This window comes from Achromobacter anxifer (assembly GCF_903652925.1).
In the GTDB taxonomy this organism is placed as follows: domain Bacteria; phylum Pseudomonadota; class Gammaproteobacteria; order Burkholderiales; family Burkholderiaceae_B; genus Achromobacter; species Achromobacter anxifer.
Window position 1 is genome coordinate 1 of record NZ_CAHLAR010000018.1, and the last position, 54780, is coordinate 54780.

Sequence of the window (54780 nt, forward strand, 5' to 3'; positions counted from 1 at the left end):
AACTTGGCGCGCCCGGCAGGATTCGAACCTACGACCCCCTGGTTCGTAGCCAGGTACTCTATCCAGCTGAGCTACGGGCGCATTTGCGTTTGAAAGCAAGCCTTGAATAATAGCGTTATTTCGCGAAGCGTGCAAGTGAAGCGCTTATGTACATTGCTTGACGCGACAACCACCTCCAACCGCCCTCGCTCGACTCATGCGGCACTGCTGGCCGCATCCAGCCTGGCCAGCAAGACCCTCGCCTGCTCGACCACATCATCGTCGTTGGGCCGGAATTCCAGCCGCAACGCGTGCGGCAACTGCGTGAAATGCGCGTGGCAGCTGCGCGCATAGGCCGGATCGTAGTGCCGGTCTATCAGCTCCCGCGCCAGCTCGGCGCGCGCGCCGCCATCGACCAATGCCAGCCAGCCATTGACGCGCTCGCGGCTGTGCAGGCCGATCATGCGCTGCAACTGCGCCTTGAGCGATGCCGGATCGTCGAACAGATGCGCGTAATCCTGCAGCAGGAAGGCCGCGCGGTCCTCGCGGCTGGAATGGACCTCGATGCAGGGACTCGCATGCACCGCCGTCAGCAGCGCGGCGGGCAAGGCGACGGCGCCGATCTTGCGGCTTTCCGCTTCGACGAACACGGGCCGCGAAGCATCGAACGCCCGCAGGCTTTGCGCGAGCCGCGTGTCGAAGCCCTTCTGCGTGGGCTGCGCGATGCCGGCCCAGGCGCCCAGCAGCGAGCCGCGATGCGCGGCCAGGCGCTCCAGGTCCAGCGTCTGCGCGCCGGCCTGCTCCAGCGCATTCAACAAGCGCGTCTTGCCGCTGCCGGTGGGCCCTGCCAGCACGATGTAGCGCAAGCCCGCGGGCAGGCTCTCCAGCGCGTCCAGCGTGGCCTGGCGATAGGTCTTGTAGCCGCCGTCGAGTTGCCGCGCGCGCCACCCTATCATGTTGAACATCGTCGTCATGGACCCGGAACGCGTGCCGCCGCGCCAGCAATAGATCAAGGGCCGCCAACCCTGGCGCCGGTCCGCAAAGGTGGTGTCCAGATGCGCGGCGATATTGCGTGCCACCAGCGCGGCGCCCACGCGCGAGGCCTCGAACGGCGACACCTGCTTGTACAGCGTGCCCACCACCACGCGCTCTTCGTTGCTCAACACCGGCGCGTTGAGCGCGCCAGGTATGTGGTCGTCGGCAAATTCGAGCGGCGTGCGCACATCGATGACTTCGTCGAAGTCATCCAGCCTGTCTAATGGGGCGAGCAGGTGTTTCAAGGGTTCCGCGCCTGGAAGGGAATCAAGGATTTTCTCATGCAGGGCGGGCCCATCTGCAAGCGCGCCAGGCGCCCATGAAAAAACCCGCAATCACTTGCGTGATTGCGGGTTTTTTATCTCCGGTGCTGGCGTGAGCCAGATCGGAGAGAATCTGGCGGAGATGGTGGGATTCGAACCCACGATGCAGTTTTTAGCCACATACTCCCTTAGCAGGGGAGCCCCTTCAGCCTCTCGGGCACATCTCCGAAGAGAACGAGATTCTAGCACGACTTTTTTCACTCTTGCCCGCTATCGGGCGCTGACTGCAAAAAAAATCGTGCCGGAGTCTTTTATCAGGCCTTTTCGGCAGGCGCCTGGTCCAGGCCGAAGGCCTTGTGCAGCGCGCGCACGCCCAGTTCCATGTACTTGTCGTCGATGATCACCGAGGTCTTGATCTCGCTGGTGCTGATCATCTGGATGTTGATGCCTTCTTGCGAAAGCGTCTGGAACATCAGGCTGGCCACGCCCACGTGCGAGCGCATGCCGATGCCGACGATCGAGACCTTGGCGACCTTCTCGTCGGTGGACAGTTCACGCGCGCCCACGGCGGGGATGACTTCGCGCTTGAGCAGGTCGACGGCGCGGGCGAACTCGTTGCGATTCACGGTGAACGAGAAATCGGTCGTGCCAGCGACGGACTGGTTCTGCACGATCATGTCGACGTCGATGTTGGCGGCGGCGACAGGACCCAGGATGGAGAAGGCGATGCCGGGCTTGTCCGGAACGGCCAGCAAGGTGATTTTGGCTTCGTCGCGGCTGAAGGCGATGCCGGAGACAACGGCGGCTTCCATTTTTTCGTCTTCCTCAAAAGTAATCAGCGTGCCCGAGACCATTTCTTCTGCGAGCGGGATAAGCGGGTCGGTCAGCGAGGACAGGACCCGGACCGGCACACGGTATTTGCCGGCGAATTCAACCGAACGGATCTGCAGGACCTTGGAACCCAGCGACGCCATTTCCAGCATTTCCTCGAAGGAAACGACGGCCATGCGGCGCGCTTCGGGCACCACGCGCGGATCGGTCGTGTAGACGCCGTCCACGTCGGTGTAGATCAGGCATTCGTCGGCCTTGATGGCGGCCGCCACGGCCACGGCCGAGGTGTCGGAACCGCCGCGGCCCAGCGTGGTGATGTGGCCTTCCGGGTCGACGCCCTGGAAGCCCGTGACGATGACCACGCGGCCGGCGTCCAGGTCGGCGCGGATGCGCTCGTCCTCGATGGACGTGATGCGAGCCTTGGTGAAGGACGAATCGGTACGCACGGGCACTTGCCAGCCGGCATAGCTGCGCGCGGGCACGCCTTCGGCCTGCAGCGCGATGGCCAACAGGCCGCTGCTGGCCTGTTCGCCGGTGGCGGCAATCATGTCGAGCTCGCGGCTGTCGGGCTGCGGCGTAATCTCGCGCGCCAGGCCGAGCAGGCGATTAGTCTCGCCTGCCATCGCCGACGGAACAACGACAACCTGGTGGCCGGCGGCGTGCCACTTCGCGACGCGACGCGCCACGTTTTTGATGCGCTCGACCGAGCCCATCGAAGTACCGCCATATTTGTGAACGATCAGGGACATCTCGTACTCTGGCTGGGAACCCGCCGCAAAGGTTGACGGGCAAAGCCGTATATTCTAGCGCGACGGTAAAAATTTGCGCAGCCCGTGCAAAATTCTGTCCACGCCGCGATTTTTCGGGGATCCGGGGCCGTACCCCACTTATTCCCTGGGCTCCACCCAGACCCTGCCCCGATGGCAGCGGATGACGTGGCCGGCCTGCTCCACCCGCAGCTGGCGGTCGTGGCCCAGGCTGTGCAGCCCGCGCAGCTGGCGCAGCAGGTCGCGCATCCTTGCGTCCGTCGGCATGCGCGCGCCGTTGCGTTCCAGCCAGTGCCGCAGCACGTGCGCCTGCCGCGCCTCGGACAGTCCACGCCAGGCCTGCAGGGAAAAGCTGACGCCGTCCTCGGAAGGATCGAGCTTGGCGAAATCCTCCCGCGCCACCTCGTCCAGGATCTCGGCCGCCTCGGCCATGTGCCGTGCGTGGCGGGCGACGATGGCCCGCCACCCCGGCCAGCGGGCGTCCAGCACGGGGGCCAGCAGTTCGCGCAAGGCGGCTCGTGTGTAGTGCGGATCGGCATTGGTGGGATCCTGCACCGGCCGCCAACCGCTGGCAGCCGCCACCGCTTCCGCCGCGCGCAGGATCTCGTCGCGGCCGATGTCCAGCCAGGGGCGCAGATAGTTCACACCGTCGCGCTGCGAGACCGGCGCCATGGCCGCCATGCCGACCAGCCCGGTGCCGCGCAGCAGCCGCAGCAGGACGGTTTCCGCCTGGTCGTTGCGATGATGGGCCAACAGGATATGCGTCACGCCCTGCTCTCGCGCCAATTGCGCCAGCGCGGCGTAGCGGGCGTCGCGTGCGGCCGCTTCGATGCCCTTGCCGGCAGCCTGCGCCACCTCCACGCGCGCCACCGACAGCGGCAACGCGAGCATGTCCGCCAGCGCGCGCGCATGCTGTGTCCAGGCGTCGGCGGCGTCCTGCAAGCCGTGATGCACATGGAACAGCGCCAGATCCATGCCCAGCTCGCGCGCCACGCCGGCCGCATGCACGGACAACATGGCCGAATCCGCGCCGCCGCTCAACGCCACGGCGATGCGCGCCGGACGCTCGGGCAAGGCCTGCAAAGCGCCGCGCAAGGCCGTGGCCAACTCGGCCGAGACGGGAAGGGAATGAACTACGCCCGCCGCGGCCCGATGCGGAGTATCGGACGCTGGGCGGGCGTTCATGGCGGGATGGCGCGTGGCGCTGGGCCGCGGCGCCGGCCGTCTAGCCGGCGCCCTGCCTGCTTCAGGCGCGCACTTCCTGGTAGGCGCCGTAGGACAGCAGGCGCTGCACGCGCTGTTCCACGAGCTGCTCGGGGGTCATGCCCTGCAGCTGGCGCAGGGCGTCGCCCAGCGCGCGGCGCAGCAGGCGGGCCATGACGCGCGGGTCGCGATGGGCGCCACCCACGGGCTCGTTGACCACGCGGTCAACCAGACCCAGGTCCTTCAGGCGCGGGGCGATGATGGCCAGCGCTTCGGCGGCCTCGGGGGCCTTTTCGGCGCTGCGCCACAGGATCGAGGCGCAGCCTTCCGGCGAGATCACGGCATAGGTGGCGTACTGGAGCATCAGCACGGCGTTGCCCACGGCGATGGCCAGGGCGCCGCCCGAGCCGCCTTCGCCGATGATGGTGCAGATCACCGGCACCTTCAGTTCGGCCATGGCATAGAGGTTGTGGCCGATGGCTTCGGACTGGCCGCGCTCTTCGGCGCCGATGCCCGGATAGGCGCCCGGCGTGTCCACGAAGGTGAAGACGGGAATGCCGAATTTTTCGGCCAGGCGCATCAGGCGCAGGGCCTTGCGATAGCCTTCCGGACGCGGCATGCCGAAATTGCGCGCGGCGCGTTCCTTGGTGTCGCGTCCCTTCTGGTGGCCGATGACCATGCAGGGCGTGCCGTTGAAGCGCGCCAGGCCGCCCACGATGGACTGATCGTCGGCGTACATGCGGTCGCCGTGCAACTCGTGGAAGTCGGTGAACATTTCGCGCACGTAGTCCAGCGTGTAGGGGCGCTGGGGGTGGCGGGCGACCAGGGCCGTCTGCCAGGGCGTGAGCTTGGCGTAGATTTCCTTCGCCAAGGTCTGGCTCTTCTGCTGCAGACGTCCGATCTCGTCGGAGATGTCTACCGCCGAATCGGCCTGCACGTAGCGCAGCTGCTCGATCTTGTTCTCAAGCTCGGCTAGCGGTTGTTCGAATTCCAGAAATGTATTGCGCATGTAGTGTGGTTCCGTAGATGGGCTGCCTGGCGTGCGTCAGTATTGAACCGGAGTCGGTTCCAGACTGCGCCACAGATACCAGGTCGCCACGGTACGCCAGGGTTGCCACGCCAGCGAGACTTCACGAGCCTCGAAGCGCGAGACAGGCTCGCCGCTGAAATAGTGTAGCGAGATTGCCTTGAGCAACCCAGGATCATCCAGCGGCAGGACATCAGGCCGCTGCAGATTGAAAATCAAAAACATCTCCGCCGTCCAGCGCCCGATGCCCCGGATGGCGGTCAATTCGGTAATGACGGCCTCGTCGTCCATGGCCGCCCATTTTTCGGGATGGACCCGGCGCTCGCCGAAATGCACGGCCAGGTCCAGGACGTATTCAGCCTTGCGCTGCGACAGCCCCGCCGCCCGCAGGCCGTCGAGGCCGACCCGCAGCACCGCGACCGGCGTGGGGCGCTTGCCCACGGCGTCGATGAAGCGGGTCCAGACGCCGTCGGCCGCCTTGGCGGACACCTGCTGCCCGATGATCGCCCGCGCCAGCGTCACGAAAGGCGTGCCACGCGAGGTCAGCCAGACCTCCGGGTGCTGGGGGATGATCTTCTTCAGGATGCGGTCGCGCCGCATCAGGTGGGCTACGGCGGCTTCCCAGTACTCGGGCTTGGGAATTTCGAGGTCGACGGTGGACATGGCGGGCGTATCCAGGGTGCTCAAGCCCGACGCCATTGCGTCAGGCCGCCCGGCTTGTCGTCCAGCTCGATGCCGGCGTCGCGCAGCTCGGCGCGGATGCGGTCGGCTTCGGCGAAGTTGCGGGCCGCCTTGGCGGCCGCGCGCGCGTCGATCAGGGACTGGATGGCGTCGGCGTCCAGCGTGCTGCGGCCGCCCTGCTCCATGGCTGCGGCCGAATAGCGGGTCGGCGACTGGAAATAGACCGCCGGATCCTGTTGCAGCAGACCCAGCAGGGACGCCAGCGCCTTCAATTGGCCGGCGCTGCGCGCACTCTTGCCGCGGTTGGCCTCGGAGGCCAGTTCGAACAGGGCCGCGACGGCGCCCGAGCTGTTGAAGTCGTCGTCCATGGCCGCCTTGAAGGCCTGGGCCTGCGGCTCGTTCCAGTCGATGCCCTGGTCGTCGGCCGGCACGTTCTGCAGCGCCTGGTACAGGCGGTCGAGCGCGTTCTGGGCGTCGATCAGGTTGTCCGGCGTGTAGTTCTGCGGGCTGCGGTAGTGGTTGCGCACGATGAAGAAGCGCACCATTTCCGCTTCGCGCGGATTGACGCGATAGACCGCCTGGTCAGCCGCCGGATCATCCAGCGCAATGGTCTGACGGATGGTGCGGAAATTGCCCAGGGACTTGGACATCTTGTCCGAATCGACCATGAGCGGACCGCAGTGCATCCAGATATTGGCCAGCGTGCCGCCGAAGGCGCCCTCGGTCTGGGCGATTTCGTTTTCGTGGTGCGGGAACTTCAGGTCCGGACCGCCGCCGTGGATGTCCAGCGGCAGGCCCAGCAGCGACTTGCTCATGGCCGAGCACTCGATGTGCCAGCCCGGACGGCCCAGGCCGTAGGGCGACTCCCATTTGGTGTCGTCCGGTTCCTCGGCCTTGGCGGACTTCCACAGGACGAAGTCCAGCGGGTCGCGCTTGGCCGAACCCACGGCCACGCGCTCGCCCGCGCGCAGGTCGTCCAGCGTCTTGCCGGACAGCTTGCCGTAGCCGGGAAAGCCGCGCACGGCGTAGTTCACGTCGCCGTCGTCGGCCTGGTAGGCCAGGCCGTTCTGCTCCAGCTTGCCGATGATGTCCAGCATCTCGCCCACGTACTCGGTCGCGCGCGGCTCGCGGTCGGGGGTCTCGACGCCCAGCGCGCGCTCGTCGGCGTGCATGGCGTCGATATAGAACTCGGTGACTTCGCCGATGCGGCGGTTGGTTTCGACCGCGCGGCGGATGATCTTGTCGTCGATGTCCGTGATGTTGCGCACGTAATCGACCGCCAGCCCGCTGGCGCGCAGCCAGCGCTGCACGACGTCGAACGACACCAGCATGCGGGCGTGGCCCAGATGGCAGAAGTCATACACGGTCATGCCACACACGTACATGCGCACCTGACCAGCCTGGGCCGGCTTGAACGGTTCTTTGGTACGCGACAACGTGTTGTAGATTTGCAGCATGGCGCTTGTAGGCTTAGTCTAAGTTTCCGTGGCGGTTGCGGAAAGTTGCTGCCGAAGGAAAATACCTCCGGCAAGTGCCGCCGGGCCGGATTGCGTTCCCGCAGATTGCAATCCCGCATTACGACCCCAGGCCATAATCACACTGGCGCTGACCACCCCCGGAACACGTTTCCAGGAACGAGACCCGGGGCCAGGCCGAGCTTTCGCCGTGGCTTTGACCTTGGCTCTGTCCCGCCGCCAGACCGGCTCATCGAGCCAAAACACAACCGAGGCTAAAATGGTGGTCGTCAAGTATAGCAAGCGGCCCGGTCGCGCGCGTAAGCGTTGACCAGCCACGACTTTTAACGGATGCCCAAGTGACTATCAAGCCGCGCTTTCGCGTCGCCCTGCTCGCCCTGGCCCTCGCGGGCGTGCCGGTTGGAGCCTCTCTGGCCCAGTCCATGGCCGGCGGTGGCGGAGAGAACCCCAACGCAAACCGCACTACCCTGGACCCCATTCCGCCCGAAGGCGGCTGGGACAGCCTGGCCAAGCTGCTGGAGGCCGCCAAGCCCGGCGTCGACACGCGCCTGACGCCCTCGCCTTCGCAGATCACGACCCACATCGAGCGCCTGCTGAACCACGGCGACAACGAAGAAGCGCTGGCGATGATCGAAAAGCGCCAGGAACAGATCAAGAACCAGAGCAGCACCGACGTGCAGCTGATGTTCCAGCACGCTCGCGCGCTGGCAGCCCTGAATCGCACCGACGAAGCCATTGGCGTCTACACCGAGATGACCAACCGTTTTCCGGAACTCCCGGAACCTTGGAACAATCTGGCGGCTCTATATGCTGGCCGCGGCGAACTCGACCGTGCGCAAGACGCCCTCTCGATGGCCTTGCGCGCCGACCCGAATTACGCCGCCGCCCGCGCCAATATGGGCGACCTGCAACTTCTGCAGGCCTTGAGCACCTACAAGAAGGCCGCCAGCGACGGCGTGCCCGGCATGCAGGAAAAGGTCCGCGAAGTCGAAACCATGCTGAAGGATAAACACGGAAAATGATGTCCCGTTACTCCCCTCTACACCTGCTGCGCCTGACGGCGTGCTCGTTCGCGCTGGCCGCATTCGCCCCAGCGCTCGTCAGCGCCGCCCCCGCGGCCGATTCCTCCACCTCCACCTCTGAAGGCACAAAAGCCATGAGCACCAATCCCCGCGTCAAGCTCCACACGAACCAAGGCGACATGGTCATCACCCTGGATGCCGCCAAGGCTCCCAAGACCGTCGAAAACTTCCTGACCTACGTCAAGGAAGGCTTCTACAACGGCACGGTGTTCCATCGCGTGATCGATGGCTTCATGATCCAGGGCGGCGGCTTCGAACCCGGCATGAAGCAGAAGCAGACCCATGCCCCCATCGAAAACGAGGCCAACAACGGCCTGAAGAACGACAAGTACACCCTGGCCATGGCCCGCACCAGCGATCCGCACTCGGCCACGGCCCAGTTCTTCATCAACGTCTCCAACAACGACTTCCTGAACTTCACCGCCCCCACGCCCAACGGCTGGGGCTATGCCGTGTTCGGCACCGTGACCGAAGGCACGGACGTGGTCGACAAGATCAAGGGCGTGAAGACCGGCAACAAGGGCTTCCACCAGAACGTCCCCAACGAAGACGTGATCATCGAGAAGGCCGAAGTTCTTGAATAAGATCACGCTGTCCGGCCCCATCTGGCTGGCGTCCGACCTGCATCTGGGCCCGGCCACGCCGGCCACCTCGGAGGCCTTCCTGGCCTTCCTGGAGGCCGCGCGGGAGGAAGCCGCCGCCCTGCTGCTGCCGGGCGACATCTTCGATGCCTGGATCGGCGACGATGTGATCCGCGCCGCGCCGCCGTGGCTGGCCACGGCGCTGACGGCGCTGCGCGACACTGCCAGCCGGATTCCGGTCTGGCTGGGCCGCGGCAACCGCGACTTCCTCATCGGGGAAGAACTTGCCAATGCCCTGGGCGCCAAGCTGCTGCCCGAACCGGCGCTGCTGGAAACGGATTACGGCCAGATCCTGCTGACCCACGGCGACGAGTTCTGTACCGACGACGCCGCGTACCAGCAGTTCCGCAAGATGGTCCGGGATCCGCGCTGGCAGGCCGAGTTCCTGGCCAAGACGATTCCCGAGCGGCTGGCGATGGCGCAGCAGGCCCGCGGCGAAAGCCAGGCCGCCAACCAGATGAAGTCCATGGAGATCATGGACGTCAATGCGGCGGCCATTGAATCCGTCTTCCACGAAACCGGCGTGCGCGTGCTGGTGCATGGCCATACCCATCGCCCCGCCCGCCACGTGCAGGAAGTGGACGGCAAGAAGCGCGAACGCTGGGTGCTGCCCGACTGGGACTGCGACCACGCGTCGCCCGCCCGCGGCGGCTGGCTGGTCATCGACCAGGACGGCCTGCAGTTCTACGATCTGGAAACGGAAGCGTAGCCCTCGGGCACAGCGTGACGCAAAAAAGCAAGGGCCGCGCAAGCGGCCCTTGTCATTGCTGCGGCCGGCGGCGCGCCGGCCAGCCCGTCAGCGCGTGAAGATCCAGGCCGCGACCACGCCGCCGAAGATGATCCGGTACCACGCAAAGACGCGATAGGTATGGTTGGCGACGAAGCGCAGCACGGCTCGCACCACCACCATCGCGCTCAGGAACGCGGCCACGAAGCCCACGGCGATGCCCGACAGGTCGTGCTGGGTAAGCACGTCCATGTTCTTGTACATGTCGTACACCGCTGCGCCCAGCATGGTGGGCATGGCGAGGAAGAACGAGAACTCGGTGGCCGTCTTGCGCTGGATGCCCGCGATCATGCCGCCGATGATGGTGGCGCCCGAACGCGAGGTGCCCGGAATCATGGCCAGGCATTGCGCCACGCCCACGCCCAGCGCCTGCTTCCAGGTGATCTGCTCCAGCGTGCGGGCCGTGGCGCGTTCGTCGGAGGCCGTATCGTCGGCGGCTCCCGGCAGGTCGCCCGGTGTGTGGTGCGTCTTGCGCTCCACGTACAGCATGATGAGGCCGCCCAGCACCAGGGTCACGACCACCACCGCGGGGTGATAGAAGACGCTCTTGATGGACTTGATGAAGATCGCCCCGATCACGGCGGCGGGCAGGAAGGCGATGATCAGATTGCGGGTGAAGGCGACCTCGCTGGGCACACCGGTCAGCGTGCCGCGGATCAGCGTCAGCAGGCGCGCCCGGAACACCCACATCACCGCCAGGATGGAACCCAGCTGGATCACCACCTCGAACACCTTGCCCTGGCTGGACTCGAAGTTGATCCAGTCGCCCACCAGGATGAGGTGCCCGGTGCTGGATACGGGGATGAATTCCGTCAGGCCCTCGATGATGCCCAGGATGAAAGCTTTGATCAGGTATAGGGTGTTTTCGGTCACGATGTCAGGTCGGTCTTAGTTAGTCGTTGGCTAGGGATGCATCGTCGGCAAGCATTTCCTGTGGACGCTTCTCGACGCGCACCAGCGCGATGCGGCGGCCATCCATTTCCAGCACTTCAAAACGGAAATGCTCATGATGGATTTCGTACTCGCAGACGTCGCCCGGCTTGGGCAGGTGTCCGAAGCGCGAAAGCAGATACCCCGCCAGGGTTGAAAAGTCCTGGGCGTCATCGACCAGGCCTTCGGTTTCCAGCACCTGTTCAACGTGATGCAGGTCGGCCGCGCCGTCGATCTTCCAGGTGTTGTCGCCATCGGCGACGATGTCGGGCAGTTCGTCCTCGTCGGGGAACTCGCCGGCAATCGCCTCGAACACGTCGATCGGCGTCACCAGGCCCTCGATCGCGCCGAACTCGTCGGCCACCAGCACCAGCTGGCCGCGCGAGCGCTTGAGCGTGTCCATCAGGCGCAGGATGCCGATGGACTCGTGCACGATGATGGGGTCGCGCAGCCGGTTGCGGCGCACCCTGCCCTCGGTGATCAGGTCCGCGATCAGGTCCTTGGCGCGGCCTATGCCCACCACTTCGTCCAGCGAACCCCGGCATACCGGGAAAAAGCTGTGCGGCGCCTCGGTCAGCTGGCGGCGTATGGTTTCGGGATCGTCATCGATGTTGATCCAGGACACGTCGGTGCGCGGCGTCATGATGGAACGGATGGAGCGCTCGGCCAGCGTCAGCACGCCGCTGACCATATTGCGTTCCTCGACGCCGAAGGCCGGCACGGCCGGGCCGGCGGCGCTGGGCAGGTCGGGTTCGTCGGCGGGCGGACGCTTGCCCAGCATGCGCAGCACGGCGGAGGCCGTGCGCTCGCGCATCGGGCGGCGCGCGTCCAGCTTGAGCAGATTGCGGCGCGCCACCTGGTTGAGAGCCTCGATCGCGACCGAGAAGCCGATGGCGGCGTACAGGTAGCCCTTGGGCACCTTGAAACCGAAAGCCTCGGCCAGCAGCGAGAAGCCGATCATCAACAGGAAGCCCAGGCACAGCACCACCACGGTGGGGTGGGCGTTGACGAAGCGCGTCAGCGGCTTGGACGCCAGCAGCATGATGCCGATGGCGATGACCACGGCGATCATCATGATGGCCAGATGGTCCACCATGCCCACCGCGGTGATGACGGAGTCCAGCGAGAACACCGCGTCCAGCACCACGATCTGCGTGACGATCACCCAGAAGCTGGCGTACACGCGCGGCCCCGACGAGCCACCGTGCTGCGAGCCTTCCAGGCGCTCGTGGAGCTCCATGGTGCCCTTGAACAGCAGGAACAGGCCGCCGATCATCAGGATCAGGTCGCGGCCCGAGAGCGATAGCGGCCCGATGGAAAACAGAGGGGTGGTCAGCGTGACCAGCCATGACATGACCGACAAAAGGCCCAGACGCATGATGAGCGCCAGGCTCAAGCCCATGATGCGCGCGCGGTCGCGTTGCGCAGGGGGCAGCTTGTCCGCCAGGATGGCGATGAAAATCAGGTTATCGATCCCCAGTACGATCTCAAGGACGACCAGGGTAAGCAAGCCGACCCACGCAGTAGGGTCCAGCAGCCACTCCATCAGGAGCTCCAGAAGTTACACGACCGGTAATCGTACATGGAAAATCCGTGACACGCCGGTGACACGGCCCCTCCGTATGCCTGATGCGCATACGGTTTAGGCCTTGGAAACCGGGGGTTTTCCTGGCCCTCGAACCCGTCACGCGCATAAAAAAACCGGCCGAAGCCGGTCTTCCTCGCGGGTACCGGTTCAGCCGCCGAGCTTGAGCGTGCCCTTCATCACGGCCCAGTGGCCAGGGAACGAGCAGAAGTAGGCATAGGCTTCGCCCGCGGCCAGCTTGGACACGTCGAAGGTCACGGAATCGGACTCGCCGCCGCCGATGACCTTGGTATGCGCGATGACGCGGGCGTCACCCGCCTTCACGTAGTCCTGAGCCGGACCGGCGCTCATGCCCTCGGTGGCCACGGCGGTCTTGTCGGCGTCCTTGGTGAGCACCCAGTTGTGGCCCATGGCGGTCTTGGGCAGCTTGCCGACGTGCTTGAGGTGCACGGTGAATTGCTTGCAGCTCTTGTCGACGACCATTTCGCTCATGTTGTACTGCATGGCGTCGTTGCTTTCGATGGTCACCTCGCACTGGGCGGCGAACGCGGGCAGGCTGGCTGCGGACAGGGCGATGGCTAGGGTGGCTTTTGCCAGCATGGGACTTCTCCGTAAACGTGGCGGCCGTCAGACGCGCGCGAGGCAAATGCCCCCGCGCCGCCGCCATGCACAAGTCTAGGGCGGCGCGTGATCAGCGCCTTTGATGGACATCAAGCGCGCCGCGTTCCGTCCGCCGCCTGATGGCGCCGCATGATGGACGCCCATGAAAAAACCGGCCCGCGGGCCGGTTCTTCGATACTCAGGCACAAGCGTCGGGCGCAAGCGCCCTGCCTCAAGCCGCCGAAGGCGGGTTCAGCGAGGACAGCATCTGCGTGAAGATCTTGGGGCTGGCGGCCAGCACGTTGCCGGTGTCCATCCAGCCTTGCTCGCCGTCGAAGTCGGCGACCAGGCCGCCGGCTTCCAGCACCATCAGGCTGCCCGCGGCCAGGTCCCAGGCCTTCAGGCCCACGCCGCAGAAGCCGTCCAGGCGGCCGCAGGCCACGTAGGCCAGGTCCAGCACGGTGGAGCCCAGGCGGCGCACGCCGGTGCTGCCTTCGGCCATCTGGCGGAAACGCGCGGAGCCTTGTTCCGGGTCGCCGGAATTGGGCCAGTGCGCGCCCAGCAGGGCTTCGTGGTAGCGGGTGCGGCCCGAGACGCGCACGCGGCGGTCGTTCAGGAAGGTGCCGCTGCCGCGGCTGGCCGTGAACAGCTCGTTGCGGGTCGGGTCATAGATGACCGCTTGCGTGACCTGGCCGCGCTGCGTCAGCGCGATGGACACGGCGTAATTGGGCAGGCCATGGATGAAGTTCGTGGTGCCGTCCAGGGGATCGATGATCCACTGGAATTCGGCCTGGTCGGGGCCCTGCAGGCCGAACTCCTCGCCCAGCACGGCATGGTCAGGGTAAGCCGCGCGCAGCGTCTCGACGATCGACTCCTCGGCGGCGCGATCGACTTCCGTGACATAATCCCGCGGCCCCTTGCGAGCCACGCTGAGTCGTTCCAAATCCATGCTGGCACGGTTGATAATGGTGCCGGCACGCCGGGCCGCCTTGATGGCGATGTTGAGCATCGGGTGCATAAAATTCCGTACGAATGCGATGAGTTGGCTTGATGATAGGCCGCTTGCCGCCCCCCGGGTCCGCCGTTGCCCCAACCGGGGAAATCGACCCAAAAAACCAGGAAGGCACTAAGCCAAACGTGCCATTTTAAATGACTCAAGCATTTTCACGCGTTCGCTTCATTATGGTGAACCCCAGCCACCCCGGAAACGTGGGTTCGGCGGCCCGCGCCATCAAGACGATGGGCTTCTCCGAACTGGTGCTGGTCGAGCCTAAATTCGCAGATGTAACAAGCCAGCCGGAAGCCGTGGCGCTGGCCAGCGGCGCGCTGGACGTGCTGGAAAACGCCCGGATCCACGGGTCGCTGGAAGAAGCGCTGGCGCCGGTCACCATGGCCTTTGCGCTGACCGCCCGGGTGCGCGACCTGGGCCCCCCGCCCTGCGACATCCGCCAGGCAGCCGAACTGGCGCGCGCCCACCTGGGCGAGACGGCCGAAGGCATCGCCGCCGTGGTGCTGGGCACCGAACGCGCCGGGCTGACCAACGCCCAGATCGCGCTGTGCCAGCGCATCTGCCACATCCCCGCCAATCCCGAGTACAGCTCGCTGAACGTGGCCCAGGCCCTGCAGCTGGCCGCCTGGGAGCTGCGCTACGCACTGCTGGTGGACCAGGGCGCACCGCTCCTGCCAGCCTCGACCGCGCAGGAAGCGCCGCGCGGCGCGGCGCCCGCCTCCAGCGAGGCAGTGCAGGCCTTCCTGGCACACTGGGAAGAAGCGCTGGTCGGCGTGCAGTTCCTGGATCCAGCCCATCCCAAAAAGCTGATGCCGCGCATGCGGCACCTGTTCTCGCGCCACGCGCTGAGCCGTGACGAGGTGGACATGATGCGTGGCGTCTGCACCGCGATGCTGGCCACGGCGCGCCGCAACGGCGGTGCAAAAAAATAGGGACAGGCGTCAGCCCGTCCCTATGCGTGGATGCCCGGGCGGCATTGCCGCCCGGAACGCAAAAATCAATCCACCGTGGCGCCCGAGGCCTTGACCACCGGCGCCCAGCCTTCCACTTCCGACTTGATGAACTGGCCGAACTCGGCCGGCGTGGTCTTCACGCCCACGGCGCCCAGCTTCTCGAAGCTGAGCTGCACTTCGGGCTTGTCCAGCGCCTTGACCATGGCCGCGTTCAGCTTGTCCACGACTTCGGGCGGCGTGCCCTTGGGCGCGATCAGGCCGAACCACGACGACACGTCGAAGTTGGCGAAACCGGATTCCTTCATGGTCGGCACGTCAGGCGCGCTCTTGGAGCGTTCCGTGGTCGTCACGGCCAGGGCACGCAGCTTGCCCGACTGCACGTGCGGCCAGGACGAAGGCATGTTGTCGAACATGAACTGCACCTGGCCGCCGATCAGGTCGGTCACGGCCGGGGCGCTGCCCTTGTAGGGCACGTGCAGCACGTCGATGCCGGTCTGCATCTTGAAGAGTTCGCCGGCCATGTGGATGGAGGTGCCGCTGCCCGACGAGGCGAAGGCCAGCTTGCCGGGGTTCTTCTTGGCGTATTCCACCAGTTCCTGCACCGTCTTCACGGGCACTTGCGGGTTCACCACCAGGATGTTCGGCACCTTGGCGCCCAGCGCCACCGGCGTGAAATCCTTGGTCAGGTCGAACGTGACGTTCTTGTACAGCGTCTGGTTGATAGCGCTGGTCACGGCCACGAACAGCAGCGTGTAACCATCCGGCGCGGCGCGCTGCACCTGGTCGGTGGCGATGTTGCTGCCGGCGCCCGGCTTGTTTTCGACCACGAAGGACTGGCCGAGGCTTTCGGTCAGTTCCTTGGCCATGATGCGGGCGATCACGTCGGTGGTGCCGCCGGCGGAAAAGCCGACCACGATGCGGACGGGCTTGTCGGGATAAGCGGCGTGGGCGGAACCCATTGCGAATGCGCTTGCGGCGGTAGCCAGAAGGGTGGCGGCGATACGCCGCAGTCCAGGCTTTTGACCTGTAGTCATAGTGTCTCCGTGCAGGTACTGTCCATTAGATGGACGATTTGAATTGTTGGATGATGCATTCTGAGCTATACACATGCACTGCATCAAGGTAGAGTCCACGGCACGGACAGTGGTTTTCCCTTGAATATTCCGTAATAACCCGAGTTTTCAGAGATTTTCATGCAAGATAGCGACGCCGCGGCCGCCGGGCCACGCACATTGCGGCGCGGGCTCGCCGTCCTGGCCGCCCTGCGGGACCAAGGCCCCGACGGCCTCAGCGTGACCGACATCGCCCGCCTGACGGGCATCCAGCGCCCCACCATCTACCGCCTGCTGGCCGCCCTGCTGGACGCCGGGCTGGTGCTGGCCGTGACGGGAACCAAGAAGTACCGCGCCCAGCTGGCGGTCGACCCGGACACCCGCTCGCGCGATCCGCGCGTGCGCCAGTTGCTGCCCGTGCTGCGGCGCCTGGCCGACCGCACCGGCGACGCGGTGTTCCTGGTGGTGCGCGAGGACGACGATTCCATCAGCCTGCACCGCGAGATCGGCAGCTACCCCGTGCAGATCCTGGCGACCTATGCCGGCAAGCGCCAGCCGCTGGGCGTGGGCTCGGGCGGCATGGCCTTGCTGGCCGCCCTGCCCGACGATGTCGCGCGCGGCATCGTCGAGCGCAACTCGGGCCGGCTGGACGAGTACGGCGGCATGACGCCACAGGAAATGTTCCGCCTGATCGAAAACACCCGCGCCCGCGGCTACTCGGTGGTGGGCAACCACGCGGTGCGCGGCGCGCTGGGCGTGGGCTGCGCGTTGCTCGACGCCCAGGGCGCGCCGATCCTGGCGGTCAGCGTCACGGCCATCATCGACCGCATGCCGGCCCAGCGCCAGCGCGAGATCGCCGGCTGGATCAAGAACGAACTGGCACGGCTTTCAATGCCGGCGTAAGACTGCGTACGGCAAGAAAAGCGGGCGCCATCGGCGCCCGTTTGCTTTAACTGCGATGACCGTGCGGATCAGGCCGCGGTGCCCGTCTTCGCGTTCTGGATCTCGCGCAGCGGGATCGGCGGCTGGAAACCCGCGGCTTCGAGCGACTTGCGGATGTCCTGGTACAGGCCCCAGCGCAGGTCCCAGTACTTGGCCGCCTCGGACCACACGCGGACGTTCACGATGACGCCGTTTTCCTTGTAGTCGACCACCTTGACCAGCGGTTCGGGATCCTTCAGCGCCTCCGGCCGGGCTTCCACGATGGTTCGCAGCTTCGCGATCACCACGTCCAGGTCGTCGCCATAGCGCACCGGCACCGGGATATCCAGGCGGCGCGTCTTGTTGCGGCTGAAGTTGGTGATGGTGGCGTTCCACACCGTGCTGTTGGGCAGGGTCAGATGGATGCCATCGACCTGCACCAGGCGCGTCAGGAACAAGCCGACCTCTTCCACCGTGCCGTCCACGCCCGTGCTCAGCGCCACATACTCGCCCGCGCGTATCGGACGCAGGATCAGCAGCATGATGCCCGCGGCAATGTTCTGCAGCGTGCCCTGCAGCGCCAGGCCGACGGCCAGGCCGGCGGCGCCCAGTACGGCGATCAGGCTGGCCGTCTGCACGCCGAAGCGCGCCAGCACCGCGATCACGGTGAAGATGCGCACCGTCCAGACCACGGTGCTGTAGAACATCGGCACGATGGTGGGATCGATCTTCTTCGAGCGCGTCGCGGCGCGGCGGACCCAGCCGCCCAGCAGGGACGACACCCACCAGCCGATGATGAGGATCAGCAGCGCGATCGCCAGATTCAGGCCCAGGTCCACCAGCTTGGGAGCCCAGGCGTTAAATTCTTTCAAGGCTTCTTCCATGGATACTCCTGCGGAAAAGTTAAGGCCGCGCGGCCCGGCAACAGGCTCATCGCGACCCGGAAAAAAGCGACCGAAAACTTTATCAGAAGGCGCTTGCAAACAGGGCCGCGTTGCGGCCCCGGTGTGTCAAGCTTTGTAAGCGCCGCGGCTCAGGCCGGCGTCGGGATCCTGCGGAAATGGTTGTCCCAGGATACTTCGCGCGACGGCGCCAGCACGGGCTTTTCGGCGCCCGCGGCGTCGGCGCGCAGCATCGCCCCCAGGCCGCTGCTGATCAGGAAACCCGCATCGGCCGCCGGCGCCACGCCGCAGCCGTCGGCCAGCTCGGTCGTGCCCAGGCAGCGGCTGCTGGCCGCGTCCCAGTAGATCACCTGTCCGCCCACGGGGCTGGACGTCGCCACCACCGCGCCTGCGGCATCCACCGCCACCGAACCGACATAGTTGCGCATCCGCCGCAACGTCTGCGCCGGTCCTTCGAACAGTTCCAAGCGCGCGCCGCGCCTGTGCCGTCCCACCAGCGCGGGCCGGTCGGCCGCCGGCCCCATGTACTGGCAGCCGAACCAGACGCAGCCGTCGGCGGCCAGCGCCAGATGGCGGATCGACAGTCGATGCAGGGCGGGCTCCAGCTCCACCCTTTCCAGCAGCTCGCCGCTGGCCGCGTCGATATAGGCCAGCGACGGCCGCATCGTGTCCAGGTTGAGTTCCAGCTTGCCGTAGTCGGGATGCGTGAGGATGCCGCCGTTGGCGACGCACAGCGTCTTGCCGTCAGGCATCAGCACGACCTCGTGCGGGCCTATGCCGCCGCTGTCGAATTCGCCGATGCGGCGATAGCCGCCGCCAGGCGTGGCGTCGTACAGCCCCAGCACGCCGCGTCCCGCCTCGAAATCGTTTTCCGTGGCGGCCAGCAGGCGGCCGCCGTCCAGGTACGCGCCATGGCCGAAGAAATGACGTTCCTCGTGCATGGGCAGCGGCTGGGGCTCGCCGCCCTCCAAGGAAAACGCCAGCGCGAAGAAACCCGGCTGGCGGCCGAACACCACGGCGCGCCGGCCGGCGGCGTCGATCGCGAAACTGTGTCCGCGCGCGGGCATGGGCACCACCAGGCGGTCGCGGCCGCCTTCGTCCAGCAGCGCGGTTTCGTCGCGGCCGCCGCGCTTGCGCGCGCTCAGGTACAGGACCTCGCCCGCTTCGGGCGCGGCCGCGAGCGCCGCCGCGGGCGTCAGGCCCAGGGCAGCCGCGAGCGACAGGAAGCGGCGCCGGTCAATCGCCATCGAGCGCATTGAATCCGATCGTCACGCCCAGCGCCGGCGCCAGGTCTTGATCGACGATGGCCTTGGCGTTCTTCAAGGTCAGCGCGGCCAGCGTCAGCAGCCTGCGCCCTTCTTCCTGGGCCAGCGCCTGCTCCAGCGGCAGCGGCACGGCCTGCAGCGTGCTCGCCGCGCTGGAGAGTTCGCCGCGCACCGACGCATCTATCCAGGCGTCGCCTGCAGGCAGCGCATAGCCGCCCGCCTGATAGAAGGCCTGCAGCCCGTCCAGGTTGGCCGCCAGCAGCCGCGTGGACAGCTGGCTGCGCCAGAACGCCGCGCGCTTGGGGCGCGCCGCTTCCGGCGTATCGCCCAGCACGGGAAGTATCTTCACGTCGCGCGCGAACTGCAGTCCGGTGGACAGCGACTTCATGGCTTCGGCCGCCACTTCCTGCTGGTCGCGGTACAGGTCGTTGCCGGCCTTGGGTTGCGCGAACTGCCGGCCGAAGTCGCCCTCGGCGCTCCAGGCCTGGGCCACGTCGCGCGTGATCTGCGTGACGTTGGCGGCCACCGCCCGGGCGTAGTCGCAGGCATAGGCGTCGACATGCCCGCCCTCCCGCCGCAGCAAGGCCGGCTCGCCGTACAGCACGTATTCCAACGCGGGCAGGCCCTGCACGGCCACGCTGCGTCCCGCCAGGGCGCCGGGCACGAGCAAGGCGCCATCCTGGGCGGCGATCAGCGTCTGCACCTGCTTGGGCATGACGCCGCGCGTATCGGGCCAGAAGGCCAGGCGCTCGTAGCGGTTGGCCTGCACCAGCGGTCCAAAGCGCAGGAACTCGACGCCGGACCAGGCCAGCGCCAGGTTCTCGAACGCCTGCTTGACGCGCGCCGCGTTGGCCGCGCCGGGCTGGCCGCACCAGCCGCCCAATGCGCCTTCCAGCGCCGAGGCCGCGTCCGCCATTTTCGCCACCGCGGGCCGAGCGTAATCGCGCGCCAGGCGCTCGCCCAGGTCCGCGGGCGGCGCGGCCTGCGCGGCCCAGGGCGCAGCGCAGGCCAGCGCCGCGGCCGTGGCCAGTTTCAACACATGCCGGGCAATTCCAGCCATCACAGCGACTCCAGGAAACGGATCAGATCGGCGCGTTCTTCCGGCGTCATCGCCACGACGCGGCCGCGCGCGGGTTTGGCTTCGCCGCCATGCCACAGCACGGCTTCCAGCAAGGTGCGCGCGCGCCCGTCGTGCAGCCAGGTGGCGTTGGGGTTCACGGTCTTGGTCAGGCCTATGCCCCACAGCGGCGGCGTGCGCCATTCGCGGCCGTTGGCCTCGCCGTCGGACACGCCATCGGCAAGGTCGTCGCCCATGTCGTGCACCAGCATGTCGGTGTACGGCCAAATCAGCTGGAAGCGGTGTTCCGGCTGTTTGGCGTTGCGGCTGGTGACGTACTTGGGCACGTGGCAGGCGACGCAATTGGCCTCGTAGAACAGCTTCTTGCCGGCCAGCACGCGCGCGTCGTCGGCGTCACGGCGTTGCGGCACGGCGAGATTGGTGGAATAGATGGTGACGAAGTCCATCAGCTTGGCCGGCACCTCTTCCGGGCCGAAGCGCGGCTGCGCGCCGTGCGGCATCTCCAGGCATTGCTTCTGCGCGGGCGTGCAGTCGCCGGAATGCTGCGGGAACAGCGGCGTCGACAGCCCCATGTCGTTGGAGAAGGCGGCGGCGCTCTGCTGCTCCACCGTGGGCTGTCCCGCCTTCAGGTTGAAGCGGCCCAGTACGCGCGCGCCCGTGCGCACGTCGGTGACCCAGTTGGCCTTGCCGACGATGCCATCGCGCTTGTCCGCGCCCACATTGGCCAGGATGTCGGCCTCGTGGATGGATTCCAGCAGTCCCAGCCCGATCATGGGCGGCGCCAGCCGCGGCGAGATCTGCGTATCCGCGCGCATCGGGCCGTAGCCCAGGTTCTCGATGCGGTAGGCGGGCTTCATCAGGGTTGCGGTCTCGCCGCCATTGAGCGCGACCGCGACCGGCTGGTATTCGATCTCCATGCGGCCTTCGGCCGGCAGGCCCGCCACCGCGAAATTCTGCAGCTGCACGCCGTAGACGGGTTCGGGCAAGGCCGCGATCTCGCCCGGCGCCAGCCTGGGATGGCCGCGGTCGGGTCCCTGCGGCACGGCCAGGCGCAGCAGCAGCGCCACCGCATCGGTACGCTCCAGGGGATCGAAGCCAGGCACGGTGCCGCGCCCGTCCTTGGTATGACAGGCCTGGCAGGAGCGCGCGTTGAACAGAGGTCCCAGGCCATCGGAAGCCTGTGTGGAAGCAGGCGCCGAGACCCAGTCCTTGCGGAACAGGCCATTGCCGACCTGGAATTCCTGGCGACCCTCGAAGCTCATATTGGCCGAGGGCTGCGAAAAGATGTCGGCGTTGATGAGCTTGTTGGTGGTGGCCGCGCCGGCCTGCATGGTCTCGAAGGTCTCGGCCTTCGAAAAATCGCGCGTGGGCGCGGTGATGGCGTTCACGCGCTTGAGATCTTCGGGCGTGAGGTCATCGCGCCCGGGGGGAGCAGCGGCAGCGCCGGCATGGGCCGACGCCGCCAGCACGGCGGCTAAGACGAGCTTCACTTGAATACGGCGTCAGGTTTGTCCAGGCTGTCGGAACCCTCGATGGCGACCTTGCCCAGGTCCAGCAAAGCGATCACGCGCTCCAGACTGCGGGTCTGGTCGACCAGGCGGTCGATGGCGGCCTGCACCACCGCGTTGCCTTCCTTGTTGCCGTCCGAGATCATCTGGTCGTAGGTCTCGACCGTTTCCGCGCGGGTCTTCATGGCCTGCATGGCGGCCACGGTGGAGTCCAGCTTGGCGCGCACTTCGGCATCCAGCTTGGGATCGCGGGCCTTCACCAGTTCCGACAGGCTGGCGCCCGTGACGGTCTTGCCGTCGATGCGTGTGTAGCTGCCCAGGTAGACGTTGCGGATGCCGATCTGGTCGTAGTAATGCGAGTTGTGGGTATTGTCCGAGAAGCAGTCATGCTCTTCCTCGGGATCGTGCAGCATCAGGCCCAGCTTCATGCGCTCGCCCGCCAGTTCGCCATAGGACAGGCTGCCCAGTCCGGTCAGCATGGCGATCAGGCCAGCTTTGGGGTCTTCCTCGACGGCCTTGCGCGCGGCGCCGTCCTTCTTCCAGTTGCCGACCATTTCTTCCAGGTCCGTCACCAGCAGGTCGGTCACGGCCTTCAGGAATTCGATGCGGCGCTCGCAGTGGCCGCCCGTGCATTGCTTGGGATCGAAATCGGTATGCGGACGATTGCCGGCATGGCGCTCCTGCGGCGTGCCCTTGCGGTCGGCCGGCGCGGGGCCGGTGCCGTTCAGGTCCTGGCCCCACAGCAGGAATTCGATGGCGTGATAGCCCGTGGCCACGTTGGCCTCGTTGCCGTCGGCCTCGTGCAGCACCTCGGACAGCAGCTGGGGCGTGATCTTGCTGACGTCGACGGTCTTGCCGCCCACCGAGATCTTGGAGTTGGCGATGACGTTCACCGCGTAATAGGCGTTCTCGTCGTTCTCGGTGCCGTAGGACGCGTCCACGTAGTCGATCAGGCCCTCGTCCAGCGGCCATGCATTCACGCGGCCTTCCCAGTCATCGACGATGGGGTTGCCGAAACGATAGGCCTCGGTCTGCTGGTAGGGCACGCGGGCCGACAGCCAGGCCTCGCGCGCCGCCTTCAGCGTCTCGGCGCTCGGCTTGGCGATGAGCGCGTCGATCGCGGCGCGCAGGGCCTTGGCGGAAGTCAGCGAATCTTCGTAGCCGGCCAGCGCCAGGTCCGAATACGTGGCAACCACGGCCTTGGGTTCAACCGCGGCCTGGGCCGTTCCCCCGAACACCGCGGCGGCCAACACCGCTCCCAATAGCAACTTGCGCATCGACACTCTCCCGTAACGCGAGCGGCATCCGCCCCCACGGCGGTCCGCTCATGCTTGAATTTTGAGGATGAGAGTGTAAACAATTTTCGTTTGTCATTCAGATAAAAGTCAGATACCTGACATTTTTTTGAATGAAGCGGACTAATTTGCTCCAAATCGGAACAGCGGGCAACGGCGGATTCCCGCCCGAAAACGGCATTCGCCGCCCGGACCTCAGTCCGGACGGCGAATGCTTGCGCCGAGCCGCGGCTCAGCGCTGCAGCGGCGCCTTGGCCGTCTCCCTGGCGGCCAGCACGGCCACCGCCGTCACCACCAGCGCCGCCGCCACGTACAGCGAGATCGCGAAGGTCGAGTTCCAGGACTTGAACAGGCTGGCGATGATCAGCGGCGCGAAGCCGCCACCCACGATGCCGGCCAGCGTGTAGGCCAGCGAGGAACCGGCATAGCGCACCCGGCCCGGAAACTGCTCGGTAACGAACGCGGCCTGCGGGCCGTACATCAGCGCGTGGATCAACAGGCCCACCACCACCGCGGCGCAGATGGCGATGGGATGCGCGCTGTCCATCAGCACGAAGAAGACGAAGGCCCAGATCATGCCCAGCACCGCGCCCGCCAGGTACACCGGACGCCGGCCGATCTTGTCCGACAGGTGTCCGCACAGCGGCACCGCGATTGCATTCAGCGCCGCGCCCAGCATGGTGGCGGTCAGGGCCATGGGCCGCGACAGGTGCAGCACCGTCGTCACATAGGTCAGCGTAAACACGACCACCAGGGCGTAGAGCACGTCGGAACCGATGCGCGAGCCGCCAGCGATCAGCAGCTGCCGCCAGTACTGGCCCAGCACTTCCTTGATGGGCGTGGCGGCGGTTTCGCGCTTCTGCTCCATTTCCAGGAACACTGGCGTTTCCTCGACCCCGCGGCGCAGCCACAGGCCGAACAACACCAGCGCCACGCTGGAGACGAACGGCACGCGCCAGCCCCAGGCCTGGAAGTCCTCCGGGCTCAGGAAGGCCGACACCACCGCGATGAAGCCGGTGCCTATCAGCGTGCCGCAGGACGGGCCGATCTGCGTGAACGAGGCGTTGCGGCCGCGCTGGTCGGGCTTGCCGTGCTCCATCGACAGCAGCACCGCGCCGGCCCATTCGCCGCCCAGGGCCACGCCCTGGACGAAGCGCAAGGCAACCAGCGCCACTGGCGCCCACACGCCCCAGCTGGCGTAGGTCGGCAGCATGCCCATCAGGCCGGTGGAAATACCCATGATGACCAGGGTCGCGACCAGCACGAACTTGCGCCCCAGCCGGTCGCCCAGGTGGCCGAAGACAAAGCCGCCCAGCGGCCGCGAGACATAGCCCACGGCATAGGTGGAGAAGGCCAGGATGGTGCCCGTCAGCGGGTCGAAGGACGGAAAGAAGATGGCGTTGAATACCAGCGCCGCCATCAGGTTGTAGATGGTGAAGTCGTACCACTCCAGCGTGGTGCCGACCGAACTGGCCAGCGCCAGCCTGCGCATCTTGTTGGGCGCTGCAGCGGTCTTGACCACCCCGGCGCCGTACAGCGTTTCTTCAGCCATGGGATTCCCCTTGAATATGGTGTTTGGCGTCAGGCCGCGGCGGGCTCAGCGCAGGTCCGCGGCGGCCAATTTCCAGCCCAGCTGCAGCAGCCAGGCGCCGGAAGGATCGGCATCGAAGGCGCCGCAGGCTTGGGCGCGCAAGGCCTGCGCGGCCGCGGCGCTGCTCGCCTCGACCACGAACAGCGGCGCCAGCACACGGTTGTCGGTGGACTCGCGCGGCAGCGGCGTGCTGAGCGCCGCGTCCGGCACCAGCAGATAGGACTGCACGAAACCGTCAGCCTGCGCCAGCTGGGCGCCCAGCGTCTGCGCCCGGGCGACGAGGGCCTCGCCGTCCTGCGTCGCCGGCAGGGGCAGGACCACGATCTCGCTGCCGGAGCCGAAGCCGGTCACGGCCCGCACGGCGCAAACGCGGCGCATCGGATCGCGCATGCGGTCCAGGTTGGTCACCGACCAGGCGGTCTGGCGTTCGAACGCGGCGCGGTAGTCGGCCGTGGTGAAGGCCGCCAGCGACTCGGTGCGGTACAGGCCCAGATACTTGCGGCCGCCTTCCCGCGACAGGTAGCGCGCGCCGGACAGGAAGCCGGGAATGCGCACGCGCTCTTCCACGTGCTCGCGGTCGTACCAGCGGTTGAAATCGGCCTCGTGGGCGGGGTCGGCGTCAGTGGCGACGAACAGCAGGCCGTGGGGCGGAACAGAAGATTCGGTGTGCGTGCTCATGGGCGGAAGACAGAAGATTCCTTCGATTGCGGAAGGCTCCATCTTCAGCCGCCGGGCTGGCCGCGGACAAACGAGTAATTTTTCTGCGCGGCAACAGAATTACTGAAAGCCGCCCTAGGGATAACACTATTGCGCCGAACCCAATCGCGGCGCAACGACCGACGAGGTGAACTGGTCCGAAGCGCGGCTGGCAAGTTCGGCCACCAGCCGGATCGCGTCCGAGCCGGCGCTTTCCAGGTAGCTCACCACCAGCAGCTGGGGCGGCACGGGAATGTCGCAACGGATGATCTGCACCTCGCCGCGCGCGACGTACTCGTAGATGGGCGGCAGCGGCACCAGCGCCCGGCCGAAACCGCTGCGCACCAGCCGCGCCAGCGCGGAGATCGAGCTGACGCAATGCACCTTGCCCTGCGGCATGCCGACTTCGCGGTACAGGGCCTTGAGCGCCTCGTGCGGCTGGGAGCCCGGGCTCATGGTCAACACAGGCTCGCTCAGCAGCTGTTGCGCGGTCAGCGCCTCTTCATCGCCTGCCGGCCCCACCCAGCCCATCTCCATGGGCAGGCAGGCGGTGCTGATGATGCCGCTGTCGTTCAGCAGGTCGGTCTGCAGCGCGATGTCCAGCGCGCCTTCGCGCAAGCCCCGGTGCAGGGCCCGCGTGGTCTCGGACGTGAGCTGCACCTCGATGCCCGGATAGGTGGACCGCAGATTGGTCAGGAAACCGATCAGCCAGGTGTGCACCACGGTTTCGATGGCGCCGATGCGGACCAGGCCGAACACCTCGTCGCCCCCCTTGCCCAGCGACAGGATCTGCTGACGGATCTCCAGCAGGCGCTCGCCGTAGTCCAGCAGGCGGGTGCCGGTGGCGGTCAGCCTCAATTCCTTGGCGTCGCGCTCGAACAGGCGGGCGCCGATGTCCTCTTCCAGCGAGGCGATGCGGTTGGCCACGGCGGCCTGGGTGATGTGCAGGCGGTCGCTGGCCGCCCGGAAGCTGCCCAGGCGCGCCGACCACAGAAAGGCTTCGACAAAACGCGTATTCATCTAGATGCGACGTCGCAAGAGGACCCAAAGGAAAACAGTGGAGCGGCGAGCGCCGGTCCGCCCACATGCTACCGCCATCAGGCCAGGCACGGTGCGGGCCGGGGTGCGTCCCCTTCAATGGTGCGACGCGCACCAAAGTGGTTCCGGCGCCGCACCAGGGCGAAGCCGCCAAGCCGCGCTCTCCGGGCGCCGCAGTCCCCAAGCAAGCTGGCACGGCTCTTGCTTGATGCCTGGTATGCCAGCTTGTCTACAAGCGCCCCCCCTTCTTGCACACCAGGAGTTCCGCATGATCTACCGCAACGCGCCCCATGCCTTCAACGCCACTCGCCGCCGCCTGATCCAGGGCGCCGCGTTGGGCGCCGCGACGCTGGCCGCGCCGGCGCTCGTGCGGGCGCAATCCGGACCCGCCATCCGCATCGGCTTCTGGCCGGTGGCGGCCGGCCTGCCGTTCTACGCAGCGCTGGAAAAAGGCTATTTCAAGGAGGCCGGCCTGAACGTCGAGCCGCTGAAATTCGCGGGGCCGCAGCAGATCATGGAAGCCATGCTGGCCGGCCGCGCGGACGGCAGCGCCAACGGCACCGGCTCGGCCAACCTGGCCATCGGCGAAATCGCCTCGCCCGGCCTGTTCAAGATTTTCGCGTCCAATCCCAGCAACGCCAAACACGTGCTGGATGAGTTCATCGTCGCGAAAGACAGTCCCATCAAATCCATAGCAGACCTCAAGGGGAAAAAGGTCGGATCTGGACCCGGCATCCAGAACGCCACGCTGGCCAAGGCAGTGCTGGAGCGCGCCGGCGCAACCGGGGCGACCGTGGTCGAGCTGGCGATCAGCCAGCACGTGGCTGCGGTCGCCGCCGGCCAGTTGGATGCCTGCTACACGCTGGAGCCCACGGGCACGGTGGGCCGGCTGAACGGCACCACCCGCGTGCTGGAAGCCGGCGTTATCGCCAAGTACGTGCTGGGCGATCCGATGGCGCCCTGGTTCGGCGGGTCGGCGTCCCTGACCACCGCCTTTCTGAAGAAACATCCCGAGGAAAGCAGGAAATTCATCGCCGCCTACGCGCGCGGCATCGAGCTGGTGCGCAGCAAGCCCGACGAGGCCCGCCCCTATCTGAAGGGCTATACCGCCATCGAAGGCCCCATGACCGAGGAAGTGCCGCTGGCCGCGTACACGCTCCACAACGAGTTCACGCCCGGCGATATCCAGTACTTCCAGAAATTCTTCGATCTGTTCACCGACAAGGGCGTGTTCGCCCAGAAGGTCGACGTATCGGCCATGCTCTACAAGGGTTGAACCATGACCGCGACTGCAACGACCACGGCCGGCGCCGCCAGCACTACCGGCACCCCCGGCACCACCCGCGCCACACCGCCCGCGCGCAAATTCGACGCGAGCCGCCTCTTGCCGCTGATCGGGCCGCTGGCGCTCTTCCTGGTGTGGGACCTGACAGTGCGCCTGCAACTGGTCAGCCCCGTCCTGTTGCCCACGCCCGGCGCGGCGCTTGCGGCGCTGGCCAAGGGCATGGCCGGCGGCCCGCTGCTGACGGACTTCCTGGCATCCCTGAACCGCACGCTGCAGGCGTTCCTGATCGCCGGCGTGATCGGCGTGCCCCTGGGCGTGCTGCTGGGCAGCAATGAAAAGGCGTATCGCAGCGTGGAGTTCCTGATCGACTTCTTCCGCTCCACGCCCTCTTCCGCCCTGATCCCGCTGTTCCTGATGATCTTCGGCGTCACCGACATGAACAAGATCGCCATCGCGGCCTTCGCGGCGGTGCTGGTGATCCTGTTCAACAGCGCCTATGGCGTGATCAACGCCCGCAAGCAGCGCGTCATGGCGGCGCGCGTAATGGGCGCGTCGCGCTGGCGCATCTTCAAGGACGTGCTGATCTGGGAAAGCCTGCAGCCCACCTTCGTGGGTCTGCGCAGCGGCGTGTCGATGGCCCTGGTCATCGTGATCGTGGCCGAGATGTTCATCGGCTCCGACAGCGGCCTGGGCAATCGCATCATCAACGCGCAGCAGGTGCTGAACGTGCGCGACATGTATGCCGCCATCCTCGCGGCCGGCGCGCTGGGCTATGTGCTGAACATTCTTTTTCTCGTGCTGGAAAAGCGCGTGGTCCACTGGAGCGGCCGCTGATGTCCACCGTCATCAATCCCATTATCGCCCCCGGCCCCGCCACCGCGCCCTTCGCGCCCGGCCCGCTGGGCACCCACATCACGATACGCGGGCTGACCAAGTACTTCGCCGGCTGGCCGCTGTACGAAGACTTCAACCTGGACATACCCAAGGGCAAGATCGTGTCGGTATTCGGCCCCAACGGCTGCGGCAAGTCCACGCTGATCAACATGATCGCCGGCCTCATCCCCATCGATTCGGGCGAGATCCTGTTCGACGGAAAATCGCTGGCGCAGACCAAGATCGGATACGTCTTCCAGAACTACCGCGAAGCCATGTTCCCCTGGCTGCGCACCATCGACAACATCGCCTATCCGCTGCGCCTGGAAGGCCGCGGCAAGGCCGAGGTGGACGCGCGGGTCGAGGAGTTGGTGGCCTCGTTCGACGTAAAGTTCGACCTGAACCGCTATCCCTACGAACTGTCCGGCGGCCAGCAGCAGACCGCCTCCATCATGCGCGCCCTGGCCCCCGGCCCCGAGGTGCTGTTCCTGGACGAGCCCTTCTCCGCGCTGGACTTCGAGATGACGCTCTTCATCCGCGAAAAGCTGCAGGAGGTCTTCATGCAGACCGGCACCACCATGCTGCTGGTGTCGCACGACCTGGAGGAAGCCGTGTACCTGGCGGACCAGGTGCTGCTGCTGACCAAGCGGCCCACCAGGGTCGCGGAAATCCTGGACTACCGCGACGCGCGTCCGCGCACGGTGGAAACTCTGTCCGAGCCCGGCTTCATCCAGATGAAGAAGCTGAGCCTGGAAATCTTCCAGCGCGAAGTGCGCAAGTAATCCCTCCCCGTACCGAAGAGTCCGCCATGACCCAGGAAACCATCGACCAATACGTGCGCAGCGCGCTTGCCCTGGCCGGCTATGCCTTGCGCGAACCGGCGGTGGCCGAGGTGGCGCAGCAGTTCTCGCGCATCCACGACATCGCGTCGAGCTTCATCGACGAACCGCTGGCCATCGAGCTGGAATCGGCCTCGGTGTTCCGGCCGTGAGCGGCCCCGCGCAAGACATCGCGCGCCAGATCCGCGAGGGCGCGCGCAGCGCTACCGCGGTGCTGGACGCCACGCTGGCGCGCGTGCGCGAGCGCGACCCGCGCTACAACTGCTTCACCGCGCTCACCGAAAGCCGGGCGCGGCAGGAAGCGGCGGCCATCGACGCCCGCCGGGCCCGCGGCGAGCCGCTGCCGCCGCTGGCGGGCGTGCCCTATGCCGTCAAGAATCTGTTCGACATCGCCGACGAAGTCACCCTGGCCGGCGGGCGGGTCAACGCGTCCAACCCGCCCGCGCCGCGCGACGCCACGCTGGTCGAGCGAATGCGCCAGGCCGGCGCGGTACTGATCGGCGCGCTGAACATGGACGAGCACGCCTACGGTTTCACCACGGAAAACAGCAACTACGGCGCCTGCCGCAACCCGCACGACACGTCGCGCATCGCCGGCGGTTCGTCAGGCGGCAGCGCCGCTGCCGTCGCGGGCGGCCTGGTACCGCTGACGCTAGGTTCGGACACCAACGGATCGATCCGCGTGCCCTCTTCCTTGTGCGGCGTGTTCGGCTTGAAGCCCACCTTTGGCCGGCTGCCGCGCGCTGGGTCGTTCCCATTCGTCGGCAGTCTCGACCACCTGGGCCCGTTCGCGGCCAGCGCCGGCGATCTGGCGGTCGCCTACGATGCGCTGCAAGGCCCTGACGCCAGCGACGCGGCCTGCGCCCAGCGCCCGTCGGAACCTGCTCTCCCGGCTCTGGCCCAAGGCGCGCACGGGCTGCGCGTCGCGGTGCTGGGCGGCTACTTCTCCGACTGGGCCGGGCCGCAGGCGCGCCGGGCCGTCGAAATCGCGGCGCAGGCGCTGGGTGCCAGCGCCGTGGTTGAACTGCCCGATACCGCCCGGGCCCGTGCCGCGGCGTTCGTCATCACCGCGGCCGAAGGCGGCGCCCTGCACCGGCGCAAGCTGGTCACGCACTACGACTACTACGAACCGCTGTCTCGCGACCGGCTGGTGGCGGGTAGCCTGGTACCCGCGGCCTGGGTACAACAGGCGCAACGCATCCGCCATCGCGCCTACCGCCAGGCCCTGGCGCTGTTCGAACAGTACGACGTGCTGATCGCCCCTGCCACGCCGGTCCCCGCCACGCCCATCGGCGCAAACTGGCTCACACTGGCCGGCCAGCAGCTTCCGGCGCGCGCCAGCATGGGCATCCTCACGCAGCCGATCTCTTGCATAGGCCTGCCGGTGTGCACCGCCCCCATCTGGCCCGAAAACGGGCAAGACGGCCACCTGCCGCTGGGCGTGCAGCTGATCGGCGCGCCGTGGCGCGAAGCCGACTGCCTGCGCGCCGCGCAGGCGCTGCAACTGGCCGGCGCCGCACACGTCCGTCCTCTTTGAACCACAGATCCGAGGCCACCACATGGGAACCGCCTTCGCCGTCATCGACATACCGCGCACCCTCGCCGACACCGCCTACGGCACGCTTAAGCGGGACATCCTGGACTTCCGGCTGGCGCCAGGCGACCGGTTTACCGAAACCGAGATCGCCGACCGCCTGCAAGTCAGCCGCACGCCGGTGCGCGAAGCCCTGTTCCGCCTGGAACGCGAAGGCTATCTGGAAGTCCGGCAACGCAATGGCTGGCTGGTCAAGCCGCTGGACTTCAACACGCTGGACCACTTCTACGAACTGCGCAGCGTGCTGGAAGCCGCCGCGGTGCAAGCGCTCTGCGCCTGCGCCAACGCCTCCGAACGGCAGCGCGCGCTGCGTCCGCTGGCCGACATCTGGCTGGTGGACGAAAGCGGCCGCTCCAGCGACTGCGATCGCCTGGCGGACCTGGATGAGCGCTTCCACGTCGATCTGGTCGCCGCTGCGGGCAATCCGGAGATCGCGCGCGTGCACCGCGCGGCCACCGAGCGCATCCGCATCGTGCGCCGGCTGGACTTCACGCTGCCCGAGCGCATCGGCAAGACCTATGAAGAGCACGCAGCCATCCTGGAAGCGACGCTGGCCGGCGACACGCCGCGCGCGGTGGCGCTGCTGCACGCGCATATCCAGGGCAGCCAGGCGGCGGTACGCAAGATCACGCTGCACCGGCTGTATTCCGCCCGCGGCGCGCGCGCGGCCTGAGACGGCCGCGCATGCCTGCTTCAGCCCGCGCGCAGCCAGCGATGCAGCAGGCGCGACACCAGCGGCATGCAGATAAACACCATGACGGGCGTCAGGGCCACGCTGGTGATCAGCACGCGCCAGAACACCGGCAAATGACCCAGGGGTTCGCTGGCCAGGACGGAGAACACGAGCAGCACCGGGAAGTAAGCCAGCCAGATGCTGACGGCCTGCTTCCAGCGCGGCGGCGCGCTGGTCCTGGGCGCGAACCAGTCGTCCGTGCCGCTGACGCGCCGTTCATGGCTGGCGCGCACCAGCGCCGCCCCGCGCTCCAGCCACATGCGGCGCGGCAGGGATTTTTCCCAGCGGTTCAGGCTGGCCGCGTCGGCGAAACGCAGCACGATCTGGTACTGGTCGCCGCCCTCCGGCGGCTGCAGCACGCCCGATCCCAGAAAGCCAGGAAAGCCTGCCGCCAGGATCTCGCCCTGGCGCATCCAGGACAGGAAATCGCCGTAGCGTTCGGGGGTGATATGCCGGGTGACCAGCATGGTGACCGGGGCGGAAAGGGCGGAACTGGACATGGCGGAACTCCTGAAACGGCGCGCAGCTTGTTATGCAGTGTCGATACAGTATTTACCCTAGCAAGCGGCATGCCAGGAGCCTGCGCCGCGAGACCCTGGCGCAGAGACTGACGCAATGGCCGCGCCGCAGCGCACCACACACCAATTTGGTGATTTCCAGGACATTTCGCACCATGACGGTGCCAACCGGAGCAGCATGCATGGACATCAATCTTCCCGACGTCGTGACTGAAGTCACGGCCGTCCTCGAGCGCTACGAAACCGCCCTGGTGCGCAACCAGGTGGAGGTGCTGGACGAGCTCTTCTGGCAGAGCCCGCACACGCTGCGCTATGGCGCGGGCGAGAATCTCTACGGCTACGAAGCGATCCGCGCCTTCCGCGCGGCGCGGTCCCCAGCGGGCCTGGCACGCCGCGTGCTGCGCACGGCCGTCACCACCTATGGCCGCGACTTCGCGACCGCCAACCTGGAGTTCCAACGCGAAGGCAGCGAGCGCAGCGGACGGCAAAGCCAGACCTGGATGCGCACGCCCGAAGGATGGCGCGTGGTCGCCGCCCATGTCAGCCTGCTGGCTTGACGCGCCAGGCCGCGCAGTGGCGACATCAGGGCGTCATGATCCTGAATAAACATATCCCCCATCGTGATTGAGCGGGCCTGCGGACAGGTCTACACTGACATTCCCGTTCACCCCTTGGAGCATGCGCCCCATGAGCACCTACAAAATCGCTGTTTTCGTCGGAAGCCTGCGCGCTGCCTCGTTCAACCTGCGCCTCGCCCGCGCTCTGGAAAAGCTCGTGCCCGCGGACTTCAAGTTCGAGTACGTCAGCCTGGGCGACGTGCCGCTCTACAACCAGGACAACGAAAATAATCTGCCCGCCCCCGCCGCCAAGCTCAAGCAGCAGATCGCGGATGCCCAGGGCATTCTTTTCGTTTCGCCCGAGCACAACCGCTCCGTGCCCGCTGCCATCAAGAACGCCATCGACTGGGGCTCGCGCCCGTGGGGCCAGAACTCCTGGACCGGCAAGGCCGTCGGCATCGTCGGCACCTCGCCCAGCGCCGCCGGCACCGCGCTGATGCAGCAGCACCTGCGCAACATCCTGGCCGCCGAAGGCGCCAACGCCCTGACCACGCCGGAAGTCTTCCTGCAGTACACGGAAGGCCTGGTCGACGACCAGTACAACATCACCAACGAAGGCACCCGCAAGTTCCTGCAAGGCTGGGTGGACCGCTACGTGGACTGGATCAAGAAGTTCAACGCCTGATCGCCGCCACTGCCGACGCGGGCTCCTCCCGGCCGGCAGAGATCGCCCGCCTACCTCCGGGCGATCCAGCCCCCCGATACGTCGGGGGGCTTTTTTTTGGGGCAGCCGCTAGCTCGCAAGTTCAGAGCACCTCGAGGGCCGGCCCGCCGCCGGGCCGCCCCAAGACGGGCCAGCCCCCTCGGGGGGCAGCAAGCATGCGCAGCATGCGCGGCGTGGGGGCCCCGTTTTGCCGCCGGGCCGCCCCAAGGCAAAACGCGCCCCCTCGGGGGGGCAGCAAGCATGCGAAGCATGCGCGGCGTGGGGGCCCACACTTATCCCCGTCTACTGTGGAGAAGGTTGAGGACAGCCTTGGGGCAGAGTCAAAATCCCCTGTCCCGCCAAGCACTTGCAAGGGCCGGTCAAAAATTGCGCAATCGTTCTTTTGGATGATTTCCGGCCCACTTATCCACTGAAACGAGGATGAGCTGGCGCGCTTTCGACGCCAAGCCTGAGCGATGTGAATTTGTCCCCGCGTTCTGTGGAAAAGCATGAGGACAGTATGAGGGCAGGTGAAAAATACCCTTGCAGATCAAGCGCCTGCAAGTGCTGGTCAAGAATGGCTCAAACACCGTATCGAGGCTGTCCAGTTGTCCCCGGCAAATGTGGATAAGCCTGAGGACAGTATGAGGGCAGCATGCAAAAACCCTTACCGGCCAAGCACTTGGAAGGGCCGCTCAAGAAACGCTCACATGCGGCGCTTGAGTCAGGCCGCGGCGAGACCCGTTGTCCATGGACACAAGACCGACGGGCTTGTCCCCATGGAATGTGGACAAGCCTCTGAACAGTCTCATAACAAGCAGAAAAAAACCTTACCTGACAATCACTTGGAAGTCGTGCTCAAGAAAGGAGCAGCGCGCGGCTTCACTCGTTCCCTTCAAGGCGCATGCCGATCTTCAAACCGACCTGCCAGTAGGCCACCTTGCCGTCCTTGATGTGGCCGCGCACCTCGGTGACCTCGAACCAATCCAGATTGCGCAGCGTCTCCGACGCGCGCGCGATGGCTTGAGAGATGGCGTCATCGGTGGACTTGGTGGATGAGCCCACCAGTTCGATTTGCTTGTAGACATGATTCGACATAGCTCGTCTCCGCTAAGAGGGGTGAGTCGTGAATCGTCGGCGTGGCGGCGGTGTTCCGGCGCTTACGACCGGCAATCCATTCGAACAGACAGCATACGCCCACGGCGCTAGAGTGGTGTTACGAGTTCCGTCGCACCGGCCTCGGCGCGGCGGACCTCGTTCCCGCAACGCAAGCAAGGAGGTGCCGTCATGCCTGAACGAAAAACTCTGGAACGAGCCGCACGCGATAAACGCCAAGGGAAATCCGCTTCCACCCAGGCCGGAGAATTCGTGCGCGAGGAAATCGAGCACGTGCGCGAAGGCAAGCACGGCGTGCGCTCGACCAAGCAGGCCATCGCCATCGGCCTGTCCAAGGCGCGCCGCGCCGGGGTCGACCTGCCCGCCCCGAAGAAGGCCAGCGCGGCCACCAAGCGCAAGGCCGAGCAGGACAGCCATGCAGCCGGCGACGGGCATGCCAAGTCCGCCAAGCGCGCCAAGGCGACCACGACCGCATTGAAGAAGGAAAGCGCCAAGCCAGTATCGCGCTCGGCGCTGTCCCGCCAGGCCAGCGCCGCGGCATCCACGCGCACCGCCGCCGCCCGCTCCGCCGCGGCCAAGAAGGCGGCCGCCACCAAGGGCGCCGCGGGCCGCTCTGCTGCCGCCAAGAAGGCGGCCCGCACGCGCGCGGCAAACCAGCGGGCCAGCCACGCCCATTGAGGCGGCTAACCCGCCTCGAAGGCCCTGAAGCGCTCTTGCAGGAATTCGCGCAGACGCTTGACCGCGGGCGACAGCAGCATGCGGTGCACGCACAGCAGATAGAGCGGCGACGGCTCGGTGGCGTAGTCGGCCAGGACCTCGATGAGCCGCCCTGCCCGCAGGTCCGACAGGACGTCATAGCGCGACTTGTAGCCCAGGCCATGACCCGCCAGTATCCAGCGCCGCACCAGTTCGCCGTCGTCGCCGACGCGGTCGCCCTTGACCGGTATCGTCAGGATCGCGCCGTCGCGCTGGAAAATCCAGCGGTCGTGCAGGGTTTCGCCCAGCACGAAGGACAGACAGTTGTGGCGCCGCAGGTCGGCGGGCGCGAGCGGCACGCCATGGCGCGCAAAGTAGGCGGGCGCGCCGCATACGACGCGACGGTTGTGCTCGGCCAGCGGCAAGGCCACCAGCCCTGAATCGTTCGGCGTGCCATAACGCACGGCCAGATCGACCGGCTGCCGGTACAGGTCGGCCAGGCGGTCGCTGATGCGCACCTGGAAGTTGACGCGCGGATGCAGTTGCTGGAATTCATCCAGCCACGGCAGCAGCACGTGGCGTCCCAGGTCCGAGGGAATGGAGACGGACAAGGTGCCCGAAATTTCCGTCTTGTTGCGCGCCACCGCATTCCTGCCCGCCTCCAGCGCCGACAGCGCCGAGCGCGCATGCTCCAGGTAGCGCTCGCCATCGCTGGTCAGCCTGAGGCTGCGCGTAGACCGCACGAAGAGACGCGCGTCCAGGGCCAGCTCCAACCGCTTGAGCGCGGCGCTTGCGACCGCGGGCGTCAGGTCCAGTTCGCGCGCGGCGGCGGAAAAACTGCCCTGGTCCGCGGCGGCCATAAATATCCTCAGGTCCTCGAAGCGCACCATGCCGGCCTCATTTTCAAAAAATTATTGAAACTGACTGCGATGCTAGCCGCTTTTTCATTGGTCCGGACTGGGTAATGATGACCCATCCCCGACACGCAAGGAGTCACCACATGAAAATCGAACTAAACGGCAAGAAGGCCCTGGTCACCGGGTCGTCCGGCGGCATCGGCCTGGCCATCGCCGCGGGCCTGGCCGAGGCCGGCGCCGAGGTCGTGCTGCACGGCCGCAACGGCGCCAAGCTGGCGCAGGCCGCCGCCACCCTCTCCAGCCAATATCCCGCAGCGCGGATAAGCACCATCGAAGCCGACCTGGCCACCGCCGACGGAGCGGCCTCGATCTCGGCCGCCCATCCCGACGTGGACATCCTGATCAACAACGCCGGCTACTTCGCGCCCAAGTCCTTCACCGAAATCACCGACGACGACTGGCAATACATGCTGGACACCAACGTCATGAGCGGCGTGCGCCTGTCGCGCTACTACCTGCCACGCATGCTGGCGGCGGGCTGGGGCCGCATCGTGTTCATCTCCAGCGAATCGGCCGTGCAGATCCCCGCCGAAATGATCCACTACGGCGTCAGCAAGACCGCCTTGCTGGGCGTGTCGCGCGGGCTGGCCGAACTGACCGCCGGCACCGGCGTCACCGTCAACGCCGTGCTGCCCGGCCCCACGCGCTCGGAAGGCGTGTCGGACTTCTTCGCCGAAATGGCCAGGGAGCAAGGCGTGACCCAGGACGAGATGGAGCGCGACTTCATTGCCCAGCACCGCCCCACTTCGCTGCTGCGGCGCCTGGCCACCGTCGAGGAAGTCGCCAACATGGTCGTCTACACCTGCTCGGCCCAGGCCTCCGCCACCAACGGCGCCGCCTTGCGCGTGGATGGCGGCGTCGTCCGTTCCATCATCTGATCCCTGCCTCACTGTCCAAAGCCATGAAAGCCATCGCCTTTTTCGAGAACCTGCCCGCCGACAATCCCAAGGCGCTGCAGGACATCACCGTCGCCGACCCCGTGCCCGGCGACCACGACCTGCTGGTCGAAGTCCGCGCCATCTCGGTGAACCCGGTGGACGTGAAGATCCGAACCAACCGCAAGCCCAAGGACGGCCAAGCCGAGATCATCGGCTGGGACGCCGCCGGCATCGTGCGCGCCGTGGGCGCCAAGACCAGCCTGTTCAAGCCGGGTGACCGTGTCTGGTACGCGGGCGCGCTGAACCGGCCCGGCGCCAACAGCGAGCTGCACGTCGTCGACGAACGTATCGTCGGCCGCATGCCCGCCAGCCTGGACTTTGCCCAGGCCGCCGCGCTGCCGCTGACCACCATCACCGCCTGGGAGCTGCTGTTCGACCGGCTGCGCGTGCTGGACAACGCCGCGCCCAGCCAGGGCAGCCTGCTGGTCATCGGCGCCGCGGGCGGCGTGGGGTCCATCCTGGTGCAGCTGGCGCGCCAGCTGACCGGCCTGACCGTGATCGGCACCGCCTCGCGCCCCGAAACGCAAGCCTGGGTACGCGAGCTGGGCGCGCATCACGTCATCGATCACAGCCAGCCGCTGACCACGGAACTCAAGCGCATCGGCTTCGGCCAGGTCAGCCATATCGCCGGACTGACCCGCACCGACCAGCACTTCGCGCAAATGGCCGAAGCGATCGCGCCGCAAGGCAAGATCGCCCTGATCGACGACCCCGCCGCCATCGACGTGCGCCTGCTCAAGTCCAAGTCGGCATCGCTGCACTGGGAGTTCATGTTCGCCCGTTCGCTGCACGGCACGCCCGACCTGATCGCGCAACACGAGCTGCTGAACCAGGCCGCCCGCCTGATCGACGAAGGCACGCTGCGCACCACGCTGGGCGGGCACTACGGCAAGATCAATGCCGAAAATCTGCGCCGCGCGCACGCCTTCATCGAAAGCGGCAAGGCGCAGGGAAAGATCGTGCTGGAAGGCTTCTAGGAAAGCCGCCGGATGCCTCGCCGCGATTGCCGGCGGGGCATCTCGCAATTGGGGGCAGAAAGCAGTACAAACACGACTGCGCGCAATCGCATGCGCAACCCCACCGGGAGTCTCTTCTGCTCGACCACATTCTCAATCAGGCGCTTGAACCCGTGCTTTGGGGGATGGTGGCCTTTACCCTGCTGATGCTGAGGCTGGCCCCCCTGCAAGGATGGAAGGCCGTCATCGTCGCCGGCATCACGGCCGGCCTGGTCTTCGACACCGTGCAGTTCCGCGTGGGGCCGCCGCGCCTGTGGGACTCGCTGGTGCTGGGTTCCGTGCTGGCGGCCGTGCTCGCGGCCGCCGTGCTGGAACTGCTGATCCATCTGTTGCAGCGCGCTCGCGCTGAACGCGCCTGAAACTCCTGGCCGGCATCCGACCCCGGCCGGATGCGCCTGCCACGCGCTGTTCAGCGCCCCGCTCTAGGCGCGCCCTTCCCGCTTGGCACGCGCATGAGGATCGTTGATCTCGGCCTCAAGCTCGGCGATGAGCCACTCCAACCAGCCGTTTTCGCTACGGGCATAAACCACCGCCGCCGGCGTCTTGCCGTTGCGCCAACCCGGCTGGTGCGCGTCCAGCCAGGCGCCCAGGCTCTTGTGCGGCGCCAGCAGGCCCGACAGCCACGACCAGACGTAGTCGGGCACGTTGCGGCGGAATCCTTGCGCGCAGGCATAGATGGTGGGCTCAAGCGGCAGGTTGCCGGCCCGCGCCAGCCTTGCCTGCACCCGGCGCAGCGTCTCGGCCGCGGCCTGCAGTTGTTCGGTGCTGAGTTTTTTCACTTGAGGACTCCTGGTCTTGGTTTGCCCGGATTATCACCCCAGGCGGCAGCGCTTTCCAAGCGCCGCACAGGCCTTTCAGGAACGCGCCGCCCGCGGCGGCTGCAAGCCCATCAATGCCGTCGCGCTGAAACGCGCGCCGGGCTCCAGCACCTGCATGCCGGTGCGCGCCTCGCCGCCCGCGGCCAGGTTGAACGCGTCCGCCACATTGGTGACCGGCTCCACGCACAGGAACTCCGAGCCGCCCGCCGTGTAGACCACCAGGTGCGCAAAGGCCGGATCCGCGTGCAGCGTCAGCTGATGGCCGTCGGGCCAATGCAGGACGGCGCGCCCTTCCCACTGCGACAGATAGGTGTCGCAACCGCCAGCCGAGCGGCGCAGCTCCCGCACATGGACGGACTTGCTGCCCGTCGGCAATCCGTCCGCATCCGCCAGCCACTCGCGGCGGGCGTTCAGCGTGACGCGCTCGGCCGTGAAGTAGGGATGCAGCCCCAGGCCGAAGGGCATGGGCGTGTCGCCGAGATTGACAATGGCAAACCCCACGCTCAGGCCGCGCCCGTCCAGCCGGTAGCGTTGCACGCATTCGAAGGGCCAGGGCCAGCCGAGCACGCCGGCGGGCTGCTCCAACACCAGGTCGACGCTGTCCGCGCTCACGTCGCGCACGGTCCACGCTTGATGCAGGCCGGCGCCATGGATCGCATGAGGCCGGCCGGGCACGGACTGCAAGGCATGCCGCGCGCCGTTGAAGGTAAACACGCCATCGCGGACGCGGTTGGAATAAGGCGCCAGCGGATAGGAGCCCGCCCTTGGCCAGCGCCCTGCGGGCCACTGCGTTTCGGTCAACGGCACGATCCAGTCGTGCCCGTCCGTCGACAGCCGCGTCAGACGCCCGCCGCCGCCCGGCGCGAACTCGGCCTGGTGCGGACCGCTGGTGATGGTGATGCGCTCGCTGGCGTCCAGCGTGGCGGGGACGGGGAGATGCTGCATTGATGGTTCGCTCCGGCGGCGGGAACAAGGGCCGCGCGCTGCGATTGTGCCGTTGGCGGGCGGGCCGGGGCAAGCGGGCCTGACGGGCTCGGACAAAACAAGCATCCGTCCCTCCCCGCAGCGGTTCTCGCGCCCGATACAATCACGGGCATGAATTCCGCAACGCAAAACACCGCCGCCGAGGCCCACGCGGGCCACACTCCCATGATGCAGCAATACCTCCGCCTGAAGGCGGAGGCTGGTCCCTTGCTGCTGTTCTATCGCATGGGGGATTTCTATGAAATGTTCTACGAGGACGCCGAACGCGGCGCGCGTCTGCTCAATCTGACGCTGACCAAGCGCGGCTCGTCCAACGGCACGCCGATCCCGATGGCGGGGCTGCCGGTGCACGCCATGGAGCAGTACCTGGCGCGGCTGGTGGCCATGGGCGAGTCCATCGCCATCTGCGAACAGATCGGCGATCCGGCGACGTCCAAGGGACCCGTCGAGCGCCGCATCGTGCGCATCGTTACGCCCGGCACGCTGACCGACGACGCGCTGCTGCCGGCCAAGGCGGACCGCGCGCTGGCCGCCGTATTCGTGGGCGGCACCGCGCGCGCGCCGCGCGCCGGGCTGGCCTGGCTGAACCTGGCCAGCGGCGAGTTCCGCGTGACCGAATGCGCGCCCGGCCAGCTCGAATCCGAATTGCACCGCATCGCGCCGGCGGAGATCGTCTGCGCCGACAGCGCCGAATTCGACTTCCCGTTCGAAGGCGCCCGCGCGCGCGTGCCCGACTGGCACTTCGAGGCCGACAGCGCGCGCGCCCACCTGCTGGCGCATTTCAAGACCGATACGCTGGCGGGCTTCGACATCGAGGACATGCCGGCCGGCGTCTGCGCGGCGGGCGCCCTGCTGCGCTACGCGGCGCGCACCCAGTCGCAGGCCCTGGCCCACGTGCAGAGCCTGTCGGCGGAACGCCCGGGCCAATACGTGCTGCTGGACCCGGTCACGCGCCGCAACCTGGAACTGACGCAGACGTTGTCGGGCGAGGATTCGCCGACGCTGTTCTCGCTGCTGGACGGCTGCCGCACGCCCATGGGCAGCCGGCTGCTGCGCCGCTGGCTGCACCACCCGCTGCGCGAAAACGAACAGGCGCTGGCGCGCCAGCAAGCCATCTCGGCGCTGCTGGCGGGCCGCATGGACATGGAACAGTCCTTTGGCGCGGCCAGCTTCAGCGCGGCCAGCCTGCTGGAGTCCCTGCGCGGCGCGCTGAACGCCTTCCCGGACATCGAGCGCATCGCTGCCCGCCTGGCGCTGCGCTCGGTGCGTCCGCGCGAACTGGCCAGCCTGCGCGATGCGCTGCAAGCCCTGCCCGCGCTGCGCGACCAAGTCGAACCCATGGCGGACTCGCCGCGGCTGGGCGAACTGGTCTCGCACCTGTCGGTGGATCCGGCGCTGGCCGCGCTGCTGGTGCGCGCCATTGCCCCGGAACCCGCGGTCGCGATCCGCGACGGCGGCGTGCTGGCGGCGGGCTTTGACGCCGAGCTGGACGAATTGCGCGGCCTGGCGGCCGACGGCGGCGATTTCCTGGTGCAGCTGGAAGCCCGCGAGCGCGAGCGCACCGGCATCAGCAACCTGCGCGTGGAGTTCAACCGCGTGCATGGCTTCTACATCGAAGTCACCAAGGGCCAGACCGCCAAGGTGCCGGAAGACTACCGCCGCCGCCAGACGCTGAAGAACGCCGAACGCTACATCACGCCCGAACTCAAGACCTGGGAAGACAAGGTGCTGTCGGCCCAGGACCGTTCGCTGGCCCGCGAAAAATGGCTGTTCGAGCAATTGCTCGACGTGCTGGCCGAACACGTGCGCCCGCTGTCGGACTGCGCCGCCGCGCTGGCCGAACTGGACACGCTGGCCGCCCTGGCCGAACACGCGCGCCGCCAGGACTGGGTCGCGCCCGAATTGTCCGAGCAGGCGGACATCGACATCGAGGCCGGCCGCCACCCCGTGGTGGAAAACGCCATCGAACGCTTCACGCCCAACGGCTGCCGGCTGGAACCGGCGCGCCGCATGCTGCTGATCACCGGTCCGAACATGGGCGGTAAATCGACCTATATGCGGCAGGTGGCGCTGATCGTGCTGCTGGCGCGCATCGGCAGCTTCGTACCCGCGTCGCGCGCCCGCATCGGCAAGATCGACCGCATCTTCACCCGCATCGGCGCCGCCGACGACCTGGCGGGCGGGCGTTCGACCTTCATGATGGAAATGACCGAGGCGGCCGCCATCCTGTCCGCCAGCACGCCCAACAGCCTGGTGCTGATGGACGAGATCGGCCGCGGCACGTCCACCTACGACGGCTTGGCGCTGGCCTGGGCCATCGCTTGCCGCCTGCTGGCGCACAACCGCGCGCTGACGCTGTTCGCCACCCACTACTTCGAGCTGACCCGCCTGCCGGCGGAACAGCCGGCGTCGGCCAACGTGCACCTGGCCGCCGCGGAATCAGCCGGCGGCATCGTGTTCCTGCACGAAGTGCGCGAAGGCCCTGCCAGCCGCAGCTATGGTATCCAGGTGGCGCAGCGCGCGGGCGTGCCCGCCGCCGTGATCCGCCAGGCCTCGCGCGAACTGGAGCGCCTGGAAGCGCAGGGCGCGCCCACGCCGCAGCTGGGCCTGTTCTCCGCCGCGGCGGACGCCGACGCCCAGGCCTATGCCGAAGCCGACCGCTCCGACGCCCTGGAAGCGCTGGACTCCCTGCGCGAGGAACTCGCCGCCATCGACCCCGACAGCCTGACCCCGCGCGAAGCGCTGGACGCCCTCTATCGCCTGAAGAAGCACCTCCAATGAATCTCGACCAAGCCTTGCCGCTGCTGGGCAACCAGAGCCCCAACGACTTCATGCGCCGCTACTGGCAGCGCAAGCCCCTGCTGATCCGCCAGGCCATCCCCGGCTTCAAGCCGCCCGTCACGATCGCCGCCGTCAAGAAGCTGGCGCGCCGCGACGACGTGGAGTCGCGCCTGATCTGGCGCGAAAACGGCGAATGGCAGATGGAGAACGGCCCCTTCGCGCGCCTGCCCAAGGACGACGAGGGCGACTGGACCCTGCTGGTGCAGAGCGTGGACCTGCACAGCGATGCCGCGTCCGAACTGATGCAGCTGTTCCGCTTCATCCCCGACGCGCGCCTGGACGACGTGATGATCAGCATCGCCAGCCATGGCGGCGGCGTGGGTCCGCACTTCGACAGCTACGACGTATTCCTGCTGCAGGCAGCCGGCGAACGCGAATGGCGCTACGGCCGCCAGAAGGACCTGTCGCTGGAACCGGGCCTGCCGCTGAAGATCCTGAGCCGCTTCGAGCCCGAAGAGAAGGCGGTGCTGGCCCCTGGCGACATGCTGTACCTGCCGCCCCAGGCGGCGCATGACGGCGTCGCCGTGGGCGACGGCTGCATGACCATCTCCATCGGTTTCCGCGCCCCCACGCAGGCGACGCTGGCGCGCGGCCTGCTGGAAGCTGCTGCCGACCAGGTCATGGCCCGCGTCGGCCTGCTGGGCGGCCCCTACGGCGAACCCGCCCTGCCCGGCCCCAAGCTGTCCGCCGTCTATCGCGACCCCGGCCAGCCCGCCGTCGGCACGCCCGCGGCCCTGCCCGACGCGCTGGTGGCCGCCACGCTGGAAACAGTGGAAAAACTGCGCTTCGATGATGCCCTGGCCTCGCGCTTCCTGGGCTGCTGGCTGACCGAGCCCAGCAACCTCAGCGTGTTCGACGCGCCCGAGGGCATGGAAGTGGATCTGGAAGAAGACTGGCCCGCCACGGGCCGGCTGGTGCTGGACCGTCGCAGCCGCATGCTCTACCGGGGCAAGCAGCTGTTCATCAACGGCGAAACCGCCATGACGCCCGCCGACGCCGCGCTGCGCACCCTGGCCGATGCGCGCAGCCTGGAATGCTCGGACCCGTCCTGCGCCCGCCTGTCCGACGAGGCGCGCTCGTGCCTCGCTGATTGGCTGGACGCCGGCTGGATCCGCTACGAGGCCGCGTAGCATCCGGACACCATCGCGTATCAGTCCTGCACAGAAAGAAATCAGGTCTGATACGCGGGACACATCAGGAAAGAGATAACACGAAGCTGAAAGGTTTGTTGCCGTTGGGATGCGACCTTTTTAACTTTCATACTGGATCGGCCCGCATGTTCCTGTAGCCTGACTTCTGGTTTCCCCTAATGGGGTTTCAAGAGTCGTCATCTACAGGAGTCCAAAAATGATGAGCAAAACCTTGATTATTGCTTCGGTGCTGGCCGTCGCGCTGAGCGCCTGCAACAAGAAGGAAGATGCCTCGGCGCCCGCGACCAACCCCGCTCCGGGCGCCAGCACGCCCGCCCCGTCCTCGACGCCCCCTGCCACGGAACCGGCTCCGGCGCCCACGCCCAACACCACGCCTGGCGGCGGCTCGACCACCCCGGGCGGCGCGACCACCCCCGCGTCCTAATAAAGACTCAGAGACGAACCCCCGCTCTGAGGGCGCAAGAAAAAGCCCCGGCTGTTGCAGCCGGGGCTTTTTTGCGTCCGTGACGCCGGAACCGGCATGCCCGGCCGGCCGCTGCGGACTTCCGTTGTCCAGGCAAAAAAAGAGGCCCCATCGGGGCCTCTTGCTTGAGCAAGTCCGCGCCGTGTGGCAACGGACCCGCTGGTCTTACATCTTGTCCTTCAGCACGCTCAGCAGGCGCTGGGCGGTTGCGCTGTTGTCGCGCGCGCCATTGGCGTCCAGCACCGTCACCAGGGTCTGGTCGCCGCTGGCGGCCAGGTGGATGCGGTACTGCGGCGCCTCGGCCTTCTTGTCGCCCGAGAACATGCGGCTGAAGAAGCCCGGCTGCTCGATCTTCTCGCCCGTGTCGGTATCGACGTAGCGAACGAAGTAATCGCCAGCGGAACGGTCGCGGTCGTCCACGGCGAAGCCGCCGCCGTCCAGCGCCACGCCGACACGGCGCCAGGCGCGGTCGTACGATTCGGCGACGACCAGCGACGCGCCTTGGGCGCGGACGTCCTGCTGCACGGCAGGCTTCTGCGGCGCGGCCTCGGCCTGCTGCACCAGCTTGCGGGCGTTGTCGACGTCGGAGCCCAGGTAGACCATCATGCGCGCCAGCATGGCGGCGTTCAGGCCCGGATCTTCCTTGCCGTTCTGCCACTGCACCTGCATGCCGTCGCCGCCCACGCGCTTTTCAAGCATCTGGCGATGGCTGACGTAGACCTCGGTATGGCCGTTCACGCGCTCGACGCGGGTGCGGAATTTCTCGCGCTCGCCGCTGTCCCAGGCCGATTCCAGCACCGCGCCCAGCGCCTGGCGCAGCCAGCTTTCCGGGATCTTGGCGCGGTTTTCCGCCCAGTCGGTCTCGATCAGGCCGGCGCCAGGATTGTTGCTGGCGACGGTAAAGCCGTTTTCGGTCCAGAAGTCGACCAGACGCGGGAACACGTCTTCGGGCGGACGGTCCACGACCAGCCAGCGCAGGTCGCCGTCACGCTCGACGCGCATGTCCTGGCGGCCCGGCAGCACGTTACTGGTCTTGGGCTGGCTGGCTTGCGCCTGGCCTTGCTGCTGGAACTGCGAATAGGTGGTCGAACCCGACGCAGGCGCGCGATAACGCGGATCGGCGTTGGCCTGGGTCAGATCGGGGGGGATGCTGAGCGGTTCTCCGCGCTGGGTAACGGCGCTCTTGTAGTTGACGGACTCTTCATTGCCCAGGAATTGATTGACCTCGCTGCAACCGGCCAACAACACCAGAGACATCAATGCCGACAAACCGGCATGACGTTTGTTCATACGTATCCTCACGATATTTAGAGCAGGCCCGTTTCCTGGAGCGCGGCGCGCACGGTGGCGTGGTGCTGCGTTCCCAGTTCAACCAGCGGCAACCGGTAACCCAGTGCGCTGCGGCCCATTTCGGCCAACGCCCATTTGACGGGAATGGGGTTGGCTTCAACGAACAAAGCCTTGTTCAGACGCGCCAGGTACGCATTAAGTTCACGCACCTTCGGCACATTGCCGGCCAGGGCGGCGGCACAGAGCTCACGCATGAGCTTCGGCGCCACGTTGGCCGTGACGGAGATATTACCGCGCGCGCCCAGCAGGATCAGGGCGGCCGCGGTGGGATCGTCGCCGCTGAAGACCTGGAAGCTGGCAGGCGCCTCGCGCAGCAACAGGCCGCCGCGCGCGATATCGCCCGTGGCGTCCTTGATGCCGATGATGCCCGGCACCTGCGCCAGGCGCAGGATCGTTTCGTTGCTCATGTCGGCAACGGTACGGCCCGGCACGTTGTACAGGATGGTGGGCAGATCGACGGCTTCCGCCACCGTACGGAAGTGGCGGTACAGGCCTTCTTGCGAAGGCTTGTTGTAGTAGGGCACGACCGACAGGCCGGCCTGCGCGCCCACGGCCTTGGCGTGGCGGGTCAGGTGGATGGCTTCGTCGGTGGAATTGGCGCCCACGCCGGCGATGACCGGAATGCGGCCCGCGGCATGCTCGACGGCAACGCGGATCAGTTCCGCATGTTCTTCCATGGAGACCGTGGGCGACTCCCCGGTGGTGCCCACCACCACGAGCGCGTCGGTTCCTTCCTGGATGTGCCAGTCGATCAGCGACCGGTAGGCAGCGTAGTCGAGGCTGCCGTCAGGCTGCATAGGGGTGACCAGGGCCACCATGCTGCCTTGGAAATTAACGCCTGCGGCGGTTGCAGGGGATGCCATAAATGTAGGGCTCCAAAACCCCGCGGCGGGATGCCCCAGGGCCAGAATCAATGAAACCGCTGAGTTTAACGGATATTGGCTGAAATCCTACAGAAACCACTGGACGATCGTCGTCCCCAGGGCGAGCACGGGGCGCATCAAAAGCCAGAGCACGTCCGTCACCAGCAGAATGACGACGATCACCAGGCCATAGGGCTCGATTTTCGAGTATTGCCAGGCCAGGCGGTTGGGCAGCAGGCTGAACAGGATGCGTCCCCCGTCCAGCGGCAGGATGGGCAGCAGGTTCAGGGCCATCAGCACCAGGTTGACGTTCACGCCGGCCACGGCCATTTCGAACCAGAAGGATTCCTGCAGGCCGGATTCCAGAAACAGGCGCAAGGAAAACGCCCACAGGATCGCCATCAGCAGGTTGGCGGCGGGCCCGGCCAACGCCACCCAGAGCATGTCCTGCTTGGGGCGGCGCAAACGGCCGAAATCCACCGGCACCGGCTTGGCCCAGCCGAACAGCATGCCCGGGCTGCCCAGCAGCTTGGACGCCAGCAGAATGGCCACCGGCACCAGCAGCGTGCCGACCGGATCGATGTGGCGCGCCGGATTCAGGCTGATGCGGCCGGCCTGATAGGCCGTCGGGTCTCCGAATAGGCGCGCGATATAACCGTGCGCGGCTTCGTGCAAGGTGATGGCAAAGATGACCGGAATCGCGTAGACCGCAATGGTTTGGATGATGTCATTCATGGCGAACCGGATTGTAGATGAGCCGCGCGCCGGCGCAGGCCGGCGTGCAGACCGACGCGGCGCACGCGTTCAGGCGAGGCCCAGGGTGGCAGGATCGCCGCGTCCCACGCGCACCACCACCGGCTCTTCGCCGGTGAGGTCGATCACAGTGGTGGGCGATTGCGGGCAGGCACCCGCGTCGATGATGGCCGCCAGGGAATGGTCGTAGCGCTCGCGGATATCTTCCGCATCGTTCAACGCTTCGGACTCGTCCTTGGGGATGAGCGTGGTGGACAGCAAGGGCGCCCCCACCTGCTCCAGCAGGCCCAGCATGACGGGATGATCCGGCACGCGGATGCCGATGGTCTTGCGCGACGGATGCGAAACGCGGCGCGGCACTTCCTTGGTGGCTTCGAGGATGAAGGTCCAGGGGCCGGGCGTCGCGGCCTTCAGCAGACGGTACTGGCGGTTGTCGACGCGCGCGAAGTGGCCGATCTCGGCCAGGTCGCGGCACAGCAACGTGAGATGATGGCGTTCATCCAGGCCCCGCAGCCGGCGCAGTCCGTCGGCGGCGTTCTTGTCATCCAGCCGCGCAACCACGGCGTAGCTCGAATCGGTAGGCACCGCGACGAGCCCGCCATCGGCCAGCCATTGAGCCGCCTGCTTCAGCAGGCGCGGTTGCGGATTCGCGGGATGGATATCGAAATACAGGGCCATGGGTTTATCCTAACACTCTTGAAGGTCGCTCAGTGCAGAGCGGCGATGCAAAATGGCGGGAGCGCCGCCCCGCCCGGAGAAACAGTATGCGCCTTGATGACTCGCGCGAAAGCGACAATGTGGAAGACCGCCGCGCGGGCGGCCCACGTATCGGCGGCCGCGGCACCATCGGCATCGGCACGATCGTGCTGGCCCTGGTTGCCATGTACTTCGGCGTGGACCCCAGCGTGGTCCTGCAGATGGCCGAAGGCCCGCCCGTGCAGCAACAACAGGCGCCCGCCACGCGTCCGCCGGCCAACGACAAGCAGGCAGTGTTCGTCTCGAAGGTGTTGGGCGAGACCGAGGACACCTGGAGCGCCATATTCCAGAAGGACCTGAATCGCCAGTACGTCCCGCCCAAGCTGGTGCTGTTCCGCGGCGCCACGCCCACGGCCTGCGGCACCGGCCAGTCCGCCATGGGCCCGTTCTACTGTCCCGGCGACAGCAAGGTGTACATCGACCTCGCCTTCTTCGACGAACTGCAGAACCGCTTCAAGGCGCCGGGCGATTTTGCCCAGGCCTACGTGATCGCCCACGAAGTCGGCCACCATGTCCAGCACCTGCTGGGCATCTCGGACCAGGTGGACAACCTGCGCCGCCGCAATCCGTCGCAAGCAAACGCGCTGTCGGTGCGCATGGAGTTGCAGGCCGATTGCTTCGCGGGCCTGTGGGCGCAACGCGCCAACGCCGCGCGCAACATCCTTGAAAGCGGCGACGTGGAAGAAGCGCTGGCAGCCGCCACCGCGATCGGCGACGACCGCTTGCAGAAGCAGGGTCAGGGTTACGTGGTGCCGGACACCTTCACGCACGGCTCGTCGGAGCAGCGCGTGCGCTGGTTCAAGCGCGGCCTGGAAAGCGGCAGCCTCAAGCAGTGCGACACCTTCGCGGCCAGCTCGCTGTAGCCGCGCCATGCCCTGCCGCCGCGCCGCCCCTTATGCTGTATGGATGTACAGCATAAGGGGCGGCGCAGTCTTCATCTTGTAAGATTACGCCCCCTCGCAGTGTTGCGCGCGCTCCCGCCGCCGCGCAGCGCATGCCAGGCGCGCTGTCCGGCGCGCGCATTCCCAAGACCCTAGATCAGTTCCATGGCCAACAAGTTCGAACCGTTAATCACAGTTGATGAGGTGCAAGAGATTCTTGCCGAACCCAAGGAAACCGTAAAACCGATCGCCTGGGTGCCGAAACCCGCTGCCAGCAACCTCCAGTGGATGGAATTCGCCTGCGCCTGCAAGGTCAAGGGTGAAGTACGCGAAGACGTGATCTTCCGCGCGATCTATCGCGGCGCCCGCACCGCCGTGCATGGCCAGGCCACCATCTTCCTGGCCGAGGCGTTCTGCGCCAGCCTCTTCGTGGGCCCGCACCGCGTGCTCGGCGTGGACACCGACGACTCCTTCCACACCAGCCTGGTGGGCGAAGGCCGGCCGCAGTACCGCAAGCCGCTTGCGGACCGCAGCCATGAACACATCTGGGTGGACGAAGGCGAAGGCTATGCCGAGCCCATCGTGCCCGCCCTGCAGAATATCGGCGCGCTGATGCAGTATTTCCTGCCGCGGGCGAACCTGACTTTGACCGGCGGTTTCGCGCATCCGCTCAAAGGCCGCCAAATCGAACTGATCCTATGAGCAATTTCCTGGAAGCCTCCGGCTGGACCGTCCTGCCGGCGGGCGAGCACGCCATCCGCGCCATATCGCCCATGACCTTGGGCCTGGACGGACAGCACGCGGCCTTCTTCATCGCGCATCCCGACGAGTCCACGTTCTACCTGACCGACGCCTGTGAGACCGCGATGCACGCGTCCAGCTACGGCATCGACCTGGCGGCCAAGCGCATCGACATCCTGAACGAAACGCCGGGCGTCAGCCTGGCCCACTTCGACCGCGACGGCGCCATCGTGGCGTCGGGCCCCAACGAGCAGTTGCAGGAAGCCCTGTGGGACGCGGTCAAGCTGGCGATGGCGCTGTCGTTCCAGTGCGCCAAGTGGATGCCCAAGTTCAGCCAGCTGCGCTTCCGCGCGCAGGTCGGCCGTGCGCTGACGGCAGGGGTGGGCGTGAACCGCATGGTCAAGGGCGCCCGCGCCAAGGGCAGCAGCGGCCACACGGCGGACTTCGCCTTCGCGGTGCGCGCGGCCGGCAGCACGGCGCTGACATACATCGAGCCGATAGCGCTGAAGGCCGGCAAGAAAATGGACTGGACGCAGGTCTACCAGACCCACGGCAAGATGTCGGACGTGAAGATGGCTGACGCGCGCAACTCGCGCATGGTCATCCTGGAGGATGGCGCCTCGGCCGAGGAGTTCAAGAAGGCCGTGACCATCCTGGAACAGTCCGCGACCGTGCAGACGCTGGCCAAGACCCGGGATTGGCGGGAAGTCTTCTCCAGCTAGGAAGCGTCAGGTTGGCAGGTTGGTCAGGCCGTCGACGATCTCGCGGCCATGCAGGATCGCTGCATGCACCGCTTCGCGCGGACTGTAGACAAAGCCGCCTTCGGCAAAGCGCGGAACCGGATATTCGTCGCCGCCTTCAAGAACGGCGCCTGCCTGGACCACCATCACCGACGCTATGAATACGGGGCCGCTGGGTTGCGCCTGAACCTCGGCGCCTGCGCCCCGGGACACTTTGGCCGTCAGCCGGTATCCCTTGTAGATCAAGTTGTTCTGATGCACTTCGGATGCCCTCTTTCTGCAACCCAGCATACCCCGGCTGTCCATGACAGTTCGGATATGTTTTGTAACGCAGGCAGAAAATAGAAACATTGTTGCATCGCGGGAATAGTGTCCCCGTTTACTCGACGCGCGGCGCGCAACCGGCCCAAGCGCCGCATGGTCAAGCCAGATGCGGCTTGCGACGCATTGCGCAGCGCCTTGACCATGCGTCCCCGCGCCCTGTCACGGGGATTACCCTAGACCTGTTGCATATGCACACCTTGTTGCACGTCCATGCCGGTCGCGCGACGCGAAAAGCCACAACCGCAGCCGAGAATGGCCGAGTCTGGTCTGCCGCTTCAAATAGCTGCCGGGTTGCGCGAAGCGCGAAAGGTGCGCTTATGCAGCGACATTGCGGTCGCGTTGCGCCAGGCCCGCCGCAGGCAGGTCGTCGGCCTTGCCGAAGAAGGCGGGGAACTGCCGTTCGCCCTTTTTCGTCACGCTCAGCGCGCGCGAATCCAGGCCCTTGCTGACCCAGCCGCGCTGCGCCAGCGCATCCAACAAGGCCGCGCCCAATGCGCCGCCCAGATGCGAGCGGCGCTCGCTCCAGTCCAGGCAGGCACAAGCGAAGCGCCGCCGGCGCTGCCGCGCCCGCGCGACGTCCACGCCGATCTGCGCCAGCGCGGCCTCGCCCAGCGGCGTCAGGATATAGTCGCGGCCTTCCACCGCCAGCCACTGGCGCGCCAGCATGGCGTCATGGATGCGCACGGCCAGGGTGCCGGCCATGTGGTCATAGCAGGTGCGGGCCTCGCGCAACGCGGAAGGCGTGTTGGGCTTGAACGGCACGCGTTCGGCGCCGGCGACCACCAGCAGCGCCTCCAGCGCGTGTCCCACCTCGCTGTTGGCCAGACGGTAGTAGCGATGCTTGCCCTGCACGGCCATTTCAACCAGGCCCTGCTCGCGCAGGCGCTGGAAATGGCTGCTGGCCGTCGACGCCCCGATATCGGCGGCGGCGGCCAACTCGGTCGCCGTGCGGGCGCGGCCGTCCAGCAGCACGCACAACATGCGCGCGCGCGCCGGGTCCGCGATGGCGCCCGCCACCGCGGAAAGACTGATGTCGGCAAACTCTGATTCCATGATTCGACGCAGACCAAAGTGTTGTGTGCAGACTCCAGCATACTGCGGCTCAGGCAAACAAGACAGCCGGCGCCGCCGGACACCCATGACCGCAACCCGCAAATTCTTCGGCTGGAAAGTCCTTTACGCCACCTTCGTGCTGGCGGTCTTCGGCTGGGGCGTCGGCTTCTACGGACCGCCGGTCTTCCTGCACGCGGTGGCGCAACGCACCGGCTGGGGCGTGGCGCTCGTATCCGGCGCGGTCACCCTGCACTTTCTGTGCGGCACCTTCGTCGTCGCCAACCTGCCGCGCCTGTACCGGCGCTTCAGCGTGCCGGCCGTGACATCCGCCGGCGCCGCGCTGCTTGCGCTGGGCGTGGGCGGCTGGGCCACGGCCGCGCAGCCCTGGCAGCTTTACGCGGCCGCGCTGTTCTCAGGCATGGGCTGGGTGACGCTGGGGGCCGCGGCCGTCAACGCCTTGATCTCGCCGTGGTTCGTCCGCCGCCGGCCCGCAGCGCTGGGCATGGCCTACAACGGCGCCAGCGTCGGCGGCATCGTGTTTTCGCCCTTGTGGGTCTACCTGATCGGCCAGGCAGGCTTTGCGCAGGCCGCCTTGTGGGTAGGCCTGGCGATGGTGGCGGTGATCGCAGCGCTCTCGCGCAAGGTGTTCGCGATCACGCCGCAACAGCTGGGCCAGGAACCGGATGGCGCACCCGCGCCGGCGCAGGCAAGTGCGGCTGCGGCCAGCGCCGCGCCGCCATTGGCGAATCCATGGCGCAACCGGGCCTTCCTCACGCTGGCCGCGGGCATGGCGCTGGGCCTGTTCGCGCAGATCGGCCTGATCGCGCATCTGCTGTCCCTGCTGGCGCCGCTGCTGGGCGCTCAGACCGCCGGTCTGGCCATGGGACTGGCGACGGCCGCGGCCATCGCCGGACGCACCCTGGTGGGCTGGCTGATGCCAGCCGGAACCGACCGGCGCATGGTCGCCTGCCTGGCCTACGCCATCCAGATCGCCGGTTCGCTGGTCCTGATGCTGGCCGCCGAACATGCGTGGGCCATCTGGCTGGGCGTTCTGTTGTTCGGCTCGGGCATAGGCAACGCCACTTCCCTTCCGCCGCTGATCGCGCAGACGGAGTTCGCGCGCGAGGACGCGCAACGCGTCGTGCCGTTGATCGTCGCGCTATCGCAAGGCGCCTATGCCTTCGCGCCCGCCTGCTTCGGGATGCTGCGGGCGTGGTCGGAACAGGCCGGGCAACCGCTGTTCTGGTTTCTGGCTGCGGCCGCCAGCCTGCAAGCGGCCGCCATCGCGAGCCTTGCGCTGGGGCGCGCTACTCCAGCCCGCCGCGGCGAGCAACCAGCCCGGCCATGACGGCATCGCCGTTCTCGGTGGCCAGGCCCTCGGCGACGCCGCGGCGGTCGGCCACCGTGCGGTTCTGGCTGACTTTCCACTTGCCTTCGATGCGCGAAATGGCGATCTCGACCCCGACGATGACGCGCATCTGCGCCGCGATGAAATCCTCCGGCGCGTCCTCCACGCGCCAGGGCAGCGCACGCGCCTTTTCCTGACTATGGGTCAACGCGTCCAGCTGGGCGCGCAGCCAGGCCGGATCGTCCTGGATCACAGGCGTGCCCCAAACGTGCACCGCGACGAAGTTCCAGGTCGGCACCACCTTGTGGGTTTCCGCCTTGCTCGGATACCACGAGGGGGTGACGTAGGCCTGCGGCCCATGGAAGACGCTCAGGCATTCGCGGCCCGAAGCCAGTTCGGCCAGCTGCGGATTGGCGCGCGCCATATGCAGCCGCAGCACGCCATGGGGCCCGTCGGGATACAGCAGACAGGGAATGTGATTCGCCATCAGCCCGCCCTCCCCGCTGGTCATGAGCACGCCCAGCGGATGGGCGCGGATGAAATCATGCTGGACTTCGAGCGAGTCTTCGCGAAAGGCTGACGGCAGGTACATGGCGGGATCGGTTGTGACGGGGAAAAGCACAACATACCGCCATCGTGGCCCTATTTCCAGGACCAGTCAGTATTCTTTTCATGGAGCCAGAATGATCAGGTCCGGAACTGCTTTTCCATCAGGATGGTGGTGAAACCGCTATCCCATTCCTCGTCCGGATAGGTATCGATTTCGGCGTAGCCGTGCTTGCCGTAGAACTGGCGGCTGCGCTGGTTGAAGGAATCCGTCTCCAGCCGCGCGCGGCCGAATCCGGCGCCGCGGATGGCCGCTTCCGCGCAGGCCAGCAAGGCGCCGCCGACGCCCAGGCCCTGCCGGGCGGGATGCACGTGCAAAGCCCAGATGAAGTCGTTTTCCCAGTCCGCCATGCCTGCCAGCACGCCATCGACTTCGCAGACCAGAAAGAGCTGGCCTCTGGTACGCACGTACTGGGTCGTCTTGCCGCTGGCGCGGAATTGCCGGTCCCGTTCCGCCGTCATCTCGGGCATCCACGTGCCCTCATAGGTACGCATGAGCACGTCTTCCAGCAAGGGAGCGTCCTCGGGCCTGGCTGGCCTGATAAGGAATTTCTGTTGTAGGTCCGTCATGCGCGGCAGTGTAGCAATGCCCGCCAAGACGGCGCGAGAGAGGCGCGCGCGGCTATCGTCGCACGCGCTCGTACGCCTGGTTCATGCGGTCCCGCGCCTCCGATTCGTTGGCGTAGGCGCGGTCGTAGGTGTCCAGGCAATCCCGCGTGGGATTCGGCCACTTGATCGCTGCGATCGCGGCGGTGAGTTCGTCGCGGGCTCGCTGCCAATCCTTGACGGCGGCATACCACTGCTTGGCGGTGTCCATAGTTGTCTCCCTATGTTCACGCATCCATCGTAGTCCCGCGGCGGCATTGCGCGATGGCTATTTTGGCTGACCCGGGATGAACCTCCCGTCCATCCTCGAAAGGACAGCGCCGTTTCACACAAATGGAAATCTGCTTTCCAGCGAAACCAAATTTCCATCCAGCGAAAGGCGAGAAAACCGGAGCGAAATAGAGCAATAATTGAGCAGGCCTCGGCGCGCTTACGGCCCTCCGACCGCCGCGTCGGGCGCCACATTTTTGGAAGAGAAGAACATGAAGATCCACCTCGCCCTGGCCGCCTGTGCCGTGATCGG

The 54780-nt window shown here is 66.8% G+C and carries 58 protein-coding genes and 2 tRNA genes (1 of these 60 only partly in view); 25 read left to right on the plus strand and 35 right to left on the minus strand.

Annotated elements, in window-relative coordinates:
- Positions 1–4 precede the first annotated feature (4 nt).
- From HWY37_RS32500 to cysS, 8 genes are all read right to left on the minus strand, one after another.
- Positions 5–81: transfer RNA gene (locus HWY37_RS32500), tRNA-Arg, on the minus strand.
- A gap of 113 nt (positions 82–194) precedes the next feature.
- Positions 195–1259 (minus strand): tRNA 2-selenouridine(34) synthase MnmH, encoded by a 1065-nt coding sequence (gene mnmH / locus HWY37_RS32505; RefSeq protein WP_175206715.1) that lies wholly within the window; start codon positions 1257–1259, stop codon positions 195–197.
- Between the two features lie 152 nt (positions 1260–1411).
- A tRNA-Ser gene (locus tag HWY37_RS32510) sits at positions 1412–1504 on the minus strand.
- A gap of 87 nt (positions 1505–1591) precedes the next feature.
- The gene (locus HWY37_RS32515) at positions 1592–2857 is read right to left on the minus strand and encodes an aspartate kinase (RefSeq protein ID WP_175206716.1); all 1266 of its coding nucleotides are present in this window, start codon (positions 2855–2857) and stop codon (positions 1592–1594) included.
- Between the two features lie 138 nt (positions 2858–2995).
- Positions 2996–3970 (minus strand): tRNA lysidine(34) synthetase TilS, encoded by a 975-nt coding sequence (gene tilS, locus HWY37_RS32520; protein ID WP_176090755.1) that lies wholly within the window; start codon positions 3968–3970, stop codon positions 2996–2998.
- A gap of 151 nt (positions 3971–4121) precedes the next feature.
- Positions 4122–5087, minus strand: a complete 966-nt coding sequence (locus tag HWY37_RS32525; protein WP_175206717.1) for an acetyl-CoA carboxylase carboxyltransferase subunit alpha — start codon at positions 5085–5087, stop codon at positions 4122–4124.
- A 36-nt stretch (positions 5088–5123) separates the two neighbouring features.
- Positions 5124–5768 (minus strand): DNA-3-methyladenine glycosylase family protein, encoded by a 645-nt coding sequence (locus tag HWY37_RS32530; RefSeq protein ID WP_175206844.1) that lies wholly within the window; start codon positions 5766–5768, stop codon positions 5124–5126.
- 20 nt (positions 5769–5788) lie between these two features.
- Positions 5789–7243, minus strand: coding sequence for a cysteine--tRNA ligase (cysS, locus tag HWY37_RS32535; RefSeq protein ID WP_175206718.1), 1455 nt, complete (start codon positions 7241–7243; stop codon positions 5789–5791).
- Positions 7244–7599: 356 nt separating this feature from the next.
- Here cysS and HWY37_RS32540 point away from each other — a divergent pair, with 356 nt between their 5' ends.
- The 3 genes from HWY37_RS32540 to HWY37_RS32550 all read left to right on the plus strand — a co-directional run bounded on the left by HWY37_RS32540 (position 7600) and on the right by HWY37_RS32550 (position 9693).
- Positions 7600–8283, plus strand: a complete 684-nt coding sequence (locus HWY37_RS32540; RefSeq protein WP_175206719.1) for a tetratricopeptide repeat protein — start codon at positions 7600–7602, stop codon at positions 8281–8283.
- Positions 8284–8417: 134 nt separating this feature from the next.
- Positions 8418–8927: a peptidylprolyl isomerase gene (locus tag HWY37_RS32545; protein ID WP_176090756.1), complete on the plus strand. Its 510-nt coding sequence runs from the start codon at positions 8418–8420 to the stop codon at positions 8925–8927.
- Entirely contained in the window at positions 8920–9693 is a 774-nt protein-coding gene (locus HWY37_RS32550; RefSeq protein ID WP_176090723.1) for a UDP-2,3-diacylglucosamine diphosphatase, read from the plus strand. Before HWY37_RS32545 ends, HWY37_RS32550 begins: the two co-directional genes overlap by 8 nt.
- Before the next feature lie 87 nt (positions 9694–9780).
- Here the strand turns inward: HWY37_RS32550 and HWY37_RS32555 are convergent, their stop codons facing one another.
- The 4 genes from HWY37_RS32555 to HWY37_RS32570 all read right to left on the minus strand — a co-directional run bounded on the left by HWY37_RS32555 (position 9781) and on the right by HWY37_RS32570 (position 13904).
- Positions 9781–10644, minus strand: coding sequence for an undecaprenyl-diphosphate phosphatase (locus tag HWY37_RS32555; RefSeq protein WP_175206721.1), 864 nt, complete (start codon positions 10642–10644; stop codon positions 9781–9783).
- 19 nt (positions 10645–10663) lie between these two features.
- The gene (locus HWY37_RS32560; protein WP_176090724.1) at positions 10664–12247 is read right to left on the minus strand and encodes a TerC family protein; all 1584 of its coding nucleotides are present in this window, start codon (positions 12245–12247) and stop codon (positions 10664–10666) included.
- 189 nt (positions 12248–12436) lie between these two features.
- Positions 12437–12886 (minus strand): azurin, encoded by a 450-nt coding sequence (azu, locus tag HWY37_RS32565; protein WP_175206723.1) that lies wholly within the window; start codon positions 12884–12886, stop codon positions 12437–12439.
- A 232-nt stretch (positions 12887–13118) separates the two neighbouring features.
- Positions 13119–13904 (minus strand): inositol monophosphatase family protein, encoded by a 786-nt coding sequence (locus tag HWY37_RS32570; protein WP_175206724.1) that lies wholly within the window; start codon positions 13902–13904, stop codon positions 13119–13121.
- Positions 13905–14035: 131 nt separating this feature from the next.
- Between HWY37_RS32570 and HWY37_RS32575 the strand changes: the two genes are divergently transcribed.
- The gene (locus HWY37_RS32575) at positions 14036–14827 is read left to right on the plus strand and encodes an RNA methyltransferase (RefSeq protein ID WP_175206725.1); all 792 of its coding nucleotides are present in this window, start codon (positions 14036–14038) and stop codon (positions 14825–14827) included.
- Positions 14828–14892: 65 nt separating this feature from the next.
- Here the strand turns inward: HWY37_RS32575 and HWY37_RS32580 are convergent, their stop codons facing one another.
- On the minus strand, positions 14893–15882 hold the full coding sequence (locus HWY37_RS32580) for a Bug family tripartite tricarboxylate transporter substrate binding protein (protein ID WP_175206726.1): 990 nt from the start codon (positions 15880–15882) through the stop codon (positions 14893–14895).
- 159 nt (positions 15883–16041) lie between these two features.
- On the opposite strand from HWY37_RS32580, the gene HWY37_RS32585 reads away from it, so the two are divergent.
- The gene (locus tag HWY37_RS32585) at positions 16042–16803 is read left to right on the plus strand and encodes an IclR family transcriptional regulator (RefSeq protein ID WP_175206727.1); all 762 of its coding nucleotides are present in this window, start codon (positions 16042–16044) and stop codon (positions 16801–16803) included.
- A 68-nt stretch (positions 16804–16871) separates the two neighbouring features.
- Here HWY37_RS32585 and HWY37_RS32590 read toward each other — a convergent pair whose 3' ends face one another.
- The 8 genes from HWY37_RS32590 to HWY37_RS32625 all read right to left on the minus strand — a co-directional run bounded on the left by HWY37_RS32590 (position 16872) and on the right by HWY37_RS32625 (position 26176).
- Positions 16872–17705 carry a mechanosensitive ion channel family protein gene (locus tag HWY37_RS32590; protein WP_175206728.1) on the minus strand — a complete coding sequence of 278 codons (834 nt, stop codon included), beginning with the start codon at positions 17703–17705 and terminating at the stop codon, positions 16872–16874.
- Between the two features lie 149 nt (positions 17706–17854).
- Positions 17855–18970, minus strand: a complete 1116-nt coding sequence (locus HWY37_RS32595; protein ID WP_176090725.1) for a DUF1513 domain-containing protein — start codon at positions 18968–18970, stop codon at positions 17855–17857.
- Complete coding sequence (locus HWY37_RS32600; protein WP_176090726.1) at positions 18960–20048, minus strand: imelysin family protein; 1089 nt, start codon at positions 20046–20048, stop codon at positions 18960–18962. Before HWY37_RS32600 ends, HWY37_RS32595 begins: the two co-directional genes overlap by 11 nt.
- Positions 20048–21556 carry a di-heme oxidoreductase family protein gene (locus tag HWY37_RS32605; protein ID WP_175206731.1) on the minus strand — a complete coding sequence of 503 codons (1509 nt, stop codon included), beginning with the start codon at positions 21554–21556 and terminating at the stop codon, positions 20048–20050. The genes HWY37_RS32600 and HWY37_RS32605 overlap by 1 nt, the downstream gene beginning before the upstream one ends.
- The gene (locus HWY37_RS32610; protein WP_176090727.1) at positions 21553–22851 is read right to left on the minus strand and encodes an imelysin family protein; all 1299 of its coding nucleotides are present in this window, start codon (positions 22849–22851) and stop codon (positions 21553–21555) included. The genes HWY37_RS32605 and HWY37_RS32610 overlap by 4 nt, the downstream gene beginning before the upstream one ends.
- A 250-nt stretch (positions 22852–23101) precedes the next feature.
- On the minus strand, positions 23102–24421 hold the full coding sequence (locus tag HWY37_RS32615; protein WP_176090728.1) for an MFS transporter: 1320 nt from the start codon (positions 24419–24421) through the stop codon (positions 23102–23104).
- A gap of 45 nt (positions 24422–24466) precedes the next feature.
- Positions 24467–25138 carry a DUF4286 family protein gene (locus tag HWY37_RS32620; protein WP_176090729.1) on the minus strand — a complete coding sequence of 224 codons (672 nt, stop codon included), beginning with the start codon at positions 25136–25138 and terminating at the stop codon, positions 24467–24469.
- A 126-nt stretch (positions 25139–25264) separates the two neighbouring features.
- Entirely contained in the window at positions 25265–26176 is a 912-nt protein-coding gene (locus HWY37_RS32625; RefSeq protein WP_176090730.1) for a LysR family transcriptional regulator, read from the minus strand.
- Positions 26177–26462: 286 nt separating this feature from the next.
- Here HWY37_RS32625 and HWY37_RS32630 point away from each other — a divergent pair, with 286 nt between their 5' ends.
- Genes HWY37_RS32630 through HWY37_RS32655 form a run of 6 tightly spaced genes read left to right on the plus strand, consistent with a single transcriptional unit; the run spans position 26463 to position 31458 of the window.
- Positions 26463–27470, plus strand: coding sequence for an ABC transporter substrate-binding protein (locus HWY37_RS32630; RefSeq protein WP_176090731.1), 1008 nt, complete (start codon positions 26463–26465; stop codon positions 27468–27470).
- A 3-nt stretch (positions 27471–27473) separates the two neighbouring features.
- The gene (locus HWY37_RS32635; protein WP_246302466.1) at positions 27474–28313 is read left to right on the plus strand and encodes an ABC transporter permease; all 840 of its coding nucleotides are present in this window, start codon (positions 27474–27476) and stop codon (positions 28311–28313) included.
- On the plus strand, positions 28313–29134 hold the full coding sequence (locus tag HWY37_RS32640) for an ABC transporter ATP-binding protein (RefSeq protein WP_176090732.1): 822 nt from the start codon (positions 28313–28315) through the stop codon (positions 29132–29134). The genes HWY37_RS32635 and HWY37_RS32640 overlap by 1 nt, the downstream gene beginning before the upstream one ends.
- Before the next feature lie 26 nt (positions 29135–29160).
- Positions 29161–29343 (plus strand): DUF4089 domain-containing protein, encoded by a 183-nt coding sequence (locus HWY37_RS32645; RefSeq protein ID WP_175206742.1) that lies wholly within the window; start codon positions 29161–29163, stop codon positions 29341–29343.
- Positions 29340–30728 (plus strand): AtzE family amidohydrolase, encoded by a 1389-nt coding sequence (locus HWY37_RS32650; RefSeq protein ID WP_175206743.1) that lies wholly within the window; start codon positions 29340–29342, stop codon positions 30726–30728. Before HWY37_RS32645 ends, HWY37_RS32650 begins: the two co-directional genes overlap by 4 nt.
- A gap of 22 nt (positions 30729–30750) precedes the next feature.
- Positions 30751–31458: a GntR family transcriptional regulator gene (locus tag HWY37_RS32655; protein WP_175206744.1), complete on the plus strand. Its 708-nt coding sequence runs from the start codon at positions 30751–30753 to the stop codon at positions 31456–31458.
- A gap of 20 nt (positions 31459–31478) precedes the next feature.
- On the opposite strand, the gene HWY37_RS32660 is transcribed toward HWY37_RS32655, so the two are convergent.
- Entirely contained in the window at positions 31479–32018 is a 540-nt protein-coding gene (locus tag HWY37_RS32660) for an antibiotic biosynthesis monooxygenase (RefSeq protein ID WP_175206745.1), read from the minus strand.
- Positions 32019–32218: 200 nt separating this feature from the next.
- Here HWY37_RS32660 and hpxZ point away from each other — a divergent pair, with 200 nt between their 5' ends.
- Both hpxZ and HWY37_RS32670 read left to right on the plus strand, forming a co-directional pair.
- Complete coding sequence (hpxZ, locus tag HWY37_RS32665; protein ID WP_175206746.1) at positions 32219–32593, plus strand: oxalurate catabolism protein HpxZ; 375 nt, start codon at positions 32219–32221, stop codon at positions 32591–32593.
- Positions 32594–32723: 130 nt separating this feature from the next.
- Positions 32724–33278, plus strand: coding sequence for an NADPH-dependent FMN reductase (locus tag HWY37_RS32670; RefSeq protein ID WP_088141995.1), 555 nt, complete (start codon positions 32724–32726; stop codon positions 33276–33278).
- A 900-nt stretch (positions 33279–34178) separates the two neighbouring features.
- Here HWY37_RS32670 and HWY37_RS32675 read toward each other — a convergent pair.
- Complete coding sequence (locus HWY37_RS32675; RefSeq protein ID WP_042794506.1) at positions 34179–34394, minus strand: dodecin; 216 nt, start codon at positions 34392–34394, stop codon at positions 34179–34181.
- A 189-nt stretch (positions 34395–34583) separates the two neighbouring features.
- Here HWY37_RS32675 and HWY37_RS32680 point away from each other — a divergent pair, with 189 nt between their 5' ends.
- A complete protein-coding gene (locus HWY37_RS32680; RefSeq protein WP_175206747.1) occupies positions 34584–35090 on the plus strand; it encodes a DUF6496 domain-containing protein in 507 nt (168 codons plus the stop codon).
- A 5-nt stretch (positions 35091–35095) separates the two neighbouring features.
- Here HWY37_RS32680 and HWY37_RS32685 read toward each other — a convergent pair whose 3' ends face one another.
- Positions 35096–35998 (minus strand): LysR family transcriptional regulator, encoded by a 903-nt coding sequence (locus HWY37_RS32685; RefSeq protein WP_175206748.1) that lies wholly within the window; start codon positions 35996–35998, stop codon positions 35096–35098.
- Between the two features lie 110 nt (positions 35999–36108).
- Between HWY37_RS32685 and HWY37_RS32690 the strand changes: the two genes are divergently transcribed.
- The 3 genes from HWY37_RS32690 to HWY37_RS32700 all read left to right on the plus strand — a co-directional run bounded on the left by HWY37_RS32690 (position 36109) and on the right by HWY37_RS32700 (position 38338).
- Complete coding sequence (locus tag HWY37_RS32690; protein WP_175206749.1) at positions 36109–36903, plus strand: SDR family NAD(P)-dependent oxidoreductase; 795 nt, start codon at positions 36109–36111, stop codon at positions 36901–36903.
- 23 nt (positions 36904–36926) lie between these two features.
- Positions 36927–37940: a zinc-binding alcohol dehydrogenase family protein gene (locus HWY37_RS32695; RefSeq protein WP_175206750.1), complete on the plus strand. Its 1014-nt coding sequence runs from the start codon at positions 36927–36929 to the stop codon at positions 37938–37940.
- A 152-nt stretch (positions 37941–38092) separates the two neighbouring features.
- Positions 38093–38338: a hypothetical protein gene (locus tag HWY37_RS32700; protein ID WP_425485064.1), complete on the plus strand. Its 246-nt coding sequence runs from the start codon at positions 38093–38095 to the stop codon at positions 38336–38338.
- 63 nt (positions 38339–38401) lie between these two features.
- Here the strand turns inward: HWY37_RS32700 and HWY37_RS32705 are convergent, their stop codons facing one another.
- Complete coding sequence (locus HWY37_RS32705) at positions 38402–38758, minus strand: hypothetical protein (RefSeq protein ID WP_175206751.1); 357 nt, start codon at positions 38756–38758, stop codon at positions 38402–38404.
- A gap of 75 nt (positions 38759–38833) precedes the next feature.
- Positions 38834–39742 (minus strand): aldose epimerase family protein, encoded by a 909-nt coding sequence (locus HWY37_RS32710; protein ID WP_176090733.1) that lies wholly within the window; start codon positions 39740–39742, stop codon positions 38834–38836.
- A gap of 150 nt (positions 39743–39892) precedes the next feature.
- On the opposite strand from HWY37_RS32710, the gene mutS reads away from it, so the two are divergent.
- The 3 genes from mutS to HWY37_RS32725 all read left to right on the plus strand — a co-directional run bounded on the left by mutS (position 39893) and on the right by HWY37_RS32725 (position 44197).
- Complete coding sequence (mutS, locus tag HWY37_RS32715; protein WP_246302467.1) at positions 39893–42562, plus strand: DNA mismatch repair protein MutS; 2670 nt, start codon at positions 39893–39895, stop codon at positions 42560–42562.
- Positions 42559–43752, plus strand: coding sequence for a ribosomal protein uL16 3-hydroxylase (locus HWY37_RS32720; RefSeq protein ID WP_175206753.1), 1194 nt, complete (start codon positions 42559–42561; stop codon positions 43750–43752). The genes mutS and HWY37_RS32720 overlap by 4 nt, the downstream gene beginning before the upstream one ends.
- Positions 43753–43969: 217 nt before the next feature.
- Positions 43970–44197 carry an endopeptidase gene (locus tag HWY37_RS32725; RefSeq protein WP_175206754.1) on the plus strand — a complete coding sequence of 76 codons (228 nt, stop codon included), beginning with the start codon at positions 43970–43972 and terminating at the stop codon, positions 44195–44197.
- Between the two features lie 204 nt (positions 44198–44401).
- Here the strand turns inward: HWY37_RS32725 and bamC are convergent, their stop codons facing one another.
- The 4 genes from bamC to HWY37_RS32745 form a co-directional block, all read right to left on the minus strand.
- Positions 44402–45526 carry an outer membrane protein assembly factor BamC gene (gene bamC, locus HWY37_RS32730; RefSeq protein WP_175206755.1) on the minus strand — a complete coding sequence of 375 codons (1125 nt, stop codon included), beginning with the start codon at positions 45524–45526 and terminating at the stop codon, positions 44402–44404.
- Between the two features lie 17 nt (positions 45527–45543).
- Positions 45544–46449 carry a 4-hydroxy-tetrahydrodipicolinate synthase gene (gene dapA / locus HWY37_RS32735; protein ID WP_175206756.1) on the minus strand — a complete coding sequence of 302 codons (906 nt, stop codon included), beginning with the start codon at positions 46447–46449 and terminating at the stop codon, positions 45544–45546.
- Positions 46450–46536: 87 nt separating this feature from the next.
- Complete coding sequence (locus HWY37_RS32740; protein ID WP_176090734.1) at positions 46537–47184, minus strand: site-2 protease family protein; 648 nt, start codon at positions 47182–47184, stop codon at positions 46537–46539.
- A 69-nt stretch (positions 47185–47253) separates the two neighbouring features.
- Complete coding sequence (locus HWY37_RS32745; protein ID WP_175206758.1) at positions 47254–47880, minus strand: L-threonylcarbamoyladenylate synthase; 627 nt, start codon at positions 47878–47880, stop codon at positions 47254–47256.
- Between the two features lie 86 nt (positions 47881–47966).
- Here HWY37_RS32745 and ypfJ point away from each other — a divergent pair, with 86 nt between their 5' ends.
- The 3 genes from ypfJ (at position 47967) to HWY37_RS32760 (ending at position 50302) form a co-directional block, all read left to right on the plus strand.
- Positions 47967–48821, plus strand: a complete 855-nt coding sequence (ypfJ, locus tag HWY37_RS32750) for a KPN_02809 family neutral zinc metallopeptidase (RefSeq protein ID WP_175206759.1) — start codon at positions 47967–47969, stop codon at positions 48819–48821.
- Positions 48822–49004: 183 nt separating this feature from the next.
- A complete protein-coding gene (locus tag HWY37_RS32755) occupies positions 49005–49541 on the plus strand; it encodes a hypothetical protein (RefSeq protein ID WP_175206760.1) in 537 nt (178 codons plus the stop codon).
- On the plus strand, positions 49538–50302 hold the full coding sequence (locus HWY37_RS32760) for a DUF1828 domain-containing protein (RefSeq protein WP_042794521.1): 765 nt from the start codon (positions 49538–49540) through the stop codon (positions 50300–50302). Before HWY37_RS32755 ends, HWY37_RS32760 begins: the two co-directional genes overlap by 4 nt.
- Before the next feature lie 6 nt (positions 50303–50308).
- On the opposite strand, the gene HWY37_RS32765 is transcribed toward HWY37_RS32760, so the two are convergent.
- Positions 50309–50581: a hypothetical protein gene (locus tag HWY37_RS32765; RefSeq protein WP_175206761.1), complete on the minus strand. Its 273-nt coding sequence runs from the start codon at positions 50579–50581 to the stop codon at positions 50309–50311.
- A 378-nt stretch (positions 50582–50959) separates the two neighbouring features.
- Entirely contained in the window at positions 50960–51697 is a 738-nt protein-coding gene (locus tag HWY37_RS32770; RefSeq protein ID WP_175206762.1) for an ArsR/SmtB family transcription factor, read from the minus strand.
- 85 nt (positions 51698–51782) lie between these two features.
- Between HWY37_RS32770 and HWY37_RS32775 the strand changes: the two genes are divergently transcribed.
- Positions 51783–53045 carry an MFS transporter gene (locus tag HWY37_RS32775; RefSeq protein ID WP_175206763.1) on the plus strand — a complete coding sequence of 421 codons (1263 nt, stop codon included), beginning with the start codon at positions 51783–51785 and terminating at the stop codon, positions 53043–53045.
- Here the strand turns inward: HWY37_RS32775 and HWY37_RS32780 are convergent.
- The 3 genes from HWY37_RS32780 to HWY37_RS32790 all read right to left on the minus strand — a co-directional run bounded on the left by HWY37_RS32780 (position 53005) and on the right by HWY37_RS32790 (position 54468).
- Positions 53005–53637, minus strand: coding sequence for an FMN-binding negative transcriptional regulator (locus HWY37_RS32780; RefSeq protein WP_175206764.1), 633 nt, complete (start codon positions 53635–53637; stop codon positions 53005–53007). The genes HWY37_RS32775 and HWY37_RS32780 overlap by 41 nt on opposite strands.
- A 95-nt stretch (positions 53638–53732) precedes the next feature.
- Positions 53733–54221, minus strand: coding sequence for a GNAT family N-acetyltransferase (locus HWY37_RS32785; protein WP_175206765.1), 489 nt, complete (start codon positions 54219–54221; stop codon positions 53733–53735).
- 52 nt (positions 54222–54273) lie between these two features.
- On the minus strand, positions 54274–54468 hold the full coding sequence (locus HWY37_RS32790) for a hypothetical protein (protein ID WP_175206766.1): 195 nt from the start codon (positions 54466–54468) through the stop codon (positions 54274–54276).
- A 271-nt stretch (positions 54469–54739) separates the two neighbouring features.
- On the opposite strand from HWY37_RS32790, the gene HWY37_RS32795 reads away from it, so the two are divergent.
- A protein-coding gene (locus HWY37_RS32795; RefSeq protein WP_176090735.1) for a DUF3313 domain-containing protein crosses the window boundary here: on the plus strand, positions 54740–54780 show its 5' portion. 652 nt of this gene lie beyond the right edge of the window; the window shows 41 of its 693 coding nt (coding positions 1–41); it begins with the start codon at positions 54740–54742; its stop codon lies off the right edge, out of view.

Coding starts and splice junctions, on each gene's coding strand:
- HWY37_RS32515 (WP_175206716.1), bottom strand. CDS start 2,857: ATGTCCCTGATCGTTCACAAATATGGCGGTACTTCGATGGGCTCGGTC.
- HWY37_RS32525 (WP_175206717.1), bottom strand. CDS start 5,087: ATGCGCAATACATTTCTGGAATTCGAACAACCGCTAGCCGAGCTTGAG.
- HWY37_RS32530 (WP_175206844.1), bottom strand. CDS start 5,768: ATGTCCACCGTCGACCTCGAAATTCCCAAGCCCGAGTACTGGGAAGCC.
- cysS (WP_175206718.1), bottom strand. CDS start 7,243: ATGCTGCAAATCTACAACACGTTGTCGCGTACCAAAGAACCGTTCAAG.
- HWY37_RS32545 (WP_176090756.1), top strand. CDS start 8,418: ATGAGCACCAATCCCCGCGTCAAGCTCCACACGAACCAAGGCGACATG.
- HWY37_RS32560 (WP_176090724.1), bottom strand. CDS start 12,247: ATGGAGTGGCTGCTGGACCCTACTGCGTGGGTCGGCTTGCTTACCCTG.
- azu (WP_175206723.1), bottom strand. CDS start 12,886: ATGCTGGCAAAAGCCACCCTAGCCATCGCCCTGTCCGCAGCCAGCCTG.
- HWY37_RS32570 (WP_175206724.1), bottom strand. CDS start 13,904: ATGCACCCGATGCTCAACATCGCCATCAAGGCGGCCCGGCGTGCCGGC.
- HWY37_RS32575 (WP_175206725.1), top strand. CDS start 14,036: ATGACTCAAGCATTTTCACGCGTTCGCTTCATTATGGTGAACCCCAGC.
- HWY37_RS32580 (WP_175206726.1), bottom strand. CDS start 15,882: ATGACTACAGGTCAAAAGCCTGGACTGCGGCGTATCGCCGCCACCCTT.
- HWY37_RS32585 (WP_175206727.1), top strand. CDS start 16,042: ATGCAAGATAGCGACGCCGCGGCCGCCGGGCCACGCACATTGCGGCGC.
- HWY37_RS32590 (WP_175206728.1), bottom strand. CDS start 17,705: ATGGAAGAAGCCTTGAAAGAATTTAACGCCTGGGCTCCCAAGCTGGTG.
- HWY37_RS32595 (WP_176090725.1), bottom strand. CDS start 18,970: ATGGCGATTGACCGGCGCCGCTTCCTGTCGCTCGCGGCTGCCCTGGGC.
- HWY37_RS32600 (WP_176090726.1), bottom strand. CDS start 20,048: ATGGCTGGAATTGCCCGGCATGTGTTGAAACTGGCCACGGCCGCGGCG.
- HWY37_RS32610 (WP_176090727.1), bottom strand. CDS start 22,851: ATGCGCAAGTTGCTATTGGGAGCGGTGTTGGCCGCCGCGGTGTTCGGG.
- HWY37_RS32615 (WP_176090728.1), bottom strand. CDS start 24,421: ATGGCTGAAGAAACGCTGTACGGCGCCGGGGTGGTCAAGACCGCTGCA.
- HWY37_RS32620 (WP_176090729.1), bottom strand. CDS start 25,138: ATGAGCACGCACACCGAATCTTCTGTTCCGCCCCACGGCCTGCTGTTC.
- HWY37_RS32625 (WP_176090730.1), bottom strand. CDS start 26,176: ATGAATACGCGTTTTGTCGAAGCCTTTCTGTGGTCGGCGCGCCTGGGC.
- HWY37_RS32630 (WP_176090731.1), top strand. CDS start 26,463: ATGATCTACCGCAACGCGCCCCATGCCTTCAACGCCACTCGCCGCCGC.
- HWY37_RS32635 (WP_246302466.1), top strand. CDS start 27,474: ATGACCGCGACTGCAACGACCACGGCCGGCGCCGCCAGCACTACCGGC.
- HWY37_RS32640 (WP_176090732.1), top strand. CDS start 28,313: ATGTCCACCGTCATCAATCCCATTATCGCCCCCGGCCCCGCCACCGCG.
- HWY37_RS32645 (WP_175206742.1), top strand. CDS start 29,161: ATGACCCAGGAAACCATCGACCAATACGTGCGCAGCGCGCTTGCCCTG.
- HWY37_RS32655 (WP_175206744.1), top strand. CDS start 30,751: ATGGGAACCGCCTTCGCCGTCATCGACATACCGCGCACCCTCGCCGAC.
- HWY37_RS32660 (WP_175206745.1), bottom strand. CDS start 32,018: ATGTCCAGTTCCGCCCTTTCCGCCCCGGTCACCATGCTGGTCACCCGG.
- hpxZ (WP_175206746.1), top strand. CDS start 32,219: ATGGACATCAATCTTCCCGACGTCGTGACTGAAGTCACGGCCGTCCTC.
- HWY37_RS32670 (WP_088141995.1), top strand. CDS start 32,724: ATGAGCACCTACAAAATCGCTGTTTTCGTCGGAAGCCTGCGCGCTGCC.
- HWY37_RS32675 (WP_042794506.1), bottom strand. CDS start 34,394: ATGTCGAATCATGTCTACAAGCAAATCGAACTGGTGGGCTCATCCACC.
- HWY37_RS32680 (WP_175206747.1), top strand. CDS start 34,584: ATGCCTGAACGAAAAACTCTGGAACGAGCCGCACGCGATAAACGCCAA.
- HWY37_RS32685 (WP_175206748.1), bottom strand. CDS start 35,998: ATGGTGCGCTTCGAGGACCTGAGGATATTTATGGCCGCCGCGGACCAG.
- HWY37_RS32690 (WP_175206749.1), top strand. CDS start 36,109: ATGAAAATCGAACTAAACGGCAAGAAGGCCCTGGTCACCGGGTCGTCC.
- HWY37_RS32695 (WP_175206750.1), top strand. CDS start 36,927: ATGAAAGCCATCGCCTTTTTCGAGAACCTGCCCGCCGACAATCCCAAG.
- HWY37_RS32710 (WP_176090733.1), bottom strand. CDS start 39,742: ATGCAGCATCTCCCCGTCCCCGCCACGCTGGACGCCAGCGAGCGCATC.
- mutS (WP_246302467.1), top strand. CDS start 39,893: ATGAATTCCGCAACGCAAAACACCGCCGCCGAGGCCCACGCGGGCCAC.
- HWY37_RS32720 (WP_175206753.1), top strand. CDS start 42,559: ATGAATCTCGACCAAGCCTTGCCGCTGCTGGGCAACCAGAGCCCCAAC.
- HWY37_RS32725 (WP_175206754.1), top strand. CDS start 43,970: ATGATGAGCAAAACCTTGATTATTGCTTCGGTGCTGGCCGTCGCGCTG.
- bamC (WP_175206755.1), bottom strand. CDS start 45,526: ATGAACAAACGTCATGCCGGTTTGTCGGCATTGATGTCTCTGGTGTTG.
- dapA (WP_175206756.1), bottom strand. CDS start 46,449: ATGGCATCCCCTGCAACCGCCGCAGGCGTTAATTTCCAAGGCAGCATG.
- HWY37_RS32740 (WP_176090734.1), bottom strand. CDS start 47,184: ATGAATGACATCATCCAAACCATTGCGGTCTACGCGATTCCGGTCATC.
- HWY37_RS32745 (WP_175206758.1), bottom strand. CDS start 47,880: ATGGCCCTGTATTTCGATATCCATCCCGCGAATCCGCAACCGCGCCTG.
- ypfJ (WP_175206759.1), top strand. CDS start 47,967: ATGCGCCTTGATGACTCGCGCGAAAGCGACAATGTGGAAGACCGCCGC.
- HWY37_RS32755 (WP_175206760.1), top strand. CDS start 49,005: ATGGCCAACAAGTTCGAACCGTTAATCACAGTTGATGAGGTGCAAGAG.
- HWY37_RS32760 (WP_042794521.1), top strand. CDS start 49,538: ATGAGCAATTTCCTGGAAGCCTCCGGCTGGACCGTCCTGCCGGCGGGC.
- HWY37_RS32770 (WP_175206762.1), bottom strand. CDS start 51,697: ATGGAATCAGAGTTTGCCGACATCAGTCTTTCCGCGGTGGCGGGCGCC.
- HWY37_RS32775 (WP_175206763.1), top strand. CDS start 51,783: ATGACCGCAACCCGCAAATTCTTCGGCTGGAAAGTCCTTTACGCCACC.
- HWY37_RS32780 (WP_175206764.1), bottom strand. CDS start 53,637: ATGTACCTGCCGTCAGCCTTTCGCGAAGACTCGCTCGAAGTCCAGCAT.
- HWY37_RS32785 (WP_175206765.1), bottom strand. CDS start 54,221: ATGACGGACCTACAACAGAAATTCCTTATCAGGCCAGCCAGGCCCGAG.
- HWY37_RS32790 (WP_175206766.1), bottom strand. CDS start 54,468: ATGGACACCGCCAAGCAGTGGTATGCCGCCGTCAAGGATTGGCAGCGA.